Source organism: Pseudomonas sp. RG1 (assembly GCF_025910115.1).
Lineage (GTDB): Bacteria > Pseudomonadota > Gammaproteobacteria > Pseudomonadales > Pseudomonadaceae > Aquipseudomonas > Aquipseudomonas atacamensis.
This window is the reverse complement of the sequence record NZ_JAPCIK010000020.1, coordinates 1-52,221: the sequence shown is the minus strand read 5'-3', so window position 1 is coordinate 52,221 and position 52,221 is coordinate 1. Positions and strand designations below refer to the sequence as shown.

Annotated in this window: 68 protein-coding genes, 3 tRNA genes and 1 pseudogene (1 of these 72 only partly in view); 32 read left to right on the top strand and 40 right to left on the bottom strand. The window is 57.8% G+C overall.

Annotated features, from left to right (window positions below; all coding sequences use genetic code 11):
• The 3 genes in view from OK411_RS13630 to OK411_RS13620 are tightly spaced (each overlapping or abutting the next) and all read right to left on the bottom strand, a layout consistent with a single transcriptional unit that may run on beyond the window.
• A protein-coding gene (locus OK411_RS13630) for a DUF4128 domain-containing protein (protein ID WP_264365121.1) crosses the window boundary here: on the bottom strand, positions 1-162 show its 5' end (the start). It extends 258 nt beyond the left edge of the window; 162 of the gene's 420 nt are visible here — the first part of the coding sequence; the start codon lies at positions 160-162; its stop codon lies off the left edge, out of view.
• Entirely contained in the window at positions 159-755 is a 597-nt protein-coding gene (locus OK411_RS13625) for a hypothetical protein (RefSeq protein ID WP_264365120.1), read from the bottom strand. Before OK411_RS13625 ends, OK411_RS13630 begins: the two co-directional genes overlap by 4 nt.
• On the bottom strand, positions 752-1,120 hold the full coding sequence (locus tag OK411_RS13620) for a hypothetical protein (protein WP_264365119.1): 369 nt from the start codon (positions 1,118-1,120) through the stop codon (positions 752-754). Before OK411_RS13620 ends, OK411_RS13625 begins: the two co-directional genes overlap by 4 nt.
• Before the next feature lie 22 nt (positions 1,121-1,142).
• On the opposite strand from OK411_RS13620, the gene OK411_RS13615 reads away from it, so the two are divergent.
• Positions 1,143-1,448, top strand: coding sequence for a hypothetical protein (locus tag OK411_RS13615; protein WP_264365118.1), 306 nt, complete (start codon positions 1,143-1,145; stop codon positions 1,446-1,448).
• 2 nt (positions 1,449-1,450) lie between these two features.
• Here OK411_RS13615 and OK411_RS13610 read toward each other — a convergent pair whose 3' ends face one another.
• The 4 genes from OK411_RS13610 to OK411_RS13595 are packed head-to-tail and all read right to left on the bottom strand — an operon-like array spanning position 1,451 to position 4,350.
• Positions 1,451-1,954, bottom strand: a complete 504-nt coding sequence (locus OK411_RS13610; protein ID WP_125915844.1) for a DnaT-like ssDNA-binding protein — start codon at positions 1,952-1,954, stop codon at positions 1,451-1,453.
• Positions 1,955-2,010: 56 nt separating this feature from the next.
• Positions 2,011-2,601: a hypothetical protein gene (locus OK411_RS13605; RefSeq protein WP_264365117.1), complete on the bottom strand. Its 591-nt coding sequence runs from the start codon at positions 2,599-2,601 to the stop codon at positions 2,011-2,013.
• Positions 2,602-2,646: 45 nt separating this feature from the next.
• Positions 2,647-3,609: an Ig domain-containing protein gene (locus OK411_RS13600; protein ID WP_264365116.1), complete on the bottom strand. Its 963-nt coding sequence runs from the start codon at positions 3,607-3,609 to the stop codon at positions 2,647-2,649.
• Between the two features lie 12 nt (positions 3,610-3,621).
• Complete coding sequence (locus OK411_RS13595; RefSeq protein ID WP_125915841.1) at positions 3,622-4,350, bottom strand: hypothetical protein; 729 nt, start codon at positions 4,348-4,350, stop codon at positions 3,622-3,624.
• Between the two features lie 137 nt (positions 4,351-4,487).
• On the opposite strand from OK411_RS13595, the gene OK411_RS13590 reads away from it, so the two are divergent.
• Positions 4,488-5,012, top strand: a complete 525-nt coding sequence (locus OK411_RS13590) for a hypothetical protein (protein WP_264365115.1) — start codon at positions 4,488-4,490, stop codon at positions 5,010-5,012.
• Between the two features lie 5 nt (positions 5,013-5,017).
• Here OK411_RS13590 and OK411_RS13585 read toward each other — a convergent pair whose 3' ends face one another.
• The 5 genes from OK411_RS13585 to OK411_RS13565 are packed head-to-tail and all read right to left on the bottom strand — an operon-like array spanning position 5,018 to position 9,900.
• Positions 5,018-6,106, bottom strand: a complete 1,089-nt coding sequence (locus OK411_RS13585) for a phage head morphogenesis protein (RefSeq protein WP_264365114.1) — start codon at positions 6,104-6,106, stop codon at positions 5,018-5,020.
• Entirely contained in the window at positions 6,081-7,499 is a 1,419-nt protein-coding gene (locus OK411_RS13580; RefSeq protein ID WP_264365113.1) for a DUF4055 domain-containing protein, read from the bottom strand. The genes OK411_RS13585 and OK411_RS13580 overlap by 26 nt, the downstream gene beginning before the upstream one ends.
• Positions 7,496-8,797 carry a terminase large subunit domain-containing protein gene (locus OK411_RS13575; protein ID WP_090283127.1) on the bottom strand — a complete coding sequence of 434 codons (1,302 nt, stop codon included), beginning with the start codon at positions 8,795-8,797 and terminating at the stop codon, positions 7,496-7,498. The genes OK411_RS13580 and OK411_RS13575 overlap by 4 nt, the downstream gene beginning before the upstream one ends.
• The gene (locus OK411_RS13570; RefSeq protein WP_122706967.1) at positions 8,784-9,245 is read right to left on the bottom strand and encodes a DUF2280 domain-containing protein; all 462 of its coding nucleotides are present in this window, start codon (positions 9,243-9,245) and stop codon (positions 8,784-8,786) included. The genes OK411_RS13575 and OK411_RS13570 overlap by 14 nt, the downstream gene beginning before the upstream one ends.
• A 31-nt stretch (positions 9,246-9,276) precedes the next feature.
• Positions 9,277-9,900: a putative metallopeptidase gene (locus tag OK411_RS13565; protein ID WP_264365112.1), complete on the bottom strand. Its 624-nt coding sequence runs from the start codon at positions 9,898-9,900 to the stop codon at positions 9,277-9,279.
• 123 nt (positions 9,901-10,023) lie between these two features.
• Between OK411_RS13565 and OK411_RS13560 the strand changes: the two genes are divergently transcribed.
• Positions 10,024-10,455: a hypothetical protein gene (locus OK411_RS13560; protein WP_150648150.1), complete on the top strand. Its 432-nt coding sequence runs from the start codon at positions 10,024-10,026 to the stop codon at positions 10,453-10,455.
• A 267-nt stretch (positions 10,456-10,722) separates the two neighbouring features.
• On the opposite strand, the gene OK411_RS13555 is transcribed toward OK411_RS13560, so the two are convergent.
• The 13 genes from OK411_RS13555 to OK411_RS13495 form a co-directional block, all read right to left on the bottom strand.
• A complete protein-coding gene (locus tag OK411_RS13555; protein ID WP_264365111.1) occupies positions 10,723-11,223 on the bottom strand; it encodes a DUF2514 domain-containing protein in 501 nt (166 codons plus the stop codon).
• Positions 11,220-11,558 (bottom strand): hypothetical protein, encoded by a 339-nt coding sequence (locus tag OK411_RS13550; protein ID WP_264365110.1) that lies wholly within the window; start codon positions 11,556-11,558, stop codon positions 11,220-11,222. Before OK411_RS13550 ends, OK411_RS13555 begins: the two co-directional genes overlap by 4 nt.
• On the bottom strand, positions 11,558-11,929 hold the full coding sequence (locus OK411_RS13545) for a chemotaxis protein (protein ID WP_095118664.1): 372 nt from the start codon (positions 11,927-11,929) through the stop codon (positions 11,558-11,560). The genes OK411_RS13550 and OK411_RS13545 overlap by 1 nt, the downstream gene beginning before the upstream one ends.
• Positions 11,930-12,019: 90 nt before the next feature.
• Positions 12,020-12,856, bottom strand: a complete 837-nt coding sequence (locus OK411_RS13540) for a hypothetical protein (RefSeq protein WP_264365109.1) — start codon at positions 12,854-12,856, stop codon at positions 12,020-12,022.
• 24 nt (positions 12,857-12,880) lie between these two features.
• Positions 12,881-13,576, bottom strand: a complete 696-nt coding sequence (locus OK411_RS13535; protein WP_264365108.1) for a hypothetical protein — start codon at positions 13,574-13,576, stop codon at positions 12,881-12,883.
• Positions 13,573-14,175, bottom strand: coding sequence for a recombination protein NinG (locus OK411_RS13530; protein ID WP_264365107.1), 603 nt, complete (start codon positions 14,173-14,175; stop codon positions 13,573-13,575). The genes OK411_RS13535 and OK411_RS13530 overlap by 4 nt, the downstream gene beginning before the upstream one ends.
• Entirely contained in the window at positions 14,172-14,642 is a 471-nt protein-coding gene (locus OK411_RS13525; protein WP_264365106.1) for a hypothetical protein, read from the bottom strand. Before OK411_RS13525 ends, OK411_RS13530 begins: the two co-directional genes overlap by 4 nt.
• Entirely contained in the window at positions 14,635-14,862 is a 228-nt protein-coding gene (locus OK411_RS13520; RefSeq protein WP_264365105.1) for a hypothetical protein, read from the bottom strand. Before OK411_RS13520 ends, OK411_RS13525 begins: the two co-directional genes overlap by 8 nt.
• Positions 14,859-15,656: a hypothetical protein gene (locus OK411_RS13515; protein ID WP_264365104.1), complete on the bottom strand. Its 798-nt coding sequence runs from the start codon at positions 15,654-15,656 to the stop codon at positions 14,859-14,861. Before OK411_RS13515 ends, OK411_RS13520 begins: the two co-directional genes overlap by 4 nt.
• Entirely contained in the window at positions 15,643-16,614 is a 972-nt protein-coding gene (locus OK411_RS13510) for a phage replication protein (protein ID WP_264365103.1), read from the bottom strand. The genes OK411_RS13515 and OK411_RS13510 overlap by 14 nt, the downstream gene beginning before the upstream one ends.
• Position 16,615: 1 nt before the next feature.
• A complete protein-coding gene (locus tag OK411_RS13505) occupies positions 16,616-17,467 on the bottom strand; it encodes a Bro-N domain-containing protein (protein ID WP_264365102.1) in 852 nt (283 codons plus the stop codon).
• A 65-nt stretch (positions 17,468-17,532) separates the two neighbouring features.
• Complete coding sequence (locus OK411_RS13500) at positions 17,533-18,063, bottom strand: hypothetical protein (protein WP_264365101.1); 531 nt, start codon at positions 18,061-18,063, stop codon at positions 17,533-17,535.
• 140 nt (positions 18,064-18,203) lie between these two features.
• A complete protein-coding gene (locus OK411_RS13495; protein WP_016773984.1) occupies positions 18,204-18,419 on the bottom strand; it encodes a YdaS family helix-turn-helix protein in 216 nt (71 codons plus the stop codon).
• 87 nt (positions 18,420-18,506) lie between these two features.
• On the opposite strand from OK411_RS13495, the gene OK411_RS13490 reads away from it, so the two are divergent.
• Positions 18,507-19,238 (top strand): XRE family transcriptional regulator, encoded by a 732-nt coding sequence (locus OK411_RS13490; protein WP_264365100.1) that lies wholly within the window; start codon positions 18,507-18,509, stop codon positions 19,236-19,238.
• A gap of 563 nt (positions 19,239-19,801) precedes the next feature.
• Positions 19,802-20,746, top strand: coding sequence for a hypothetical protein (locus OK411_RS13485; protein WP_264365099.1), 945 nt, complete (start codon positions 19,802-19,804; stop codon positions 20,744-20,746).
• A gap of 58 nt (positions 20,747-20,804) precedes the next feature.
• Here OK411_RS13485 and OK411_RS13480 read toward each other — a convergent pair whose 3' ends face one another.
• Positions 20,805-21,395, bottom strand: a complete 591-nt coding sequence (locus OK411_RS13480; RefSeq protein WP_264365098.1) for an SPOR domain-containing protein — start codon at positions 21,393-21,395, stop codon at positions 20,805-20,807.
• A 478-nt stretch (positions 21,396-21,873) separates the two neighbouring features.
• Here OK411_RS13480 and OK411_RS13475 point away from each other — a divergent pair, with 478 nt between their 5' ends.
• Positions 21,874-22,050, top strand: a complete 177-nt coding sequence (locus OK411_RS13475) for a hypothetical protein (RefSeq protein ID WP_217850371.1) — start codon at positions 21,874-21,876, stop codon at positions 22,048-22,050.
• Between the two features lie 76 nt (positions 22,051-22,126).
• Here the strand turns inward: OK411_RS13475 and OK411_RS13470 are convergent, their stop codons facing one another.
• Positions 22,127-22,483: a hypothetical protein gene (locus tag OK411_RS13470; RefSeq protein WP_264365097.1), complete on the bottom strand. Its 357-nt coding sequence runs from the start codon at positions 22,481-22,483 to the stop codon at positions 22,127-22,129.
• A 138-nt stretch (positions 22,484-22,621) separates the two neighbouring features.
• Here OK411_RS13470 and OK411_RS13465 point away from each other — a divergent pair, with 138 nt between their 5' ends.
• The 8 genes and pseudogenes from OK411_RS13465 (at position 22,622) to OK411_RS13430 (ending at position 27,150) form a co-directional block, all read left to right on the top strand.
• A complete protein-coding gene (locus OK411_RS13465; protein ID WP_150635493.1) occupies positions 22,622-22,858 on the top strand; it encodes a hypothetical protein in 237 nt (78 codons plus the stop codon).
• Positions 22,855-23,088, top strand: a complete 234-nt coding sequence (locus OK411_RS13460; RefSeq protein ID WP_073474139.1) for a hypothetical protein — start codon at positions 22,855-22,857, stop codon at positions 23,086-23,088. The genes OK411_RS13465 and OK411_RS13460 overlap by 4 nt, the downstream gene beginning before the upstream one ends.
• On the top strand, positions 23,085-23,279 hold the full coding sequence (locus OK411_RS13455; RefSeq protein WP_077571970.1) for a hypothetical protein: 195 nt from the start codon (positions 23,085-23,087) through the stop codon (positions 23,277-23,279). Before OK411_RS13460 ends, OK411_RS13455 begins: the two co-directional genes overlap by 4 nt.
• A 278-nt stretch (positions 23,280-23,557) precedes the next feature.
• On the top strand, positions 23,558-24,445 hold the full coding sequence (gene recT / locus OK411_RS13450) for a recombinase RecT (RefSeq protein WP_264365096.1): 888 nt from the start codon (positions 23,558-23,560) through the stop codon (positions 24,443-24,445).
• Positions 24,442-26,064 carry a YqaJ viral recombinase family protein gene (locus tag OK411_RS13445; RefSeq protein ID WP_264365095.1) on the top strand — a complete coding sequence of 541 codons (1,623 nt, stop codon included), beginning with the start codon at positions 24,442-24,444 and terminating at the stop codon, positions 26,062-26,064. Before recT ends, OK411_RS13445 begins: the two co-directional genes overlap by 4 nt.
• Entirely contained in the window at positions 26,061-26,303 is a 243-nt protein-coding gene (locus OK411_RS13440; protein WP_264365094.1) for a hypothetical protein, read from the top strand. Before OK411_RS13445 ends, OK411_RS13440 begins: the two co-directional genes overlap by 4 nt.
• Complete coding sequence (locus tag OK411_RS13435; RefSeq protein WP_264365093.1) at positions 26,300-26,761, top strand: hypothetical protein; 462 nt, start codon at positions 26,300-26,302, stop codon at positions 26,759-26,761. Before OK411_RS13440 ends, OK411_RS13435 begins: the two co-directional genes overlap by 4 nt.
• A 75-nt stretch (positions 26,762-26,836) precedes the next feature.
• Positions 26,837-27,150: pseudogene (locus OK411_RS13430) on the top strand (hypothetical protein).
• Positions 27,151-27,310: 160 nt separating this feature from the next.
• On the opposite strand, the gene OK411_RS13425 reads toward OK411_RS13430, so the two are convergent.
• Both OK411_RS13425 and OK411_RS13420 read right to left on the bottom strand, forming a co-directional pair.
• Entirely contained in the window at positions 27,311-27,817 is a 507-nt protein-coding gene (locus OK411_RS13425) for a hypothetical protein (protein ID WP_264365092.1), read from the bottom strand.
• 96 nt (positions 27,818-27,913) lie between these two features.
• Positions 27,914-28,159: a hypothetical protein gene (locus OK411_RS13420; protein ID WP_264365091.1), complete on the bottom strand. Its 246-nt coding sequence runs from the start codon at positions 28,157-28,159 to the stop codon at positions 27,914-27,916.
• 180 nt (positions 28,160-28,339) lie between these two features.
• On the opposite strand from OK411_RS13420, the gene OK411_RS13415 reads away from it, so the two are divergent.
• Entirely contained in the window at positions 28,340-28,639 is a 300-nt protein-coding gene (locus OK411_RS13415) for a hypothetical protein (protein ID WP_264365090.1), read from the top strand.
• A gap of 35 nt (positions 28,640-28,674) precedes the next feature.
• On the opposite strand, the gene OK411_RS13410 is transcribed toward OK411_RS13415, so the two are convergent.
• Positions 28,675-28,863 carry a hypothetical protein gene (locus tag OK411_RS13410; protein WP_264365089.1) on the bottom strand — a complete coding sequence of 63 codons (189 nt, stop codon included), beginning with the start codon at positions 28,861-28,863 and terminating at the stop codon, positions 28,675-28,677.
• A 76-nt stretch (positions 28,864-28,939) separates the two neighbouring features.
• Between OK411_RS13410 and OK411_RS13405 the strand changes: the two genes are divergently transcribed.
• Complete coding sequence (locus OK411_RS13405; RefSeq protein WP_264365088.1) at positions 28,940-29,890, top strand: phosphoadenosine phosphosulfate reductase family protein; 951 nt, start codon at positions 28,940-28,942, stop codon at positions 29,888-29,890.
• Positions 29,891-29,921: 31 nt separating this feature from the next.
• On the opposite strand, the gene OK411_RS13400 is transcribed toward OK411_RS13405, so the two are convergent.
• On the bottom strand, positions 29,922-30,683 hold the full coding sequence (locus tag OK411_RS13400) for a hypothetical protein (protein WP_264365087.1): 762 nt from the start codon (positions 30,681-30,683) through the stop codon (positions 29,922-29,924).
• A gap of 105 nt (positions 30,684-30,788) precedes the next feature.
• Between OK411_RS13400 and OK411_RS13395 the strand changes: the two genes are divergently transcribed.
• The gene (locus OK411_RS13395) at positions 30,789-32,594 is read left to right on the top strand and encodes a DNA cytosine methyltransferase (protein ID WP_264365086.1); all 1,806 of its coding nucleotides are present in this window, start codon (positions 30,789-30,791) and stop codon (positions 32,592-32,594) included.
• A 62-nt stretch (positions 32,595-32,656) separates the two neighbouring features.
• Here the strand turns inward: OK411_RS13395 and OK411_RS13390 are convergent, their stop codons facing one another.
• A complete protein-coding gene (locus OK411_RS13390) occupies positions 32,657-32,893 on the bottom strand; it encodes a hypothetical protein (RefSeq protein ID WP_264365085.1) in 237 nt (78 codons plus the stop codon).
• Positions 32,894-33,246: 353 nt separating this feature from the next.
• Between OK411_RS13390 and OK411_RS13385 the strand changes: the two genes are divergently transcribed.
• From OK411_RS13385 to xerC, 7 genes are all read left to right on the top strand, one after another.
• Entirely contained in the window at positions 33,247-33,987 is a 741-nt protein-coding gene (locus OK411_RS13385) for a hypothetical protein (protein WP_264365084.1), read from the top strand.
• A gap of 70 nt (positions 33,988-34,057) precedes the next feature.
• The gene (locus tag OK411_RS13380; RefSeq protein WP_264365083.1) at positions 34,058-34,300 is read left to right on the top strand and encodes a hypothetical protein; all 243 of its coding nucleotides are present in this window, start codon (positions 34,058-34,060) and stop codon (positions 34,298-34,300) included.
• Positions 34,301-34,349: 49 nt separating this feature from the next.
• On the top strand, positions 34,350-34,832 hold the full coding sequence (locus OK411_RS13375; protein WP_252886532.1) for a class I SAM-dependent methyltransferase: 483 nt from the start codon (positions 34,350-34,352) through the stop codon (positions 34,830-34,832).
• The gene (locus OK411_RS13370; protein ID WP_264365082.1) at positions 34,829-35,146 is read left to right on the top strand and encodes a hypothetical protein; all 318 of its coding nucleotides are present in this window, start codon (positions 34,829-34,831) and stop codon (positions 35,144-35,146) included. Before OK411_RS13375 ends, OK411_RS13370 begins: the two co-directional genes overlap by 4 nt.
• A 49-nt stretch (positions 35,147-35,195) precedes the next feature.
• Positions 35,196-35,690, top strand: a complete 495-nt coding sequence (locus OK411_RS13365) for a hypothetical protein (RefSeq protein WP_264365081.1) — start codon at positions 35,196-35,198, stop codon at positions 35,688-35,690.
• Positions 35,691-35,733: 43 nt separating this feature from the next.
• On the top strand, positions 35,734-35,940 hold the full coding sequence (locus OK411_RS13360; RefSeq protein ID WP_264365080.1) for a DUF4224 domain-containing protein: 207 nt from the start codon (positions 35,734-35,736) through the stop codon (positions 35,938-35,940).
• Position 35,941: 1 nt separating this feature from the next.
• Positions 35,942-36,973: a tyrosine recombinase XerC gene (gene xerC, locus OK411_RS13355; RefSeq protein WP_264365079.1), complete on the top strand. Its 1,032-nt coding sequence runs from the start codon at positions 35,942-35,944 to the stop codon at positions 36,971-36,973.
• An 82-nt stretch (positions 36,974-37,055) separates the two neighbouring features.
• Here xerC and OK411_RS13350 read toward each other — a convergent pair.
• Positions 37,056-37,142, bottom strand: a tRNA-Leu gene (locus OK411_RS13350).
• Between the two features lie 496 nt (positions 37,143-37,638).
• Between OK411_RS13350 and OK411_RS13345 the strand changes: the two genes are divergently transcribed.
• Positions 37,639-38,172, top strand: a complete 534-nt coding sequence (locus OK411_RS13345) for a GAF domain-containing protein (protein WP_163012213.1) — start codon at positions 37,639-37,641, stop codon at positions 38,170-38,172.
• 81 nt (positions 38,173-38,253) lie between these two features.
• On the opposite strand, the gene OK411_RS13340 is transcribed toward OK411_RS13345, so the two are convergent.
• From OK411_RS13340 to OK411_RS13315, 6 genes are all read right to left on the bottom strand, one after another.
• Positions 38,254-38,327 (bottom strand) — tRNA-Cys (locus OK411_RS13340).
• 46 nt (positions 38,328-38,373) lie between these two features.
• Positions 38,374-38,449, bottom strand: a tRNA-Gly gene (locus OK411_RS13335).
• 60 nt (positions 38,450-38,509) lie between these two features.
• The gene (gene pgsA, locus OK411_RS13330; protein WP_016774513.1) at positions 38,510-39,070 is read right to left on the bottom strand and encodes a CDP-diacylglycerol--glycerol-3-phosphate 3-phosphatidyltransferase; all 561 of its coding nucleotides are present in this window, start codon (positions 39,068-39,070) and stop codon (positions 38,510-38,512) included.
• A gap of 32 nt (positions 39,071-39,102) precedes the next feature.
• Entirely contained in the window at positions 39,103-40,926 is a 1,824-nt protein-coding gene (gene uvrC, locus OK411_RS13325; RefSeq protein WP_024012762.1) for an excinuclease ABC subunit UvrC, read from the bottom strand.
• 2 nt (positions 40,927-40,928) lie between these two features.
• Positions 40,929-41,570, bottom strand: coding sequence for a UvrY/SirA/GacA family response regulator transcription factor (uvrY, locus tag OK411_RS13320; RefSeq protein WP_024012761.1), 642 nt, complete (start codon positions 41,568-41,570; stop codon positions 40,929-40,931).
• 127 nt (positions 41,571-41,697) lie between these two features.
• A complete protein-coding gene (locus OK411_RS13315; RefSeq protein ID WP_016774511.1) occupies positions 41,698-42,141 on the bottom strand; it encodes a GNAT family N-acetyltransferase in 444 nt (147 codons plus the stop codon).
• A gap of 603 nt (positions 42,142-42,744) precedes the next feature.
• On the opposite strand from OK411_RS13315, the gene OK411_RS13310 reads away from it, so the two are divergent.
• The gene (locus OK411_RS13310) at positions 42,745-43,818 is read left to right on the top strand and encodes a 3-deoxy-7-phosphoheptulonate synthase (RefSeq protein WP_136493490.1); all 1,074 of its coding nucleotides are present in this window, start codon (positions 42,745-42,747) and stop codon (positions 43,816-43,818) included.
• Positions 43,819-43,835: 17 nt separating this feature from the next.
• On the opposite strand, the gene OK411_RS13305 is transcribed toward OK411_RS13310, so the two are convergent.
• Positions 43,836-44,948, bottom strand: a complete 1,113-nt coding sequence (locus tag OK411_RS13305) for a hypothetical protein (protein ID WP_264365078.1) — start codon at positions 44,946-44,948, stop codon at positions 43,836-43,838.
• Positions 44,949-45,282: 334 nt separating this feature from the next.
• On the opposite strand from OK411_RS13305, the gene OK411_RS13300 reads away from it, so the two are divergent.
• From OK411_RS13300 to OK411_RS13275, 6 genes are all read left to right on the top strand, one after another.
• A complete protein-coding gene (locus OK411_RS13300) occupies positions 45,283-46,152 on the top strand; it encodes an esterase/lipase family protein (protein ID WP_264365077.1) in 870 nt (289 codons plus the stop codon).
• 95 nt (positions 46,153-46,247) lie between these two features.
• Positions 46,248-46,529 carry a peptidylprolyl isomerase gene (locus OK411_RS13295; RefSeq protein ID WP_016774509.1) on the top strand — a complete coding sequence of 94 codons (282 nt, stop codon included), beginning with the start codon at positions 46,248-46,250 and terminating at the stop codon, positions 46,527-46,529.
• A gap of 131 nt (positions 46,530-46,660) precedes the next feature.
• Positions 46,661-48,529, top strand: a complete 1,869-nt coding sequence (locus tag OK411_RS13290) for an extracellular solute-binding protein (protein WP_217878033.1) — start codon at positions 46,661-46,663, stop codon at positions 48,527-48,529.
• On the top strand, positions 48,529-49,590 hold the full coding sequence (locus OK411_RS13285) for a microcin C ABC transporter permease YejB (protein WP_125926815.1): 1,062 nt from the start codon (positions 48,529-48,531) through the stop codon (positions 49,588-49,590). The genes OK411_RS13290 and OK411_RS13285 overlap by 1 nt, the downstream gene beginning before the upstream one ends.
• Positions 49,590-50,612, top strand: a complete 1,023-nt coding sequence (locus OK411_RS13280; protein WP_024012756.1) for an ABC transporter permease — start codon at positions 49,590-49,592, stop codon at positions 50,610-50,612. Before OK411_RS13285 ends, OK411_RS13280 begins: the two co-directional genes overlap by 1 nt.
• 9 nt (positions 50,613-50,621) lie before the next feature.
• Entirely contained in the window at positions 50,622-52,196 is a 1,575-nt protein-coding gene (locus tag OK411_RS13275) for an ABC transporter ATP-binding protein (RefSeq protein ID WP_016770581.1), read from the top strand.
• Positions 52,197-52,221 lie beyond the last annotated feature (25 nt).

Below are 52,221 nucleotides of genomic sequence, written 5' to 3'. Positions count from 1 at the left end.
GCTCGCCGTGTCGCCCGGAATGGTGAACGCCCGCAGGTAAGTCTCGCCCGCTGTGGGTGTGTAGGGCATGTTCTCAAAAACGATTTTCAGCTTCTCCGGCCTGGCATTGTTCCAGGCGATCAGCTTTGCCTCGTAGATCGAGGCGATGATGGCGTGACTCATACCTGGTTGTTCCTGATGGCCTCCAACACGATTTGCTGGAAGCGAGCCACGGTTACCCGAACCATGCCTCCGGGCGCCTGGGTCGAATGGCCGAACTCCAGCGGAATCGCATAGGGCAAGTTGTTGATGATGTAGGCCATTTGGCCAGCAGTGAAATCGCTCATTGCCGCGACCAGCGCGGCCGTGGTTTCGGCGCCGCTCGGGTCCACCTCGTCAAAGGTGACGTTTTCCACTACGCCGAGCGAGATGTGCCAGTTCGCACGGAACCGGCCGCCGACGTAGCCTTCTGGCGCCTTGATGTCCATGCCGTCGTTGAGCTTGTGGCCCTTCTTCAGTCTGCCGCCCTTGGTGATGTTGGCCTGATCGCTGCGCAGCGCGCTGTTGTGATCGTCGACGGCCTTGTTGTACTGAGTCGCTACAGCGTTCTGCGCCCAGATCTCCGGGTTACCCACTGGAGACATGCGGATCAGGCTGCTGCCGACCTCGATGATGATCTCGCGCACACTGGCGTCGATGGCTTCGCTAGTCTGGGCCGCGAACTCGGCGAGACTCAGCGCGAAGCTGCCGGATTGACCGGCGCCCGCCCGGTTCACGACCTCACCTGCAATTCGTAAAGAATCGGCGTGCCCGCCGGGTTGACTTCTTTCAAGGGAGGGACGATTGACCAGGTACGACCTTGAACAACGACCTTGTTAAGTAACTCAGGCCCCCACTTCAGCCCCTGCGCTGCGATCTTGAGCTTCTTGTCGCCCTGATTGATGAGGCTGTTGTTCTGGAATTCCTGACCGGTGAAGTCGAGCAGGATGCCTTGGGCGGTCTGTTCAATGGTGGCGCCCGGCCTATCGCCACCGGTCTCAGGGTCGTACTCGCCCGGCGTCGTCTTGCTGATGGTCACCGGCTGGCCGAACTCTGTGATCATCTCCAGAGCCATTGCAGCCATCTCGTCGTAGAATGCCACTTTTAAATCTCCAAGGATGGCCATGACAAACGTACAGAAGGCGCAGCTACTAAGATATTTCGCGGAAGAGCTAGCTCACATTCCCGAACACGCTACAGTAGACCTAGTGAACGCACGATCAAAACTGAGGAAAATGGTCGACCATTGCCTAGCAGGTACGAATGCGTTCCCTTACCTTAAGAAAGTGAAACGGCAATGGATACGGAATGCTTTTGACTATGCCGAATTCGACGAACTGGCGGATCACATCGCCGGAGATACTCAGAGTCTCTCTAACTTTCCGGCTTTTTTTGATGTGAATAATCACAAAGGCTGGCGAAAAATCTAGCTTTAGGCCCTTACAGCAAATAGTCCGCGCTTTTGCAGGTAGTCAGCAAACTGCGTAGCGCTCGGGCGATCTGGCGCCGCGGGCATCAGTCGGCCGCTGGTGTTCGGGATCGTCGCGTACTCACGAGTTACCGCGCCCTCGACACGCTCCAGCGTAACGGCGCCTTTGCGCTTCTCGATTGGGTCGACGTCATCAGTGTGGATCTCAGCGGCCAAAGCCATCTGGCCGTACTGGATCCGCGCCGGCAGGTAGTTGTCTGGCTTGATTTCGTAATCCAGTTCGACGCCGCGGCGCGGCCAGGACAGGGCCTGTTCGCTGTTGGACTTTCGCCCTTTCCACGTCATGCCATCCATTGCCAGCGCGGACCGGCGCAGCAGCGCTTCCTGTGCTGGCACTTCCGCCGGGATGGTCACGCCGAATTTCACGGCGTACATGGCCAGATCTTCGGCAGATGCGTAGCTTTCGGCGTCAGGCTTGCCGGTACCGTCCTCGATGATGAGAGTCATGAATCAGCTCGCTATGGTGTGCTGGATCGGGCGCCGCGTTGTCAGCGCCCGGATGGTTACGCCTGATGTAGATCAGCAACAGCCTTTTCCAACGATTCTACCGAAGCATTCGCTCGATACGGCACATTGGCGGCGTCGAGCTTCGCTTTGAGACCAGCGATCTTCTCGGCATTGTCCACCGGCTCCGCTGCTGCGTTGAGGCGTGCAACTTCGCGACGTAGCGATTCAACCTCGCCCGCCAAGTTATCGCGTTCACCCGTGAGGGTTTCGAAACCTTCGTGAATGGCTTTCAGCGCACCGAACAAGCGGATCGGCAGTTCGCCCGCGCCCGGGTGTTCCAGCTCCGATTGACCCTCAGCGGCTTCGATCAGTCGCTGGATGCCGTCGCGCTCGGCGCGTAGCGTGACGTTGTCCTGTTCCAGGCTGGCAATGGCATCAGCATCACCCAAATTAACCGACTCGCTGATCAAAGGCTTCAACACCGAGACCTCGATGCCCTGCGCCTCATAGGCGTCGACCACCTTCGGCCAGTCGCCAATCACGACCGCATGGGTCACACCCGCCTCAGGCCGATCAAAGTGCGCTGGATTGCGGTAACGCTTTTCCGGATCGAAGTCCGAGTTCTGAGTGGAGTAAACCAGTTCCATAAAAGTCTCCGTAGCGGCCATCGCTGGCCGCTGTCAGGGCCAGTATCAGCCGCCGGCTGGTGGCGTGGTTGTCAGGGTGATCAGCACACCAGCAGTCACCTTGTTGCTGTTGGAATGCTTGACCCAGTTCGCAGCCGAACCCACAGCGGCAAGCGTAGGGTTCGCGCCGCCCGCGGTTTCCTTCCAGCTGTAGCCGAGAACATCGATGTTGACGGTGCCTTCTGCGCGGTAGCCGATGCCGAGGTTCTCTTCGTCGTTCACCGCATACGAACGGAAACCGGGCGCCTGAGACTCAGTGATCACCACGGCATTTGGCAGCAGGCCGAAGATCACATCAGCCGGCGCGGTGTCGGTCACCAGCACCGGCTTGCCGAGAGTGCCTGGCAAGCCGCCGTAGATGACGACACCCGCTTCTTCGTAGACTTTGTTCGCAATCGCCTCGTCGACGATGTCGAAGTAAGCACTGGAGTGCATGACCCACAGCGCGATACGACCGAACTTGTCGCCGAACTTGCGCATACCACGGGTCAGGGTCTTCTTGCCGTCGGTCTCGATGTTGGCAGTAACCACCATTTCAGCGTTGGAGCTGATCGAAGCGCGCAGCGCAGCAGTGGCGTACTGGATGAAACCTTCCAGAGTGGCGTCAGCAACGTCGGCACCGATGATCTGGGAGAACTCGTCGACCGGACGGCCGCGGCGCTTGAAAGCTTCTTCGGTGGTCTGGTATGGGCCGTACTTCCATGGCGCCTTGACGCCGACGGCCTCACCGGCGCCGATCTTCTTCGCGGTCACTTTACCGGTGGAGTTGACGTCACGATGCTCCAGCGAGCCGCCGATCTTGTAGAACGAGCGCTTGCGGAAATCGCCTTCGATCAGCTCGTTGTCGAGCACGATCGCGCCGTTGGACGATGCGTTGAACACGTCGAGGTTGTCCTGGACTCGCTCCAGGTATGCGGTTTGCGCCTCATCGTTGTAGATGATCAGGTCGCTGTTAACAGTCGTTGCCATGGGTGAATCCCCTTACTTGGGCAATTGCAGATATGCGGTTTGGCCGTGCTTGCGCTGGTAGTCGCGCTTTTGCTCGGCAGTCATTTCGGAGCGCTTGAATGCAGCCTGGCCGCCACCCCCGCCCGGGGCTTGTGTTCCTGAAGCCCTTGGCCACAGATGAGGTGCGCTTTCGCGCAGAGATTCCGCCCATTCGAGCGGAGTCAGAGGGGTCTTGCCGTCTTTGCCGAGGATGACCTGGCCGGATTCATCAACGGCGACCGCTTCGCCCTCTTCATTCAGCGAGAACACGCCTTTGGCGCGCAGGATGATGTCGTCGGTTGCTTCGGGAAGTGCGCCGGCCTTGAGTGCAGCGCCGCGTACCGAATCGCCCAGGACTTTGCCCTGGAACTTGGCGGCGAATGCTTCGGCCTTCTCGGCCCGCGCGGTGAGCGCCTTCAACTGCTTATCGTTGTCGGCGCGCAAGCGCTCGGTGCGACGATTGAACACCTCGTCCACCTTGCCCTCAGTCAGCAGCTTGGTTTCCTCGTCTTGGCCGGCCCGGCTGAGCAAACCTTTTACGGCGTCGATGTCGATACCCTCGAACTGCGTTTCGAACTGGGTCAGCTTGCCGGTGGTGTCTTTCAGTTTGCCCAGCAGCTCCGTGTTCTTGGTTTTCAAACCCGAAACGGAGGCTTCAACGGCAGTCGCGATAGCAGCCTTGATTGCGGGATTGTCCAGGTCGATTTCGTTTTCTTCTGCCACGTTGATGCACCCCTTGGGTATGTGTCGCCCGCTTTGCAGGCGTAAAAAAACCGCCGAGGCGGTGGGAATTTGAAAACTGGCCGTTAGGCTGTATGAGCTGCCTTAGAGAGCAGACCTTTTTAGCAATGGGAAAAAAAATGAGACGTGTATTTCGTATCAATGCAAGCAACGCCGCTAATGAAAAAATCCGAGCCTTTGAAGTTATATATGCGGCAGTTATCACGGGTTTGGTCGCAGCCGCCGGAGCAGGGCTTACGTGGTTTGCCAGTCACGAATCAACTAAGCAGGCCGTAGCTCAGAGCTGTATCCAAAGAATCGACAATCAAGAAATGAAAATCCGAGAAAAAACCGAAGCCTTTTTGGGAAACATTGCAGATCTCATAAGTCGTGGGTCTAACAAGAAGCTGTCATTTGACGAGTCGAGACCTGACGCAGAAAAAGTGATTCGCTCGGGATTTGAGCTAATCGCATATGCTCCGCCGGACATGGCCCATTCAGCTCTAAAGGTGACAATTGCGGTAAAAGCAATGCTTGATGTGGAAAGCAAAGCAGATGTCGATTTGGTCGCACTGCAAAGCAAAAATGCCATGACCGAATGGCCGAATCAGTTCTTCAAGCTCATGGACAACTTCCGTGACCAGAAGGCCAAATGCCAAGAGTGAAACACTCATAAAAGTGACGCTTTTTGGAATGCCAAAGGCTCCAGAATCTTCATCTGCGCTAGCGTCAGCGGGGCGAAGTTGCGATCCAGTTGCAACTCCGCGAAGCGTTCGACGCTCAGTCCGCCCTCGCGAAAAAGCTTCGCCCGCACCGGTCCGATTGCCACATCCTGAAACGACGTTGGCTGTTGCTGAAGCCAATGGTAATAGTCGAGACTCGCACTGACCTGCCCTGCTCCATCTGCGCCCACGGAAGCCCGGGTAGAGCCCTTGGCGAACATCTCGCTGAGCTTAGTCAGCAAGATAAACGTGGTGCGGCAATTCGGGTGAAACGGTGGCCGCGGGCCTGAGTCGACCGGAAACCGTCGCTTATCCATCGATCGACACTGCTGGCTGGTCTTGCTGTCCAGTGTTGCGACCATCTCAACCTCGGACACAATGTCCATGTTGGCCTTGGCCACCTCCATGCGCGCCTGAGACGACACATGCTGAATTGCAGTGTGCACAACCGTGCTGGCATTGCGGTTGGTGGTGGCGAGGATTCCATCTTTATAACCCGCCGCTTTGGTGCCGCGAATGTTGCGGATGATTTGGAAGTTCGTTTGCCCTTCGAAGAATCCCTGTCGGATCGTACCGGTGACGCGATCGCGCTCAGCACTTGTCCATCCCTTAATGAACGACTTGAGCAGCTTGCCGCCGCCGGTGCCGCGCACACTGAGGGGGTTGGTGAGCACCGCTGTGCGGATGGCTGCCGCCGTCGGCGCCACCACATCCAACGAGACACCAACCGGCGCTGACCGGACCAGGCTCGACGCTTCAAACTCAGCCTCGTAATTGGCGATGTCGATTAGGTCGAGGTTTAGCTGCGCGCTGTAGCGGTCGAAGATGCCCAGCAGCAGACTGTCGACCTCGTTCAGCAGCGCCTCAAGACGCTTCACGTTGTGATCGGTCAGATCTGACTGCGTGAGCCTGTCGCGAATAGAGCGGTCGATCTCCTTCAGGAAGGGGGCGAACTTTCCGACCTCCCCGGCCTTCAGCTTCTCGAGGAAAACGGCGTGCCGGATCGTCGCGTCAAAGATTGCTTGGTTTGCCGCCATCTTCTTTGTCCTCGTCGTCCAAGCCCAGGCCGTCGCCCTGCTCTGCCAGCTCGCCATCGATCTGTTGGTCTGTGCGTTCAGGCGCGATTAGGCCCAACTTGCGCAGGTACGCCCGAAGGTCCGCTTTGGCGAAGCCGCCGTTCTGCCAGAGTCCAACCAACGCGGTGATCATTTGCGGATCTGCCGTCAGTTCCACGAACTCCTGATTGATCTGATAGGCAACCTTCGCGTCGTCGAAGCCCATGTAAGTGCAGCACCACATGATCGCCCGGGTATAGGCCTCACTGACATTGGCCACGCAGCCAGCGAGCACTGAAGTCGATGCTGACTGATCACCACGGGCTTCGGTCGCCGTCTTGGACGAGAGAGAAGCCACGACCATCCGTGCGCCGAGCTCGATCATCATCTGGTTCTTGTCGGCCATTGCCTCCTTCACCAGCGTGTTCGGCAGTGGCTGGGCATAGCCGAACTGTCCGCCGGCAGGCAGCATCATCGGAGCGCGGGAGCCGACATAAACGCCGTTCTTCTCCATCCAGTCGCGCCACTGTTCATCCAATCCGGAAATCCAAGGCTGAGCTTGGCCACACCAGAAGACGCTGTCTTCGTAGTCGGCACTGTTCCGGTAATGACCCAGGTTGATCATGGCGATGTCGTAGAGCGGTGACTCGTCAATGCTCGGATCGTTGTTCTGCGCGCCGACGAAGGTGAACGGGATCTCCTTCAGGCGGCCGGCGGCGCCGGTGGGTTTAAACTCCTGAACAACGGCCAGCGGCCCGCCACCTTTTGGCCCGGATCGGCGCCAAACACGGCAGACAAAGCCCTCATCCTCGAGAGCCAATTCGCGATACTGCTCGATTACCTTGAAGCCGAATCCATCTTCGATTTCCGGCGACTCGCGCAGCACCACAAGGGTCAGCACGCTGTGACCGTTCACCATGCCGGTACGCCAATTGATGATCTCCTCGGCGCAGTAGGTGAGGATCACAGCATGCCCGCCGATGCCGTCGTCTTGGTGGTAGTCGACATACAGGCCGTGCCGACCAGCCTCAAGCACCTTTTCCAGCGTGCCTTGCGAGTGCTGGTAGATGCTCACGCCGGAGCCGTTGGCATTGTCCTGCAAATACTCCAGTTTCTTATAAACAACCAGAGTCGGGTCTTTGTGAAACGCCAAACCGAGTAAGCCGTTTCGCGTGTGACCGGTAGCATTCTTGAACACCGCCCGCTCGCGATAAGCCTTGTTGCGATCAACGTTCTCCGGCGATTTATCGTGAGCATTGATGTAAGGCAGTCGGTCGACAACCCGGTGCTGGCCAGCGCAAACGTCGCGAACGGTCGACCAGCGATCCAGTGCTTCGATGTAATCCGCCCGCTTGAAGGAGACGTCGTTGCTCATCGGGCGTATCCCATTTTGATGGCGGTGACCGGTTTGATAATCGGGTACTCGCGGTGAATGAAGTAACCGCCGCCGTCGTTGGCGTGGTCGTTGCCTTGGCTCTTGTCTGGCTCGCCGTTCGGCGCCCAGATCTGCTGTTCCAGGCCATCGGCGTAGGTCGGGCATGTAAACGGGTTCACGAGGTAACGCCGCTCGCCCTGCGCGTTGCAGAACATGGCGTTCATGGCGTTGATCCGATCCTTCACCGGCGGGTTCGCCGCCGGCGCGATGACTGTGAAGCCAGCCTGCTTGAGCATGGCGATATCGGTGAGGCTGGCATTGACCGACTTGCGCGAATCGCCGGAGGCGTCCGGGTAGATCCGGATCTCGCAGGTCTTCTTGTAGTCGTTGCCAGTGTGCTCCCAGTACCTTTCTTTGATTCGACGAATCATGTCCGGCGTGTCGTAGCCATCCATCAACTCGTCCACGGCGCGCGGCAGCCCCTGATCACGTTTGACGTGGGTGATCGCCGCCATCTTGCCGACGTTGAAGTCCATGCCGATGAACAGCGGCTCGCCGGGCTGTACAGTGTCGAAGCACTGGTTCAGCTTGCGGTCGTAGGCGTGGTAGATCGATCCAGACGTCAGGTTGACGAACTGGCCGTTCAGGTACGCGCGGATCAATTGCTCGGGGTACGACTCCATCAGCGAGGCGATGTAGTCGTCAGGCAGGTTCAGCTCGTTGTCGAAAGTGCTGGCCTGAATCAGTCCATACATTTCCTTCAGCGCCGGCTTGTCGCGCAGCTGCTTGACGAACTGGAGAAAGACGAACTTGAAGCCTTCCGGCGTCGTGGTCACGTCCACGCCGTTTTTAAGCCCGGGCAGGTTGTAACGCATCCGGGCAATGATCTTGCGCCAGGCCTGCTGCGCCTTGATCGAGGTCAACACATCCAGTTCGTCGACCAGCGCGTGACCGATCTTGAAGCCGACGATGGTTTGCGGCTTCTCCATCGACCGGCAAATCACAGTGCCGCGATACTGCCGGCCGCTGTAGATGTGAACCTCATGGTTCGCCTGGTTGATCTTGGTCTTCAGCCCCCAGTCGTAGGCCACCTCCTCCATCGTGGGATAGAAAATGTCGCGGATCTGCGGATAGGTCGGAGCGAAGTAACCAGCGTTGACGCCGGGCCACTCCATGAAGTGCTTGCTGAGCGCCGAGCATCCGACCCAGGTCTTCCCGGAGCCGAAGCCAGCAACGAATGCGCGAAACTTGTGGGGCAAGAGGAGGAACTGCGACTGCGGAACGTTAAGGCTCGGCATTCGGCTTCCTCGCGTCCACTACGTCGACCTGAATACGCGTCGGGATTGCCGGCTCATCGTCTGGCTCGTCCTTCCGGTTGCGATTGACGTAGACGTCGCCGACTTCCTTAGCAGCCTGCTCGAGGATCTGCATGGCAAGACCGATGTTCTTCATCGTCTCGGCCCGCTCGACAAAACGGTTCATGGCCCGGAGCCGGAACGCTCGGTTGGCGATCGGGATCTCTGCGGTCTCTTCACGAAAGCGCTTGCGGGCATCTTCAAACATCGTTACCCAGCGCTTGGCGAGGCCTTTCCCTGATGTCTTCGTGGGATCGTGAGTCTCCACCTGCTGGCGAGTCACCGAGATCCCGTATTCCTTTTGGACGGCTTCAACAACCTGTGAAGGCGTGTCGAAGCACGCCAAGGCCTGAACGATAAAGGCCTTCACGTCGTTTTGAAGGGCTGCCATAGATTTTCATCCGTCCAGAGCCTGTCCAGAATCAGGCCGACTTGAGCAGACAGGTTCCGCAGGCCCTCGATATATTCATTTTCCCCACCTCGGCAGGATTGTTTGCAGCGTCCACCAGCTCTTGAACTTGAGGGCTTGCCCCATACCGACGCACTACACCGACGAACTCTTCAACGTCGTGTCCGCGCATCTCAAGTTTGGGCAAACCTTCCTGGGTGAACTTGGGTGCGCCGTACTGATCTTTGGCCTGAGCGAGGTGATAGAGCTCATGCTCGACTAGTGCGCAGAAGTCAGCGTCCGAGCATTGGGCGCAGTAATCGGCGGCCAGGGTGATGATGTAGGCCGGCACGTCGCCGAACCAATCCAGCATCTGCTGTTCCATGCGAGCCTTCTGCCACCCACCGGCGCGAAACGCTACCTGTTCGGCTTGGCCAACAACCGTGCGCCCTTTCTTCGTGAAGGCTGCAGACGCCCACATGATTCTCACGTCTGCATCGATCAGATGGGCGTGGTCTGGGTTGTGGATTCTGCCGGTGTCGTCCAGGATTTCCTTTTGCAGCCAGTCCCAAACCTCTGGGGCAGGAGTTAGTCGGATGCCAAATTCGCAAAGACCGGACAAACCTAGAAGTGATGCTGATGGATGCGGTCTGCCCATTGTTTTTTCTCTCATAAAATCAGAGCAGCGAGCGTCATTTCAGGTGGACAATCTGGCCGCTCCCAGCTTGTAGACGTAGATCAGCAGAGAGTAGTGTTGCTCGTTTATGTCACGGGAAAAAGAGTGAACAGCACTACAAAATGGATAATCAGTACGGTTGTAGGGGTCGTAGTTGGAAGTGGAGGCGGCGCATTTGCTTTCCTTCAATATTCGTCGCAGCAATCGCGAGAGATAGGTCGCATTGAGGCTGAGAACAGTTATTTGAGGGATCAAATCGCTCAACTCAAACAAGAAAAAGAAAAGCTCATCGTCGATTTGAAAGATTGGGATTCGGCGTACCGTAAAATTGGCATAGAGTTTTCGAATGCCAGATCAAGGCTAGCTGCTTTGCAAAACGATGAATGTGAAACTATCTGGCTGGAGGTCCTAAGCCTAGAAAACACTGCAAGTAGAGCCGATATCATGGAGTCTAGTTCGGAGCGCAAGCAGGAAATACAGAATCAGATTTCAGAAACTAAAAAAACCCATCAGGTTTGCCTTTCTTCCCGAAAATAAAGCTCGAAGCAGGAGTTTCACCAATGAGGGTCAGGTTTGAAGTACATATGGATAACGGCGTCAAAAACGGAAAATGGACAGGAAAGGTCGTGTACGCCGTTGTAGATATGCAAGATCGCAGTGCACCCAAAACCGTTCTTTCCCACGAAACCGAAGAGGCAGCCCGGCTACATTGTGAGCGCCTTAATAGTACCGTTAGCTAGGTGCCCAGCGAGCGACGCTAAAATGTCGTGACACAATTTGCACTCTCGCGAAACGTGTCGCGACCTACTTGCTCTTCTGTGCAGCAGCGTATGCAGCCTCACACGCAAAGCCAGCTATTCGGCTTCGATCAAGCGCTTCTGCCAGTCTTCCCGCCTCTTCGTCAGCGCTTCTACGCAGGTCGGCGAGCAGAACGGCAAGGTCGGCTCTTGCCTGGCTTCCGCTGGCAACCTCGGCAGCACAAGACTTTCGCTTGGCGAGGAGATCGGTGATTTGCTGCTGCAGGCTGCGAGCCCGGTTATCAGCAACAACAACGGCGGCCGAAACATGTTCAGTCTTGGCTTTCGCATCGTCGGAGACTCGGTTGATGTCATTGGTGATCTCGCGCTGAATGCGGAGCGTGTTGGTGAGCGAATCCACCCGGGCGTTGGCGGTATCGAACTGGGCGGTAATTGCTGCTCGATCGTCCTTCACGCTATCCAGTCGCAGTGACAGATAACCGACGGCTGCGAGCGCTGCCAGCACCACCCACAACCATGCAGGGACCAACTTCAGCAAGGCGCTCATGGCGTCTGCCGTTCGACGGCTTCGTTGACCTTCTCCGCCGCCTTGCTCGCGGTGTCAGCGGCCTGGACGACTGAGTGCGAGGCCTCTTGCACCTTCACTGCGGCGTCTTGTGTCTTCTCGGCGAGGCTATTCAGCCGGACGTCACGCTTACCCAGTGCAGCGTCATAAGCGCGGCGCACTTCGGTGAGCTGCTTGGTGTGCTCACTGCTTGCGGACCAGACGCCGGCTTGGTAGCCGAGAATCAGGCCGCCGGCGAGCAGCAGCGCGGCGATCACCCACACCTCTGCCCGACGCCACCAGCGGCGAGCAATGAATTCCATAGCGCATCTGTCCATCAGTTGATGCCTCCCAGCTTGGTACGCAGGCGGGCGATCTCTTCGCTCTGCGAGGTAACCGTTGCGGTGAGCTGTGCGACTTGGCTTGTGAGGGCTTCGATCTTCCCCTCCATCCGGCCTACCGCTGCGGCAAGCTCGTTGCGTTCTTTGGCGAACTGGTCAGCGCGGGCTTCAGCTTCCTTCCGTGCAACACGCTCGGAGTCCAGAAGCTCATTCAGCCGGCGAAGCGTGAAGATGTCGGCGTTATCCATCGCCCTGTCAGCAGCATCCTTCGAGAGGAATTTACGCAGCCAAAGGAAGGCTGCCAGCAACACGGTTCCGGTACCGCCCAGCCAGGTAGCTGTGCCTGGGCCGAGATCGGTCGGGTCCATTGGAAACTCCAAAAAAAAGCCCGCGTAAGCGGGCGATGGTGTTGTTTAAATTTATTCTGAAGGTACGTGACAGTCAGTGCACCGCTCTAGTCATTTTCCAACTGATGGCCTCCAGAGGGGCGCGACCTTTAGTGGCCCGATCTTCTGATAGCTGAGGTCAGACAACGTTTTAATGTCTTTTATCGAAAACGTATGACCGATATTGCCGTCCTTCAGTTGTGCCGTGAGCGCCTTATCGCCGTAGAAACCAAGCACTACCTCGCCCTTAACGCACCAGTAATAAGTTTCCAGCTCCGCAGCCTTCGCCCCATAAGCAGAGACCATCCAACCCAATACACCGGCGATCACAATGACGAATGGCGTCACGCGCGCGATTCGCCAAAACTTCTCATCACGGGTTTCCAGAGGTTTTACCGCGTCTTCCTGTTCATTACCAAAATCAGGTGGCGGGGGTGGATTTTTGAAAACACAGAACAGCACCGCAACGGCAGCTATACATCCCCAAAAGATTCTCCAGTTGGGGATACTGACCAAATACACGAGCAACAGAGACAACATACCAACCGAATGCACTACCGCATACGCTCGATGGATACCCTTCAGCCATGAAAATCTGAAAGCAAGAGCAATGACGGCGATCATTGGAATCACCGATGGATAGACCTTCAGGATTACATCTGCAAAACCAAATGACCCCAATTGGAGAAAATCAACCGGGGCATTGAAGTAACCAAGCCTGCCTATCTCGTATAGAGCAAGCACCCCATATGAAAATGGACCAAGCACCGCGATTAGCGAAACAAGCGTGGTAAAGACAGGCAGTTCGAATTTTTTTTCGGTCACAAAAAAGCCCAACTTTGGCGGTTGGGCTTTGGCTGCACTCCTCAACACGCGCAGGAATGACAGGATGGGAATAATTTCGCTCATTCGCTCACTGATGTCAACAGGCAATCACGCAGCTTGTTCAATCAGCAAACCTTCGCCTCCGAGAATGTCAGCGGCGTGTGCCAGAGCCTCGTTCACCAGGTCATCAGCTGCCTTGCCGATATCCTGACGCCAGCGGCGACGAGTTGACTCCGGCGTGCCGTCGTTGTCCCAGGTATTCATGTCGTAAAAGCTGTCCTTGAGCACGATCATGTCGGCGGATCGGGAGCTGTCACGCTTCACCTTTGCCTGACCGGCAGCCAACGCAGCCTTCACCACAGCCTCGCGGCGCCACTCTGGCGCATCGATCGGGATCTCGACAGATACGGAGGTCGCCACCTTGGGCCGCGCACCCTTCAGCTGCGGGATAGCCCAGGCAGTGGTCGCCTTGAACAGGAACAGCTTCGGGGCCGGTGTGTTGATCTGGGTTTGCAGCGCAGCGATGGCTTGTATTTTGCGACCCTTATGGGTGCTGTACTTCGCCACCAGCGCATCCCAGTGCTTTTGCTCAAGCGCGCTGTGGAGTCGGGCGGATACCCAGCAGTCCACCTGCGTACGGTCGATCGTGTCAGCCCCACGGGAGCGGACAAGCGTCGCCAGATCACCGCCCTCCTCCTCGTCGGCAGAGTTATAGAGCTTCTGCCACGCCTGCTTGCTGGTGTTGTCGATCGCCTCAGCCGCGAGGGCCGAGACAACTGCGTTCAGAACACTTGGATAGATCATGCTGCAGCCCTCTTCAGTTCGCGGGTCTTGGCCCGGTATTCGGCCTTGATGGTTTTGATTTCTTCGACGGTGTACTTCCGGGGCTCATGAGGCCCTTCGAGCCAACTCACGGTTTCGGCGCCGATGCGCTGCACCAACCGGATGCGATACTCGACCGCGTTACCGGACAGGTTGCGGTTGCACTTCACGCACTGGCGATGGATGTTCAGCGGCTCGAAGCGCAGCTCCGGACAGGCGCCGACGGATCGGTAGTGGCCGGCGTCCCAGCGACTGCCCGTCATCAGGTCGTTGTCGTTCGGCATCGAATCGCAGCTGATGCATGGCAGGTGCGCGTCACGCAGGCGGACGTACTCGTTCACCGCGGCCTGGGCTTCGCGAAGGTGATCCGCCCTGGTCTTCAGCTTTTCCTTGCGGACCCTGATCTCGCGGCGGTCACGCTGGGCGATGGCCTTCCGGGCTTTCTCCATGTGGCGCGGCGCATCAATCGCCGCGCAGGCCGGACTGCAAACCGCCTGCCCCATCCGCGACGGGACAAATGAGGCCCTGCAAGTAGCGACTCGGCATTTCTTCGGTTTGGGCTGCTTCCGTTCAATCGTCATGCGGCCTCCTGGCTCAGCAAATCATCGAAGTACACGCCCTGCGGTACGAAGCGCGCGACAATGCGATCGGTGTAGGCAATGCCCTGGGAACGATTGAACAGACTGGTCACCGGGAAGCCATCCGGATCGAACAAATGGCAACCCCCCATCATGTCCAGCTTCGTTTCGTATGGCAGGTGACGCATCACCCGGTACCACTCCGCCTGGAACCCGGCATCCTCGTTCAGCAGGATCTGCACGCCGATGTGCAGCTTGCAGTAGCGCCGGGCTTCAGCCTCATCGCCGATCTGAGTCATTTCCGCGATGCGCTTGTACATCGCGAACCACAGCCGGTTTTGGTCGAGCGTGCGGTCTTTGCCCGGTCGCAGCGACACGACGACGAACTTCTTGTCGCGGAACATGGTGCTGAGCGCGGTAATGGCCTCGGAGAGTTTGGCCTGGCAGTTCACGGAAATTTTGTCAGCCATGCGTGGTCACCTTGTTCGGCAGTGCGCTGATCAGCTCGCCGAGTTGCTGTGTCAGCCGTTCGTTCTCCGCCAGCAGCTCAAGCGCCACCTCCTCCACGGTCTTCTCCCCGAGGAATTCTTGCAGCGCCTCAGTGTTGCGCTTCCAGTCTGCGCAGTCGGCACGGTACGACGCCGCCTCGGCCCACAGCAGCTTCTGGAGTTCTTGTTTGTCGATGCTCATCGAGCCGCACTCCTTGCTCCCAATTGTTCGGCCTGCTGAATGAGCAGCGCCCGGCGATCCGCCAGCTCATTGGCTGCCTGAATTCGCATTTCTGTTTTTTCCTCGGCTGATGCTTGGCGCATGGAAAGCATCGAATCCTTCACCGCGGCGAGCCTCTCGCGCAGCTTTGGCGAAGGCCGCGCAACCTTACCGGTTAGCAGCGCTACGACGGCCCGACCGTCTTCAGTGACCGGCACGACACTCAAGTCGGCCAGGTACTGCTGAGCGCGCTCCTGAGGGATTCGCTGCATCTGCACGGCCTTGGTGATCGCCTGTGTGCGGCGGTTGGCGTCGAAGCCAACTGACACATGCCAGTTCACTTCCTTGCTGTCCTCACGGGCTTGCCCCACCAGACGCTCGTAAGCACTGTTGAATGCCATGCGCGCGCCGACCTTGTCGCCGGCGTCGAGGACGGGTTTCGCCGCTGCGAGTGCGAGCTGGATCTCGTCGGTCAGCACCACGGTTTCGAATTCATCGTTGGTGGTCATCGCGATCGCCCAGGCCTCGTCCTTGCCCGGGCGCCCGTCGGCGATCTGAACTCGCTGGAGAATGTCAGCCATTGCCAACTTGCCTCTCACCTCAAAGCGGCAAGCCTTCAATGCGGCTTTCACCACCGGCACCGGGTAAGCGCAGAGGTCTTCAGCCATGATCGCCGCAGTGCCTGGGTTCATTTCCTGACCCATGGCCTCGGCGGTGGCGCAGATCGCAGCAGCGAGCCCGGCAACCTGCTCGTCATTCATTTCAAAGGTACTCATTGCGCTCCCCTGCTTGGCGCTTGGCCAAGACCATTTGCGCGGCCTGCTCGGCGGCGGAGACGTTCGCTTCGGTACGTTCCATCTGGCGCGCGGTTGTTCCGTTAATGCGCTGCCCGGTCACCCACTGGGTGTGGTAGCTCTCGGCGTTGGCCAATAGCTCGTTGAGGCTGTGGCATTTGCGCAGGACAGCGGCATCGCTGGTTTTCAGGTAATGCGCAGCGACGTGGTGTGCGACATCGGCGCCAAGGCGGTCGACCAGTTGGCCGAGCTGGCCACCGACCTTGGCGTTCCACACCGGCCAGGTGCTGTAGCGCTTGCGGTAGGCCATGGCGTAGTTCGCCCAGACCTTGAAGGTTTTGCAGGACTGGTCCTTGGGGCCAGGCATGTCAGCGGGAATCTCAACCCGTGGCGTATCGGTGCGATCAACCACCAGCACCAGGTTGCGGGCCGGCTTGTCCGGGCTGCCTTGCAAGTCCTGACTGGTATCCTGATTGGTACCCTGATGATTGGTATCCTGATTTGTCGGAGATTTTTCCGACCCTTGCTCGGATTTTTCTCCGACCTTGCTCGGATTTTTTTCCGAGGTAGATCGGATTTTTTTCCGACCTTCGTTCTTTGGTGGGGTCGGATATTTTTCCGACCCGTCCAGCTTCTGGTTCCACTCAATCGCCTTCTCGGTCAGCCGGAACAGAGTGATGTTCGGAGTGCTGGAAAGCTCAATCAAACCCGCATCTTCCAGGGCCTTCAGCATGCGGTAAGCGGTGTCTGGCTTGTCAGTGAGCAGCGGCAGCTCCTCGATGATCTTGGCCTTGCTCAGCGCGAAGAAGATCCCGTCGTCAGTCTTGATTGGCTTGGTCCAGCTCGGGCAGCCGTAGACGAAGGCAAACAGCAGGGCTTGCTGAGAATTCAGCCCCCACTCCAGCGCCTTCACCTGATTGATCGTGACGGTGAATTGCATATCAGGCCTTCCCGACCAGTTTGGCCAATTCAGGGAACCGATCCACGTACCAGTGAGGCTGTGTTTCGCGGGGGCATTGAGGGCTGGTGAGGTTCTTGCCGTAGGCCAGCCCCTTGTCAGTCACCGACCAGAAGTCGACCATCTCTTGTTTGGAGTTTTTGCGCTGAAGGACTTTGAGGAAGCCGTGAGCTTCCAGTGCAATGTTGAAAGTGCGTGCGGTACTGGCGATGCTGTGATCTTTGATCAGCGCAGTTATGGCCTTGGTCGGCATCGAACTGCCGCCTGTGGCATCCGGCGCAGCATCCACGGCGTAACCCGGAAGGAAACTAGACTCCAGACCGTTATTGGTGGCGATCTTCGCCAGCATCATCACCTGGCTGGACGGCGACGGCTTCAGCAAGCGCGTGTAGCACTCCATGAGTGCAAGTTCACCTACAACTTTTGAACTGCTCGGGCTGGCAGCTTCGAACTTCCCGGTTTTGCGAATGCTCGGCAGTACCTCGCCAACCACCCATTCTTCGAAGCGTTCCGCACCAACCAGCTTGGAGCGCATCACCAGCCGGTAGACATCGCGCTCAGGAATAACCGTCATGAATCCACCACCCTGTTTCGGGGTAGTGGTCGCGGCCTTGCAGTGACGGGAGATAGCGTTCTCTGGCTTTGCATAACCCAGGGCGTCGGCTACGTCACGTGCAACGAACCACGGATCACCGAGCTCGTCGGTTATGACGCGGATGGCGCCACCATCGAAGTCGAAAGGAATTACTGAGGTGGTACGCGACACGTTTTGCGATTTGTTAAAACGTGTCGCGACACTGTTAGGGGTATTGCTTGAAGTAGGTTGGCTATGCATAATCGGCCTCATCAAGTGTTAATGAATTAGCCGGGGCGCAATCCCGGCTTTTTTGTGCCTGCGATTCAGGCAAGCTTCGAATTCGGTTTGTGTTTCGCAAGCAGGGTCTCGGCCTTCCGTCCTAACTCCCCCGCCCGAGCCTCGACCTGACGGCATTGCTCAGCGAACGCCGGCAGGTGCGGAAGGTCCTCTTCGCACATCACCTGGTCGTCAAAGACTTCGCTGCCGGTATCGATCACGTCGGCCAGCGCGCGGATCAGTGCACCGAAGCTTTTGTTGGCGCATTGGTCGCTCTGCATTTGGCGCGCACCGGTCAAGCCATGACGGCCGGCCAGCTCATTGATGCAGTTGTCGCGAAACTCAGGCTCCAGCGCATTCACCCAGGACTCTTCCAGCCAAGACGGCATTTCCTGATCACCCGAGAGCCAGCGCTGCACGCGTTTTAACCAGCGGCCTGTCGCCTTCACGAATTCGCCCACATCGTTCAGGCGCGCCAACTCATTGAAGTCAGGGACCTTTGCCTGAACGATCTTGGCGGCGGGAACTCGCAGGCAGATCTCCCGGCTCAACGCTTGGGCGAAATCGTCCTGGCTCAAGCTGGTTCGGGCGATCTGGTTTTGAGCGTGGGCTACAAGCACTGGTCGCGGGTTTGGGCGCTATGTCTTGGACTGGACGTTTCCATGGGGACTGCTCTCTTCTAATCTGGCTTCAACGGATTGGCGGACAGGGATGTCGCTTAGGCGGCCATCTCGGCCCAAGGAAACGACGGGCACAGGTTTTCTTTTTTGAAAGCACCTTCGGTCAGCGCCTCCGCTCGTTTGGCAATAACCGGAGACATGCCGTGCTTCCCCCGAACCCAGCCGGAAACGGTGCTTTGATCGACCTTGAGCTTTTCGGCGGTGGCCTCCTGGGTGCCGAAGTAGTCAACGAGGCCCTTGTAAATTGCGTTCATGATGCCCCTCCATACGGGAATACCCATATAATAGGTTATGGGAATACCGATTTGCAAGAGTATGGGAGCGCCCGTAATACTTCACGTATGGAATTTAAAGACCGCCTCAAAGCAGCCCGCCGCCACGCCAAGCTCAATCAGACTGAGCTCGCAGAGCGCGCCGGACTCACGCAGACCTCGATCTCCGATTTGGAGAGGGGAAAATCGAAGGCTACAGCCTTCGCAGCCCAGATCGCCTCTGTATGTGGCGTGTCCCCGATGTGGCTGGCTGAAGGTGTCGGTGAAATGCTTAAGGGTGTGCCTGATCATCAGGCTGAACGCATCCAGCCCAGCGTGAAACTTGGCAACATTGAAACTTGGGACGACGAAACCCCGCTCGATGACGATGAGGTTTATGTCCCCTTCCTTCATGAAGTTGAACTGGCGGCCGGATCTGGCAAGTTTGCGATCGAGGAAAGCGCCAACTCGCGCCTGCGCTTCAACAAGAAAGACCTGCGCCACAACGGCGTTCAGTTCAGCAACGCGAAGTGCGTGAAGGTCGGCGGCAACAGCATGATGCCTGTGCTGCGCGACGGCGCGACGGTCGGCGTGAACGTGGGGAAAAACTCACTGAGCGATATCGTCGACGGCGAGATGTACGCCATCAATCACAATGGCCAGCTTCGCGTGAAGCAGGTTTACCGCATTCCGACCGGGCTTCGCCTGCGCAGCTTCAACCGTGACGAGCATCCGGACGAGGACTACACGTTCCAGCAGATCCAGGAGCAGCAGATATCGATTCTGGGGCATGTGTTCTGGTGGGCGATGTATTCCAGATAGGCTGAACTTCTCTATTAGAGCCGCTGCGACGTCGGGAGAGGAACTTTTATCAGCATTGCAAAGGATGGCGATATGCCGGTTGTGGCCGTTTTGAATGATGAGTCAGATCTAGATCGGATTGTCAGCGCTTTGAAGGCTTATGGATGTGTGGTGGCTAACCATCACAATCGCCCTGGTGCTTCAATCCTCACAAGCTCACTTCGAATTGCGCTCGGCCCCAGATCTGATGAGGATGATCTGCAGTGTCACGAGCTTCCCCTGCTGATCGACGGAGAGCCTTGGTGGACCAGTGTATTAGTCATGCCACCTCGCTACGAATACAAACACAGTGAAACCACGGCGCTCGCAGCTCGGGCGATGAGAGCTGCAAACGAATCCGGCGAGAAAGGGATGTTTCTGTACCATGACTCATAGCGGCGTCTAACAGTTCAAAGGGCAGGCTAGGCGAACCTGTAGGATTAGGGGCACGCTGCGCGCTGCTGAAGCTCTCTCGGGCGAGCCTTGTTCGTTTTCAGACAGGCAACCGTAGACATAAATAGACAGCATCACGCACGGAAGCAACAATGGACGACATGAGCAAAGCATCCTTCAACGTACTTTACGACGGCCCTGCCCTCGCCAATAGCGAGATGGACGTGCGCGAACTTGCGCCCGCATTATTAGCTCTAGGCTCCCTTTTAGAGGAGGCAAACTCGGTCATAAATGACGGTCGAGCTCAGGTAGCCGTGCAGGTGAAAGCGACATTCAAAACCGGATGCTTTGGTATCGAACTGGAGGTCATTCAGTCCCTACTCCAGCACGCACACAACCTTTTCTCGAACGAATCAGTTGCAAGTGCCAAGGAGCTTCTTGAGTGGATTGGCCTCATTCAGGACAACGCTGGTAACGCGATCGCTGGCGGTGCAGGGCTGCTCTGGCTTATTAAAAGAATTCGTGGCCGTCGAATCAATCAGGTAGTGCTTCTAGACCGTGGCAGAGTGCGCGTTGTAATGGATGATGACGCTCTTGTCACCGAGGAGAAGGTTCTCGCGCTATACCGACAATTCCGTGTTCGCCAGGCGCTTGAGAACGTGCTCAAACCTCTGGAGGCTGATGGAATAGATACATTCGCAGTGACCAATCTGAAGCAAACCGACCGTTTTATAGAAATTTCCAAGGCCGAGAGGCCTTATTTCAAAACGCCTGAGCCGGAATCTGAGACGCTTTCTGAAGATGAGTTCGATGTGAATTTGCAGATTGTGAGCATTTCTTTCCAGGAGGGTAACAAGTGGCGATTTAACGATGGTGCGAGCGTTTTCTACGCCGACATGCTGGATGAATCGTTCATTTCTCAAGTCGCCGCCAGCGCGACAAGCTTCACTAAGGGCGACATTTTGAAAGTTCGCCTCCGCAGGGTACAGGCTTTGTCCGGCGAGCAATTCAAAACTGATTACACAGTCACCAAGGTTCTCGAGCACCGAAAGGCAATGGCTCAGCTCCCAATGAATTTCCAGCGTGGAGATGACTGAGACTCTAAGCCCGGCCCAGCGCCGGGCTTTTTCATTTCTGCTCTTGCTCTACCTGCGATTACTTGCTCGACGTCTCCGGCTTGCTGTATCGCAGCACGAATCCTTTCAAGGCCTTTTTGCTCGCCAACTCATCCATCGAGGCGTTGGCCTCTGACCGGGTTGAGAATGGCCCGAGCAAAACTCGGCTCTTGCCTTCCCGCCTCGTCGTATAGGGTTTCCAGCCAGAGGCGATAAGCTCTTGGCTTAGTTTCTCTGCTGTCTGCTCGCTGCTAACAGAGGCCACTTGGACGGCCCACTGGACGCCAGGAATCTCCTTCGTCTGCACCGGCTCTTCTATTTGTGGGCTGGCTATCGTGTAGCCGCAAATCTTACTGACGAATGGATCTGATAGAGAGGAGTCGATCACCACTTCGAAACCATCGGGCGCTTTCATGGCAAAGAACGGAGCGAATCCAGAATAGGCGCCAAAACCATTTTTTCCGTTCACCTCTCCGCAAACGCCGCCATCGGCGACCTGTCGCTCATTTCTGAACTTCGCAGAGTCAGGATCTTTCAAGCGATCAGCGACTGCAGTTCGAGCTCTATCAATATCGCTGCCTCCGCATCCCGCCACGGCGAACGCCAGGCCCACCACCAGTAATCCGCGCATCCATACCTCCATGGTCAAGTCGCGCGATTCTACCAGCCAGCTAGGCCCTAAGAAGGACAGCACGCAGGATTTTTGCAAATGAAAATATAGCAGGACCAAAAATTATGGGAATACCCGTTGACATAAAATATGGGAGTACCTATATTTCAACCCATCGCAGCGACACAGCCACTGCGAAGGGCCTCAACAGACCCGCCGCTCTTTCACAATATGGAATCTTCGCGGATCGATCCCCGGAAACGGGCATAGCGCGAAACACAAACTTCGATCTCCATGCAGGCTCTGGAACCTGCCGGACTCCCCATATGGGAGGACGCCAAACCATACAAGCCAGCCGGCGAAGAACACCGAACACGAAATGTGTGACGTCGGCCAGGTGGGGAAACCGCGGCGACGCGTATGGGGCGGATAACAGCACGGAATTTTTCACTGATGCACCTGGTGACGGGTGCATTGGGAAAACAACCGGAGAATCACGATGACGCGCAATGAACATGAAGAAATCGAAAGCTACGCACTTGCAGCAATGATTGGACTTGTGTCCTTCGGCGGTGTGTCGCCTGAACTCATCCCGAGCAAGGCCTTCGATATCGCGGAGGCGTTCCAGCAAGAAAAGTTGAAGCGCATCGGCGAGAAGCCGCCTTACGACGCGTGACAACCAGCGCCAAGACAGACTGTCGTTAGCTGCCCGATCCTCTATAAAAGAGGTATCGGGAGCTTAACGGGAAGTCTCACAGCGGTTCGAACGTCCACTTCGGAATGATTTCGTCGCTTGGGCGAATGGTGAGATTAAGAATAATATCGGTGTACGGACCATTTGGTTTATTGAAAGGCATGCAATAGACCGGGCCAAAGATGCACGGGCAGTTTGTCATGTTGAACTCATCGGCAGAGTCCGAGAACACATATTTCAACCGCTTTATCAATGCAGCTTCAACCGCACCAACATCCACCGCGTCAACCATCCGCTTTGAATCAAAAAGCATCTGAGCTGTGGCTTTAAGATTGCCCTTATCAATAAAAAATTTGTACATCAAATCGTTCTCATGGCTGTGGGTTGGATCCCATTTGACCTGAATTGATTTCATAAAGCCACTAGCCAACCTGCACGCGCCCCCTCCAACACAATCCGAATGCACTCCCCTCCGCGCACAACGGCAACCAGCGGAGCGGATGAGTGCATCCGAGTTTTGTTGGATCAACACCCGCCACCCACGGAGGCGACCATGGCAACCAGCTATGCAGACAGTGCGCAGGCCCGAGAGTGGGATCGGCGTTTTGATGAATGGGGCCGCCCCAAAGCGCCGCAGGTTGAAGACTTCCACGACTACGAAGCCGCGGCGCAAGAACTCACACAGCGTCAGGCGCTGATGGCAGCTCAAGAGCTGGTCGACCGCAAGGCGCGGGCGAAGCGAGTTGCGGCAGCGGTGGTCGCTTACGGCGAATTCTGGGGGCTCAAATGAACATCCAGCAGCGTGACCATCAAACGGCGGTGACCTGGATCGAGGGCGAGATCAGCAACATGATCCGCGACCTTGGCAAGCCCAACGCCAGCGCCGCAGCGACATCCTGCATCACCCTGGCCTTCATGCTTCGTGCCATTGACGACGCCGAGCACCGTCACTTCCGGGCACGCATCGACCAAATTTACGCCTCCTACAACGCCTCCGTCTCGCAAGGAGCTGCAGCATGACAACGCCTCCGGTAAAAACTTTGGTCGATGAGCAGCTCGACGATATCGAGCGCCGCATCGCGATCCTCGGCTTCGGCCTGCCCTTCAACGAGGTCATCGGCCGCAAACGCGAGGATCTGGTCGACAGCCTCCCGCAGCGCCTGTCTGTGACCATGAAAGGCGGGCGTATCGCAGTGAGGGCTCGGCCATGAATCTCGTCTACTGGATTCTGGTTGTGATTCTGGTTGCCGGTGCCGGCGCCTACGGTGTCATTCGCGATGGCTCGGGCACTTGCCAGGTGCCGCGCTCCACCACCTACTAGGTGTTCCGATGACCAGCCTTCAGCGTGCACGCCGCATCCTGATTCGACGCGGCTCGTTTCGAGTCCTCTCGATTTACACCTTCCTGATGCTGCTCAGCGCCCTCGCCGATCGCATCACTCAATAAATAAAGCATTCAACCGCTGCGCACCGCGCGGCAAGGAACCCTCATGTCCGCTCAAAGCGTAGCGCCGGTGGCGCACGAACGAAATCTCCACGTCCTGCCGCACGCGGCAACAAGCACCAGCGCGCTGGTTCTGGACGGCGACAGCCTGGACAAGATGATGCGCTTGGCCGAAGTCATGGCCACCGGCCGCGCCACGCTGCCGAAGCACTTCAACGGCAACCCCGCGGATTGCCTGGCAGTTGTCATGCAGTCGATGCAGTGGAAGATGAACCCATTCGCCGTGGCGCAGAAAACCCACCTGGTGAACGGCGTATTGGGATACGAGGCACAGCTGGTGAACGCCGTGATCACCACCTGCGCACCGGTGCTGGATCGCCTTCACTACGAATGGTACGGCGCGTGGGAAAAGGTGATCGGCAAATTCACCATTAAGAACGGCGACAAAGGCGAATACCGCGTCCCGGGCTGGAAGCTCGAGGATGAGCAAGGGTTAGGCGTGAAGGTCTGGGCGACCTTCCGCGGCGAGGACGAGCCTCGCGTCCTTGAGCTGCTACTGGCCCAGGCTCGCACCCGGAACAGCACGCTCTGGGCAGATGATCCTCGCCAGCAGTTGGCGTACCTCGCCACCAAGCGGTGGTCGCGTCTCTACTGCCCGGACGTGATTCTCGGCGTTTACAGCCCCGACGAGTTGGAAGAGACATCGCCAACCATTCGCGATGTATCGCCGGCGCGCGGAGCAGCAGCTGCTGAGCTCCCGCCCTACCCCGACGATAAGCTCGCGGAGAACCTGCCGAAGTGGCAGATCGCGGTCGACGCAGGCCGCTCTGCTCCCGATCATCTGATCGCAACCGTCAGCAGCAAATTCACCCTGAGCGAAGACCAGATCGCCAAGATCAAAGCGCTCGCGCCAATTGAAGGAGACCAAGAATGAAAATCCATAACGTCGCTCAGGGCTCCGAAGCTTGGCATGCGCTCCGCGCCAACTACTTCACCGCGTCAGAAGCGCCGGCGATGATGGGCGCTTCGAAACAAATGAAGCGCACCGAACTGCTGCACGCGAAAAAGACCGGCCTCGATCGAGACGTGTCGTGGTGGGTGCAGAAAAACTTGTTCGACAAGGGGCACGAAGCGGAGGCGCTCGCTCGACCGATCCTCGAGGCGCGAATCGGAGAGGATCTGTTTCCCGTGGTCGGCACCGAAGGTGATCTGCTCGCATCGCTCGACGGCTGCACGATTCTTGGCGACGTACTTTTCGAACACAAAATGTGGAATGAGCAGCTCGCTGCTGACGTTCGCGCCGGCAGCCTGGACCCGCACTACTACTGGCAGCTCGAACAGCAGCTGCTGGTGAGCGGCGCCGAGAAAGTGATCTTCGTGTGCTCCGACGGCACCGAAGAAAACTTCGTTTCGATGGAATACGCACCGGTCCCGGGTCGTGCCGCGACACTCGTCGCAGGCTGGAAACAGTTTCAAGCTGACCTCCTGGACTTCACGCCAACTGAAGCGGTGCCAGAGGCAGTTGGCAAAACACCCGAATCCTTGCCAGCACTGCGCATCGAAGTGACCGGCATGGTTACCGCCAGCAACCTGGAGCAGTTCAAAGCACACTCGCTGGCGGTGTTCGGCTCGATTAACACCGAACTGGAAACTGATCAGCACTTCGCCGACGCAGAGAAAGCGGTCAAGTGGTGCGGTGATGTTGAGGAGCGGCTTGAGGCTGCGAAGCAGCACGCGCTGAGCCAAACCGAGAGCATTGACGCGCTGTTTCGCACCATTGACGAGATCAGCGCCGAAGCCCGCGCCAAGCGCCTGATGCTCGACAAGCTGGTGAAGGCTCGTAAGTTGAGCATCCGCGAAGATATCGTCATGACCGCAGCCAAGGCGCTTCAGACGCATATCGACCAGATCAACACTTCACTGGGCGGTAAAGCGCGCATGCCGGCGGTGCCTGCGGACTTCGCCGGGGCCATCAAAGGCAAGAAGACGATCAGCAGTCTGCGCGACTCCGCCGATTCAGAACTGGCCCGGGCGAAGATCGCCGCAAGCCAAATCGGCGACAGCATCCGGACCAACTTGGCCAGCCTGGACGAGCTCGCTGCCGACTACCTGTTTCTGTTCAACGACGTGCAGCAGTTGGTGATGAAGGCGAACGACGACCTGGTCGCGCTGATCAAGGTGCGTATTTCTGAACACCAAAAGGCTGAGGAGCAAAAAGCTGAAGCACAGCGCGAGCAGATCCGACAACAGGAGCTGCAACGGATCGAAGCTGAGGCGAAAGCCAAGGCGCATGTCGAGCTCACACCGGTCGCCAGCCCGGTCCCGGTGAAAGCCGCCGCGCCGGCTCAGTCTGCCTCGAAGCCATCAACCGCGGCGCCGGTGAACCTGCAGGCCGAAGTGTTTGATCTGGAAGAGCTGATCAAAGCAGTTGCCTACGGACAAGCGCCTATCTCTGTGCTGACCGTGGACTGGGAGAACCTCGACGCGCTGGCCGCCGATCAGGGCAGCAAATTCAGCATGGCCGGCGTGAGGCTGGTAAAGGTGGCGGCATGATCAGTCTCAACCTCAACGCAGTTCGGGCAAAACAATCGGAGTCAGAAAGAATCGAGGCCGCGATGGCGGACTTTTGGGCGCGCCCCGGCGGCAACTATCAGGAGCTGCCAACCGCCCGAATGAAGCCGAAGCCGCCCCGCTCGAAGAAAATAGACCCTGAAACGGTCCTCAAGCGGCGGCCGAAGCCGATATCAGCGGCAGAACGCAAGGCGCTGCGCAAAATGGCGGACTCGATATGAGCAAGCGCAAACCATGCAATCGTCGGGTGCAGATCGAGCGCAGCATGCGGGCATTGGTCAACACCCACCACGCAGCTGTCATCAACATTGATCCAAGCGGCCTTCAGGTCATGATCAACTGGAAGAACGGCAAGCAGATCCTTTCGAGAGCGGTTTCCGACGCGCTCTGCGATGTCGCGCACCGCTGGACGATTTACATCGCAGGCATCTGCGTTCGTCAGGACGGCGCCCGGTACATCAAGTCGATCGATATCAAGCCGGACGGCGTGCATCTGGTGGAAAAACTCTCGGATGTCCTGGAGCATTTCTACGAAGAGGTGAAGGCCGACTGTAACCCTAATCACCGGATTGGCATGGGCTGGCTGGCCGTGCCCGGTGACAGGCCGGTGCCCGAAGCGCGCTTATCAGCACTGCTGGCTTCGGTTGGCGCTTGGCATCAGGTGAAGGTCGCAGCGTGAGACGTTTTCGCACCCAACAACGCAAACGACAGACCTGGCTGGACTTGCCGGCCAGCGGAATTGAAGAGGTAGGCCATGGCCAAGAGCAATGCAGATCGCTCAGCGAAAGCCGCGGCGAAGAGGAAAGAGCGCGGCGAAGAGGAAATCAGGCTGCATTGCCTGCCGGGTACGCGCCAAGCACTTGCTGAGCTGATGACTTGGAGCGGCATCGAGGAACAAGGGGAGGCGATCACGCTGATGATTCACCACCTGCACGGACTGGGCCCGGGAGGTGCTCTACCATTGCTGACCCTCCGCGACACGAAATCACGTTATCACCGACTGTGACACGGAAGCTTCAAAGATTCAAAGACCGAGAATCGATATGTTTTATATGTGACGCTGAATGACACGACGCTCATATGTGCACTGGATCTTGCCTAGTCTTTTTTTGGCGGCTTCACCTTTGGCATAGGCAGAGTGTTGGTAATTGGGGGCAGATTTCTGTCGTTATTAACGTGGACGCGACCATCGTGAGTGTCCGGCCGTACTGGACGTGCAGGTTTTTTATCAGTCATTACTTAGCTCCGGATAGTGGCTTTTGAAGTACTTCCTCATGTGATCCTCCGCTTTCGCCAACAACGACTCAACCTCGGGAATAACCATTCCATTGAATGCTGACTGCATAATCGCGGACTTTCTTTTTCGGATTTCGAAACGTTTCTCGTTTATCTGTTTTTCGGTTAGCTCGCCCTCCGCCACTTCATACCAGCAGCGCTCTGCCTCATCAGAAAGGAGACCAAGCTCGATTCCTGCTGAGCGTAAAGGTTTTATGCGTTCCTTGAATGGCAGAAATTTATAAACCACCGAAATGACTTGGCTTCCCGCAATGAAACAAGCCCAGACAAACGCATATTGCTGCCAGATAACCCAGCCAGCAATGCTGCTTGAAGAGGCAACAGCCAAGATAATTCCGATCCAGCGCTCGTAGGACTCTGACCTCAGTTGATAAAGACTTAGATAGCAGACGTGGGCTTTGAGGGCTTGGAGCTCCACCCAATATTGCGCTTGGTACATTTTTCGGTCTCATCTCGTTCGGCGGGACTAGTCATACCCCAACCCACACCAAATTGCCACCACCGGTAAGGGAGGGCAGCGCCTGACTGGAGAAATTTACAAGCTTGCTTTTTTTGAGCGGAAGACTTTGCCGTATGCATAGAAGCCGACAGCGATTTCGGCTATCGCCAGCACGCCATAGATAGCGCCGAACATGAAAGACGATCCGATAAACGCTAGGCCTACAAGAAACAACAACGCCTCTGAAATTCGCTGCCACTTGGCTGACCAAGCCGGCCCCGAAGCTTCAACAAAACCCGCAACGACTCCTATCAATAGTCCAACAACGATTCGCGCAAACATCAGAGCTCCTTGATCCGGCTCCATGCCGGGCAGAACACAAATACCCCACTTATCAGGGTTGCGCCACTTCGAACGGCAGGATGGCGGAAATGGTCGGGCACTCGGCTTGCGTCACTGATCCACCAGCCGCCGCGATCTCATCGCCAGAGCAGGCCAGCCGGGCAAATCAGATTTCGCAGGATGTCGCTGCGTGCTGGTCTGAAATACAGCGGTGTGGCTATCGACAATTGGGACCAGGTCGCGATCGTGCGTAGGTTGGAAGCGCTCACGCATCGCGGCGACATCGAATTTTTTGCCGACGTGCTCACCCAAGAAGCGACGGCTGATTTTGTAACGTCCGCAGTTGAAGCACACAAGGTCGTCCCAATCGCCGTAGATGCCCTTGCGGTACGCTTCCCCCCAGCAGATCCAACACATACATCTCATAACTCGTCTCCTGATGCCCAGATAGATTCGGGCAAAACGGCGAGGGTTCACTGAGAAGTGTTGAACGAGCGTGTCACCTGTCGGCTGGATTACGCGCTGCTCGGCGCTTGAACGATTCGGTGCGCCGATTCCATGTAGCTGGCCAGGTCGATCACCTCCCGAAGGAACACGACCACCTCCAGCTTCACTGCGTCTTCCGGCAGTCCTATCCGTTTCAGCATCGCTTTAGCGTCCTCTTCGATAGCCGCTAACGCATCCACATCGCTCTGCAACCTCATGTCGGCCTCCTGCCATTGTGAGATTGCAGATAAATACCCCACTTCTACGAATCACGCCAGCCGGCGAGGATCCCCTATGCCTACTCACAACATCGTCAGCATGAGCGGCGGTAAAGACAGCACGGCTACATTGCTGGTCGCTCGCGAGCTGGAGGTGCCGAACCTCAGCGCAGTGGTGGCTGACACTGGGCATGAGCATCCAGAAACATACGACTACCTCCACTACCTGGCCGAAGCCACTGGTGTTCCCATCCGGTGGGTGAAGGCAGACTTCTCCAGGCAGATAGCAGGCAAGCGCAAATTCATCGAGACCAAGTGGCGCGAAAAGGGTGTGCCGGAATCAGTGGTGCTGGGTGCTCTGGAAGTCCTGCACCCAACCGGTAATCCGTTTCTGGACTTGTGCCTGTGGAAAGGCCGATTCCCCAGCACCAAAGCCCGCTTCTGCACTGATGAGCTGAAGCGCAACCCAATCATCGAGCAGGTATACCTGCCACTTATGGACGGCGAGAACATGCTGCTGTCCTGGCAAGGCGTGCGGTCTGATGAGTCGCCGGCCCGCAAGTACCTGCCAGAGTGCGATGAGGTTGGAGGCGGCCTGTTTAACTACCGGCCGATCTTGAAGTGGACGGTTGATTCGGTCTTCGAGGCTCACCGCGCCGCCGGCATCAAGCCCAACCCGCTTTACTTGCAGGGCTGTAACCGCGTGGGGTGCATGCCCTGCATCATGTGCGCGAAGGACGAACTGCGGCAGATTGCGGCCAGGTGGCCAGAGGAAGTTGATCGGGTGCGCGAGTGGGAGCGACTGGTGAGCATTGCCAGCAAGCGCGGAGCGGCAACGTTCTTCGCTACCGTCACCGACCCTACCGTAAGATCTGATGACAAGGTCAGCGCCGTTACGCACGGAATTGACCGGATCGTTGATTGGAGCAACACCGCGCGCGGCGGCCGCCAGTTCGACATGGTCGACCTGATTGCACGCACTGACAGCCAGAACAGTTGCTCTTCAGCTTATGGCCTCTGCGAATAACGCCATGCTCCGACAACCACGGCAGCCGCCGTCAAATAGGCATGACCTTGTACTCATGCTGATGCCATGACGTTTCCATGATCGCTTCCATAAATTCATTGAAGGCGAACTCGAACTCAAGCGACATTCCTCGGGCAGACGACGCGCCTTCAATGTATGAAAACTTCGTGAGCGCGCTCAACACCATACCCATTACAGGTAGTGCTCGCTTCAAGTTCTCCGGTGAAATACCGGATGGAACATGGCCGCCAAGGTATATCTGAAGCTTGTCAGCTTCTAGAAACGTGTAATGCATGTGCCCTGAAAGGGAAGCGAAATCACCGAGCCAAGTCGATACCTCCCGCCTGCTTGGCTGAATTGGTTTGCATGCGAGATCAGCGAGACTTTTAAAAGCTCTCTGCCATGAAACAAGTTCGGGATCCCCTACTTCGCTGAATCCAAGTGATGGATTGCGGTTGTCGGGGAAGATTACGTCATACAGTTCGTATCTTCGATAAAACTCAATATTGAGAGAAGACTCAACCCCGTCCAGCCACTCGTTAAATGACTCAAAGTGCATCCTGTATGTTTGGCGTCGTATTGAGATGGAAGCGTCAAAAGACTGCTTCTGAGCAGCGCTTGCTGCACTCCATGCTGCGAAGGCGGCGAAGGCCGTTGCGACAGCAGAAATGATCGCGAACAGGTCAACGATTTTGATGCCTTCAGCTTTCTCTCCCGAGAAGCCATAAGCGAACAAGGCGCCAGTCAGAAAAAGACCAACGCACCCGCCCCATACCACCTTGTCCTTAATCACGACCGCATCCTCCGAGTTGAGTCGCGATTATGCCGAACTGCTGAGCCTACCGGGAAACAACCCACCACCCTCCACCGCCCGGGCATGCCCCGGCAAGGATTCTCTATGTCCGCACAACAGAAATTGCCTCAGTTCATCCATGGCCAGCCAAGCATGGGCCTGCCGTTCGAAAAAGAACTGGTGGTTGACCTGTTCGCCGGCGGCGGTGGCGCCAGCACCGGCATCGCCCGGGCATACCGGGAGCCGGACGTGGCGGTAAACCACAATCCAATCGCCTTGGCTGTGCATCGCGCCAACCACCCCACGACGGCGCATTACGTGGCCGACGTTTTCGAAGTTGATCCGCGTGAAGCCACTGGCGGCCAGCCAGTCGCGATCATCTGGGCATCGCCAGACTGCCGGCATCACAGCAAGGCAAAGGGCGGCGCGCCGCGCGACCGTGGCGTTCGAGGTTTGGCCTGGGTTGTTATCCGCTGGCTGTTCGTCACGAAGTCGCGTCTGCTCTTCCTCGAAAACGTGGAAGAGTTCTGCGACTGGGGGCCGATCGACGATGACGGGCAGCCGATCAAGTCTGAACGCGGCCGCACCTTCAGAGCGTTTATTGCCGCGATCAGCACCGGTCTGCCCGCTGACCATCCGGATATGCCGGAGATCATCGAGGCGATCGGAGAGTTCGTGCCGGTGGGGGCTCTGGTACGAGGACTGGGCTACAACGCTGAGTGGCGGGAGCGCATCGCGGCGAACGCCGGCACCCCGACCATTCGCAAGCGCCTTTACCTGGTGGCGCGCAGCGACGGAAAGCCGATCATCTGGCCAGCGCCGAAACGTCACAAGCGTCCAGCGGCGAAACAATTGCCGTGGCGTTCGGCGGCAGAGTGCATCGACTGGAGCAACCTCGGTCGCACGATCTTCCGCGACAAACCGATGGCAGAGAACACGATGCGCCGCGTGGCCAAGGGCTGCTGGCGTCATGTCCTGACCAGTGCGAAGCCTTTTATCGTTCCAATGCGCGGCACCTCATCGGCGCACACCAGCACGCACGGTACCGACAAAGCGCTTTCCACAATCAGCGCGGGCGGCACGCATCACGCGCTGGTGCAGCCGGTTGCAGCACCCTTCCTCACCGAGTGCGCCAACGGATCAGCGCAGCGCAACTTCGACGTGCAGGAGCCGCTGCGCACTAAGGTCGCCCAGGTCAAAGGCGGTCACTTCGCGATGGCAGCAGCACACATGACCGCATTCGGGCAGAACGCAGCGGGCAGCTCACCTGACGACCCGACGCAGACAGTTCTGGCCGGTGCCGCGCGCCACGGCATCGTCACAGCATTCTTCGAGCAGGCGAATGGCGGCTTCTACAAAGGCGACGGCCGATCGGCTTGCGACCCGATATCGACCATCTGCCAGTCCGGCGCCAACCAGCGGCTGGTGAGCGCTTACTTGGTGAAGTATTACGGCAACGAGAAAGACGGAATTTCGCTCAACGAGCCGATGCACACGCTGCCGACGAAAGATCGGGTCGCGGTTGTGGAGACGGTGCAGGTGCCCGACACGCTGACTCCCGAGCAGATGGAAGGCGCCCGGCGCTGCGCCGCCTTCATGCACAAATATCTGCCGGAGCACTTCAAAGACCCGGCGGAAATGGTGATGGTCGGCGGCTACGTGCTGATCGATATCACGCTGCGCATGCTGCAGCCGCCTGAGCTGAAAGCAGCGCAGGGCTTCGACAAAGACTACATCATTGATCGAGGCCTGTTCGTAGACCCGGTCACCGGAGCCGAGGAATGGCGCGACATCAAGAAGGTCGATCAGGTGCGGCTGATCGGGAACAGTGTCTGTCCGGACGAAGCCGAAGCACTTGTCGCCGCAAACGCCGCGGACATTATTGCGCTTTACCAAAGTTTAGCGGCCTGAAATCTCCTACCGATCCAGCGATGGCATCACAAAAAAGGAAGCAATTGAAAATTAGGTATCAATCAAACTAAACCGAATAATTTGGTGAAGAACGCAGCGATCACAGCCCCCACTATACCCATTACCCACGCGGCGACTATGAATACCTTACGCGTTGCGGGTGGATTCGGATTATGTTTCACCTCGCAGTCTTCGGCCTCCAGTCCATGAAGCCTTTTCCCTTTGACCAGAGTTTCGCTGTCGGTTTTGCAGCGCAACATCCTAACGTCTTCGGACTCATCGATTTCAAACATAGCCATAAATAGCTCTCCGAATTGCGAACGCAAGAAGATTAGGGATTGGCCGGTAAGAATGCGCGATATTGGTGAGAGTGAGATCCTTAGCTCTCGTTCCTTTCACGGCCACTCGCCCAGCCACAGCTACATTTGATATCCGAACGCCATTCGTATCCGTGACGTCAAACGCTGTATCAAATCCGTCAAATCCAATGCCTGTAACGCTCCCCCCATCTGCCATCCTGACGGCCGTGAGCATCCTGTGATCTCCTCTGGTGAATAGCAAAACAATATCACCAATTCTGCGCTCTGATAGCGCTGCTTTTGAAACTCCCTACCCCTTCAATGTCAGCCGCTATAGCGGCAAGGACGAAGTCATGCCCAAGCATAAGCCAGAGCTGGCCCGGATCTACAACCTGTTCGGCCTCAGCTCCAACCACGAACTGTCGACGCTGTTGGTCAACATCGAAAACACCAAACACTTCTCAGACCTTCTCCAGGCTGTCGAGCGTGAGTTCTTCATGGTGCCGGGCGAACCGTCAGGAGAGCCAGAAGACGAAGGCGCGCCGGTTGATGACGAGTGCCTGCTTAATCGCTGGGGATCAAAGCCAGCCGAATATCTCGAACAGTTCAGGGCGGCCCTACCGATCGCTGCGGCGAACTCGATTCCAGACTATGAAGCTCCGGCAACTGGCGAGAAGTGGTCGCTCACCGGCGAAAACGGTTCGTGGGATTACGACAGCCTGGCCGAGTTGCTCAAAGACAACTACGGCCATGACAGTTGCGGCGACGGGCACCCGGCCAGCTTCAGGCCCGGCCTATACGAAGGCGATACGGTCTATCGCGGCACTGAGTGCAAGGACGATCCTGCTTCGTTTCTGCCAGGCCAAGACGATTTACTCGAACACATGAGCGAACGCGCCTACGAAAGCGACGCCGGCGAGTGGGTCGACAATTACCCAACGCTCGACGCCGCCGCGAAGGCCGACTTGGAGCGGGCAATGCGGCCGCTCATGGCCTGGGCGAGGAAGCACTGTCAGCCGGAATTCTTCACCATCAAGGACGTCATCCCCCACATCGTCACCGTCGAGGACGTAAGGAAGGCTGCCCCATGGTGACCAAGTGCTTACTCGGCTGCACCCTCTTCTTCTGGCTTCCATTGGTACTGACCATAAAGGCGGTGATCGGATGACTGCTGTAACTGACCACGATGTGGATTTTGCCCGGGCTGTTGTGGCTCTGGCGCGCAAGCACGGAATGACGGGGCTCACGATGGAGTTTCGGCAGAACTTTAACCTCACGCAAACAACTGGCTGCTACTGCGGCAAGCGCATTACTTGGTCCGAAGGTCGCCACGGCGACGGTGCCGATATCAAATTCCGCACTGAAGCCGAGGCGTCGTTCCCAGAAACTGCGAAGGTGGTGCCATGATCGCCCTCGCCTGGTTCGCCTACGTGTACTGCTACAAGGGGCCTCGGTGATGAGTGCAGCAGCGAAGGTCCTCGACCCGTGCAGCGCCAGCCGAATGATGTGGTTCGACAAGCAGGACCAGCGCGCACTTTTCGGCGACATCCGTGACGAGCAGCACCTGCTTTGCGATGGTCGGGTGTTGAAAGTTGAGCCGGATGTGCTAATGGATTTCCGGAAATTGCCCTTCGAGGCCTCAACCTTCCGCCTGGTGGTATTCGACCCGCCGCACCTGACCCGCGCCGGAGTCGACAGCTGGATGCGGGCCAAGTACGGCATGCTGACCGCCGACTGGCGCGAGGACATTCGACAGGGTTTCGCCGAGTGTTTCCGGGTGCTGGAACCCGAAGGCGTTCTGATATTCAAGTGGAACGAGACCCAGGTGACGGTCAGCGAGCTGCTTGCGCTTACCGATGAAAAGCCGCTGTTTGGCCACAAGTCAGGCAAACGCGAAAAAACGCACTGGATCACGTTCATGAAGCGGCCGGCACCATGAACCGCATGGTCAGCGTACGCACCGAGGAACTGACCGGCCCGGCGCTGGACTGGGCAATCAACGCGATCGAGGGTGATCAGCAGCCCGAAGCCGGACAGCTGGATCTATTCGCCCTGCCCGACGCCGAGCAACTGATCACGAAGTACGGCGTCTGGTGCGAAGCCGGCCACAGCGACCCGTGGCTGGCTGACCTGACAAATGATCCGTGCAACCGGCAGCCCGGTGAAACCCGAACAGTCGCAGTGTTCCGCGCGGTGATCTTCGCCAAGCGCGGCGCCGCGGTGAAAGTCCCCGCCGAGCTGATCCAGCAATAACCCCAAACCACTCAACAGCCTGCCGGTGTACGGCGGGCGAGGAATTCGCATGTCAGCAGTTCAACGATTCCACGAAGCCGCCAACGACGCAGTGGTCAAACTCAGCGAGCATTGCCTGCCAGGCGCCAAGCTGGCCTTGGTGATTTACACCCTGGGCGAACCAGAGAGCGACATCGTCATCGAGGACCAAGGTCTGGATCGGGACGAGTTGGTCAGCACGCTGCGCCGGCGAGGGCTGAGCATCGACGGCGATAACGCCTACAAGCGCGACCTGCTGGACGCCGTTGTCGGAGCGCTGGCCCTGGGTGCGCAGAACACGAACCCGCCGCCATCCGATCATTGGGCAACGCGATTCTGGGAAATCGGTCGGGAAGAGCGCGAGCTACACGAAGATCTGGTCGCCGCGCTGAAACTCACCCGCGAGAACCTGCGCGCCTGCCAAGCAACCATCCACCTGTGCGGCGGCTTCGACCCTGCCTATGTGAACGATGCCCAGGCAGCAATGAAGATTGCCGACGCAGTTCTGGCCAAGGCCGGCGCATAACCCATCACCACCTTCTGCCGCCACGCGCGGCATGGAGCATCACATGACCATCCAGTTTTTATCTCACGAGGAGGTTTGCGAGCTCACCGGCGCGCGGACCAAGGCAGGACAGATCCTCAACCTGAAAAAGAACGGCGTCCGCCATACGATTAAAGTGAACGGCTGGCCGAGCGTCACCGCGATGGCGGTCACCGCCATCGGCGCATTTGAATCTGAAAAGCCCGTATGGAAATCACGTAAGGCCAGCTGACATGGGAAGACGACCAAGTAAACCCGGCTCGATCGCCAGGCTGCGGGAGCGCAAGAAAGCCAGCGGCCGGGTGTTCTACTACTACGACACGGGCGGCAAAGACCGAAAGGAAATTCCACTGGGCAGCGACTACGGCTTGGCGATCATGGAGTACGCGAAGCTTGAGCGTGATCGCACCGCAGCCGATCTGGTCGCCAAGGTCATCACGTTCCGCTACGTCGCCGAAAAATACATGGTCGACGTCGTCCCTACCAAAGGCACGGCGACCCAGGCTGACAACAAGCGCGAGCTGAAGAATCTGATCGCTTTCTTCGACGACCCGCCAGCGCCGCTGGAAACGATCGAGCCGTTGCACGTACGCCAGTACCTGACATGGCGCAAGGCCGCACCGGTGCGCGCGAACCGCGAGAAGGCACTGCTCAGCGCCATCTGGAATTACGCCAGGGATAAAGGCTACACCTCCCTAGCCAACCCATGCGCCGGCATCAAGGGAAACAAGGAAACGGGGCGGGACACGTATGTCGAGGATGCGCTGTTCAAACGCGTGCACGACAAGGCAGATGTGGGCCTGCAAGACGCAATGGACCTCGCCTATCTGACCGGGCAACGGGTGACCGATACCCGGCTGATGGACGAGCGCGACGTGCGCGACGGGCAGATTTGGGTGCTGCAGGGCAAGACAAAGGCGAAGCGTCGGATCGAGATAACGGGGGAACTGAAAGTTTTGATTGATCGAATCATGTCCCGGAAATCAGAACACAAGGTCCGCTCGACGCGGCTGATCGTTACAGAGGACGGCACACCGATGACGGTGGCGATGTTGCGAAGGAGGTTTGACTTGGCCAGGGAGGCGGCCGGCGTGCCGAAAGCTGAATTTCAGATGCGTGACTTGCGCGCCAAGGCGGGTACCGACAAGGCCGAATCCAGTGGCGATATCTTGCAAGCCAGAGATCAACTTGGGCATACAACGGTGGTTATGACCGAGCAGTACATCCGCAATCGAAAAGGCAAAAAGGTCATGCCTACCAAATGAATTGCGGACCAAGTTCAAAATTGCGGACCAGAAACAAACAAGGGCTTGCATCAGCTTTCGCCCGCAAACCCTTGATTTAAGATGGTGCCCGAAGCCGGAATCGAACCGGCACGCCCTTACGAGCGGGGGATTTTAAGTCCCATGCGTCTACCAGTTTCGCCATTCGGGCGGTAGCGCGGTGTTGCTTTGCTCAGCCTTGCGGTTGCGATCCTGACAGGATGGCCGCTTGAAAAGCCGAGCGGGGAATATATACATCACGTCCCGGTGAAGCAAGTTTGGAGTGCGCGATTTGAGAACTAAATATCGCTGACCGAGGAAAATCAAAAAGCCTCAGAAATCAGGGAGCTACGGAGTTTGCTTGAAGTAGACGCCGAGGTTACTGGCAAATCGCAGCAACCCGACTGGAAATTGAGACGATAAACTCAAAAGATTCAGACGCTCACCATCACCTTAGCTGCACGGGTGACAGATGTTTCATCGATTGAGATTATGAGCAGGCAACCCAGGACTGGACGGAATGTCTACGCTAAAGGATGGCGCCGAAATCAATAATCAAAGGGTAATCAGCACGCCCCCCCCCCTTCAACCACGATCACGCCTCACAGAACGTCACCAGAGCAGTGCTCAGGGATGTATAAGCAATCAGGAGATTTGATTCCATGCAAATGAGTGACACCGTTCTAAAAGCGTCTTTAAGCCAAGAGGAGCGCTCGGCGATCGCCGAGATCGAAGCGACCACCAATATCCTGCAACTTGTCACCCGTCTGACCGGTACACGCTTTGCCGGCATCGCAAAATTCACTGAAACAGAGTGGATCGTTTGTTCGGCGTACGATCCGATTGAACTGGGAATAAATGTCGGCGATACGCTGGATCTGGAAACCACCCTTTGCAGTGAGTTTCGACGAAATCCGCAAGCCCTCTTCCTTCCACAAATCAGCCAGGATGGACGACTTTCGTCACGTCCTGTGGTGAAGCAATATTCGATTGAAAGCTACGCAGGCGCGCCTGTTTTCCTGCCGGACGGGAGACTCTGGGGTGCCTTATGTGCTCTGGACTCAAGGGCTGTTCTGTTTGACAACCCCGATCTTGCAGAGACATTGACGCTGTTCGCGCGGCTCATTGGCTGCATCTTTTTCTCGAATCTCACGGTGGAAGGTGCCAGCCACATCCAGACCGGATCGTGCTTGACTGATTGACCCTCCGCAAACATGTGAATACCAGTTTTTTGCAGACAACAAAAAACCCCGTAGATCATTGATCTACGGGGTTTTTGATAGTGGAGGCCGAGGTCGGAATCGAACCGGCGTAGGTGGATTTGCAATCCACTGCATAACCATTTTGCTACTCGGCCTCAAAGTATTCGCTGTCAGTAGCACAACAACAAACACTGTACAAATTGGAGCGGGAAACGAGACTCGAACTCGCGACCCCGACCTTGGCAAGGTCGTGCTCTACCAACTGAGCTATTCCCGCTTGGTGTGGCGCATTCTATAGAATTAAGATGCCCCGTCAACCCCTTGATTCAAAAAACTTTTATTTCTTTTCGACATCGGTCTTCAGGTGCGGCCAGGCAGCGCGAAGGTATTGAACCATCGACCACAGGGTCAGCCCTGCCGATACGATCAGCAGCGTATAACCGAGCACGACCCAGAAGCTGAATGCCTTTGGATGAGCCAGCAGAATCACCAGCGCGAGCATCTGCGCAGCGGTTTTCCATTTGCCCAGATTGGAAACGGCTACCTGCGCTCGTGCGCCGAGTTCGGCCATCCATTCGCGCAGTGCCGAAATCACGATCTCACGACCGATGATGACCGCCGCTGGCAGCGTCAGCCAAAGATTGCCGTGTTCCTGCACCAGCAAGACCAGGGCAACAGCGACCATCAGCTTGTCGGCGACCGGATCGAGAAACGCCCCGAACGGTGTGCTCTGCTCCAGTCGGCGCGCCAGGTAACCATCGAGCCAGTCGGTTGCGGCCGCGAAGGCGAACACCGAAGCGGAGGCCATGTAACTCCACTCGTAGGGCAGATAGAACAGCAAAATAAAGATCGGGATGAGCAGGACGCGTAGAACGGTAATCAGATTAGGGATATTCATCGGCACAACTGGCTACGAGGTGAAGGGGCATTCTACTCACTATGCAGGTTCGCATAAATCGACTCAGCGAGCTTTTTACTGATCCCCGGGGCTTTGGCGATCTCTTCGATGCTTGCACGAGACAGCTCCTGCAATCCACCAAAATGTTTCAACAGGTCACGGCGGCGGGTCGGCCCTACCCCTGCCACGCCTTCCAGCGTTGAGGTTCGGCGGGTCTTGCCGCGACGAGCGCGGTGCCCCGTAATTGCGAAGCGGTGCGCCTCATCGCGGATCTGCTGAATCAGGTGCAAGGCGGGTGAATCGCCGCGCAAGGTGAACTCGTGGGCTGCATCATTCAGATACAACGTTTCGAAACCGGCCTTGCGCGTGGCGCCCTTGGCAACGCCTAACAGGATCAGATCCGGCACAGCCAGTTCGTTGAGCACATCACGGGCCATCGACAATTGGCCTTTGCCACCGTCGACCAGCAGGATGTCCGGCAACTTGCCCTCGCCGTCCTTGAGTTTGCTGAAGCGGCGAGTCAACGCCTGGTGCATGGCCGCGTAGTCGTCGCCGGCGGTGACGCCTTCGATGTTGTAGCGGCGGTAATCCGACTTGATCGCGCCTTCCGGCCCGAACACCACGCAAGAGGCCACAGTGGCTTCGCCGCTAGAATGACTGATGTCATAGCATTCCAGGCGTTGCGGCGGTTCATCCAGATTCAGCACTTCGGCCAGCGCATCGAATCGCGCGGCGGTGTGCTGACGGTTGGCCAGACGCGCGCCCAACGCTTGCTCAGCGTTGGTCACGGCCAGTTGCTGCCAGCGCGCACGGGTACCGCGCACCCGATGACTGATGGCCAACTCACGGCCGCGCAAGGTGTGAATCCCTTCGATCAACGCCGGGAAGTCTTCGTGAACCACGTTGACGATCAGTTCGCTCGGCAGATCGCGTTCGGGGCTACTGATGTAGTACTGACCGAGGAATGCTGCCATGACCTCGGAAACGTCTTCCTCAATGCCGACCTGCGGGAAGAAATTCTTGCTGCCGAGCACGCGCCCGCCGCGCACGCTGATCAGGTGGACACAGGCGCCGCCTGGGTTGACGAATGCGGCAATAACGTCGATATCGCCGGTTCCGCCTTCCATGCTCTGCTGGTCCTGCACCCGGCGCAGCAAGGCAATCTGGTCGCGCAATTCGGCCGCGCGTTCGAATTCGAGATTGATCGCTGCCTCTTCCATCGCGGTGGACAGCTCGTTGGTCAGCGCGTGGCTGCGACCTTCGAGGAACATCACCGAGTGGCGCACGTCTTCGGCGTAGACGTCAGGCTCGACCAGGCCCACGCATGGCGCCTTGCAGCGTTTGATCTGGTATTGCAGGCACGGACGGGTGCGATTCTTGTAATAGCTGTCCTCGCACTGGCGGACGAAAAAGGTTTTTTGCAGGATGCTCAGGCTTTCACGTATGGCGCCGGCACTCGGATAGGGGCCGAAATACTTGCCCTTGGCCTTTTTGGCGCCGCGATGGATGCTCAGGCGCGGAAACTGTCCGTCGGAGAGAAACACGTACGGATAGGATTTATCGTCGCGCAGCAGGATGTTGTACGGCGGGCGCCACTCCTTGATCAGCGTCTGTTCCAGCAGCAGCGCTTCGGTTTCGTTGGCGGTGATGGTCGTCTCGACCTGAGCGATACGCCCTACCAGTGCAGCCGTTTTCGGCGCCAGCCCGGTCTTGCGAAAGTAGCTCGCCAGACGTTTCTTCAGGTTTTTCGCCTTGCCGACATACAGCAGGCGCGCCTCGCTGTCGAACATGCGATAGACGCCCGGGCGACCGCTGACGGTCGACAGGAAAGCACTGGAATCAAATGTCTCGGTCATGGTCAGGCGCTGGCATCCACCATGCCGTGACGCACCGCGAGCAGTGTCAGCTCGACGTCGCTGCTGATCGAAAGCTTCTCGAAAATGCGGTAGCGGTAGGTGTTCACGGTTTTCGGCGACAGGCACAACTTGTCGGAAATGATCTGGACCTTCTGGCAGCCGACAATCATCAAGGCAATCTGGATTTCCCGCTCCGACAAGGCATCGAACGGCGAATCATTGGTTGGCTGGAATGATTTGATCGCCAACTGCTGAGCGATCTGGGGACTGATGTAACGCTGCCCGGCGAAAACCAGCCGAATGGCCTGAACCATTTCCGGGAGACCCGCCCCCTTGGTCAGGTAACCGGCGGCGCCGGCCTGCAGCAAACGCGTCGGGAAAGGGTCTTCCTCGCACACCGTAACGGCAACCACCTTGATGTCCGGGTGGCTGCGCAGCAGTTTCCGTGTGGCCTCGAGGCCGCCGATGCCGGGCATCTTGACGTCCATGAGCACTACGTCAGGCTTCAATTCACGGGCTTTGATCAGGGACTCTTCACCTGACTCGGCCTGACCCACCACCTGCAGGCCATCGATATCGGCCAGCATCCGTGTAATGCCTGTACGAACGAGATCATGGTCGTCGACCACTAGCACCCTAATCAAGCAGACACCTCGCGATATGGTCTTATTGGGATGCCGGACACCTTAGCAAAAAGTGCCAGACAGACCTAGCGGAAAGCCGCATTTAAAAAGTTTCAATTCGTCATTCAGGGCTTGCCGGCTGTGGGTTTCAGAGCACAGCTGTACTCAAATCGAGCTGCATTCTGAGGAAACACTCATCCCTGCCCACGATGTGCAGTCCTTTAGATGCATACAGTTTTTGCGCCGGGTTATTGTCAAACACTGTCAGCCGCAGTGCCGGTCGCCTTGCCTGCCGAGCCATCTCGATCACCTGATCAATGGCCCAGGAACCGGCGCCCTGCCCTTGCCACGGATGATCAATCTGCAATTCGCGTATGTACAGCGCTCGGGCATCCTCGCTCAGACTGACAAAGCCGATCAGCAGTTCATCCTGGAGGATCATCCAGTTCTCACGATACTGCCAGCCTGCGTCGAATGCCTCGTCCTGCCACAACAGATCGTGGTCAATGTAATAGCGCAGCATGTTGCGACAGGTCAGATCCCGCGCAAACGCAAGATCATCATGGGTGGCATGCCGAATTCGATAACTCATTCAGCTCTCTCCAATCGTAAAAATGTACTTTAACCAGATCGTTTACCAGTGATAGCCGTTTCGCTCGGCACGCAATAGCATTTTCTGATTGCTGACGCGTATCAGCGTCGAGTAAGCTCGGCGTATTCATCGGAGACAGACCATGTTCAACGCCCCTTCACAGTCTTGCATCGCCAGCGCCTCGCGCTCGATTGCGGCTGCGTGGGTGAACGACGCCTGCGCTCCAGACAACTTTTATTTTGGGTATTGGTTTAGCCACTGGCGCGCCTGATACCCAAACGGCGCCCATGATAACGGGTCGCCTACCAGAGATTTCTCAACCCCCGGTCGGCCTCCCGACCGGGGGTTTTGTTTTTTCAGGCCCATCACTTTCAGCGACACACCACATTTCGAGGATTCCACCGTGAACTACGCCACTTATTACCGTTACGACAGCTTCAGCGCCTGGCGATTTACCAGCCTCCGCTCGGGACAGCCTGCCGCCTCCGATCGGTCACCTACCGGTGGCAAACACACACGCCTAGCCAGTACGGCCATTTGTCGAACACCCCAGTAGGGCCGAGTGCGCGGGAAAAACCCGCCATCCGCCCAGGAAGACCGAACATGAACTCTTCAGTTTCCGCTTTGCCGCTGTCCACCCTCGATTCTGCCAACGAAGCGCTGACCTTGCGCCTGCCCAGCTCGTTGCAGCTCAAACAGCAATTACCGCTCAGCCACTCCCTGCATCAGCAGGTCAATGCCCATCGCCAGGCGGTGCGCGCCATCCTCGACGGTGAAGACCCGCGCCTGCTGGTCATCGTTGGCCCCTGCTCCATCCATGATCCGCAGTCGGCAATCGAATACGCCAGCAAACTCGCTCGACTGGCCGAAGATGTCAGCAGTGAAATGCTGCTGGTCATGCGTGCCTACGTCGAAAAGCCGCGAACGACGATCGGCTGGAAAGGTCTGGCCTACGATCCGCATCTGGACGGCACTGACGATATGGCTGCCGGTCTGACGCTGTCGCGCGAACTGATGCTGGAAATGATCCAGCTCGGACTACCGGTCGCTACCGAACTCCTGCAACCCATGGCCGCCAACTACTTTGATGACCTGCTGAGCTGGGTGGCCATTGGTGCCCGCACCACCGAATCGCAAATCCACCGCGAAATGGCCAGCGGCCTGAACATGCCGGTGGGCTTCAAGAACGGCACCGACGGCGGCGCCGCCGTTGCTGTCGACGCCATGCGCTCGGCAGCCCATCCGCATCGGCACTTCGGCGTCGACAGCCAAGGGCATCCGGCGATCGTGCAGACAGCCGGCAACGCTGACACCCACATCGTGCTGCGCGGTGGCCATCAGGGGCCGAACTACGATGCAACCAGCGTGGCCAACATCAGCGCCGAGCTCAGCCGACTGAAGATCCCCAGCCGGATCATGGTCGATTGCAGCCATGCCAACAGCGGCAAGGATCCACTGCGCCAGCCAGCAGTCTTCAATGACGTCCTTGAACAACGCCTGCGGGGAAACCACTCGCTGATCGGCATGATGCTGGAATCTCACCTGTTCGAAGGCTGCCAGCCGCTGAGCAGTTCTCTAAGCTACGGCGTATCGATCACCGACGGCTGCCTCGGCTTCGATGCAACTGAGCGATTGCTGACCGATGCCGCACGACGCGTCGCGCAAGCCAAACGTTGATCGAACCGCCCTCCCGCTCATTCAAAGCGCGGAGGGCCGGCATTCACTGGCAAAGCCTCCACGCTGATTTGCCTAACGGGGGATTGCTGACTGACATCGTCCAGACGCTCCACGGTGTAGGCGATCTGCACCGTTGTGCCGTGATGTTCACGCCAGAACCGGTGAGGGACAATGAAACACACGGCTTGACCAGCCGTCTCCCGCGTAATTTCAAGATCATCCCGGTGACTGAAGAACTCACCGTCACACTTGAGATAGACCAACTCATCCTCTTGCACCTGCGCCCCTTCGATGAGAACGGAAACACCGTCGACCGAATCCTTCAGTGACAACACGTTTTCAACTGCCTCAACGACATCCGGCGCAGGCAATTGCGCACGCACTGCAGGCCCGAGGAAAACCGTGGCAGGCTCGGACGCTCGAACCGTTCCACAGCGTTGTTCGACACGGTAGGCGACGACCACTTCACCACCTCGGTGAGCTTCGATGTAGCTCCCCGGCACCCAGAACGACAGGCATTGCGCGACGGAGTAGGCCTCCACGTTCAATGAGTCGGTAAAGATCTCGGGCGAGGTATCGCCGTGCCAGGACAACATCACCCGATCACCCGCCGACATCCTCGCGTAAGGCTGCAGAGTCACCAAGGTGCCCTCGGCCACTCGCGATGGCTCCAGCGCTCCGTTTACCGAGCCTTCGATCTGTGGCGCCAACAATTGCGTGCGCATATCGCCCACAGACAGTTGCAGGCGTGCAGATTCCACTGCCTTTGGCGCGGACGCACTTTGCAGTGTCCAGTAAACCTCCAGCGAGCCTCCATCCAGCGCAGCCACATGCATGGCCTTGATGACGAAGATTACGTCCCTGCCGACCTGAGCCTGGCTGATGAATCGAACACTCTCGTATTGATAGGCGAAGCCTTCGATATCCAGCCCCTCCCAATACAGCGTCAACTGATCGCCGCAGCTCATGTTGGCATAAGGAGAAATGCGAACGATGGCTTTGACCAGTGAAGGATCCAACACGCTCCCACTGAGCCCATCAATCATCGGCGCGACAAGAGTTTCGATGGACACTTCGGCAACCATCGGCTGACGCATCCGCCAGCAAAACTCGACTTCATGGCTATTCATTTTCGTTTCCACTCCCTGGAAAACGTGCCGCCCCGAATGGCGACACTGACATCTACATTGAGGACTTCTTCGAATGTTCTTGATGTCAGCCGAATACACCGCAACGACGGCGCAAGCGCTACTCGCAAGGTAGGCAACCGGGGCGTTCGCGCTGTTATGCCGACAAACGACCCACTGAACTTCCGATTCGGATTTCACAGCTCTCCGAAATTTCGTACGCCTCGTAGTCCATTTTCAAACACAACGCGAAGCCTCTTCGTACTTCCTCAGCGACAGGGGTGTTTTAGAGTGGCTCGGTGATTTCCCGATGAACTTCTACGAAAAAGGTAAGAACATGCAACGGAATGCTACAACTCGTTATCCAATCCTGTTGGTCCACGGTCTGTTCGGGTTCGAGCGTATCGGTCATTTCGAGCTGTTCCATGACGTCAAATCCGCGCTGAAAGCGGCCGGCTGTCGTTTGTTTGTTCCACACCTTTCGGCCACCCACGACAATGAAATCAGGGGCGAGCAACTGCTGTCACAGATTGCTTGCGTACTGCGAGGCACAGGCGCGAAGAAAGTCAACCTTATAGGACACAGTCAGGGCGCACTCGCTGCACGCTATGCGGCGGCGCTTGCACCAGACGTCGTCGCTTCGGTCACCTCCGTCAGTGGCCCGAACCATGGCTCGGAGCTCGCCGACTTCCTGCGCAAGGCACTGGTCCCGGGCAAGCTGCCGGAGGTCGTTGCACAAAACGTGGCGACGCAATTTGCCGATTTGTTGTCGCTGCTCAGTGGCAGCGTGGCACTGCCACAGAATGCAGTGGCCGCACTCAACGCACTGACCACCGTCGGCGTCGGTCAATTCAATGACAAATTCCCACAAGGCCTGCCACACACCTGGGGCGGTCACGGCCCGGAGCAAGTCAACGGTGTGCGTTACTACTCGTGGAGCGGGATTGTTGCGCAATCCAGGCTGCCGGCGCTGGATCCGGTTCAAGCAACCTGCCGCGTCCTGTCGCAGTATTTCACCACCGAACCCCAGCAGAATGACGGCTTCGTCGGACGCTTCAGTAGCCATCTCGGCCAAGTGATCCGCTCTGATTATCCAATGGATCACCTGGCTAGTTTGCGGCGCAGCCCGGGCGTAACCGCGTCTTCGGCGGACCCTATCGAGCTGTACGTCGAGCATGCCCAGCGCCTGCGTGCGGCGGATCTTTGAGTAGAGTCAGGGAATCAGAATGGAACTTTGCCGAGAATTCACCGACTGATTCCGGTACGCTCCACCTTTTATTGAAACAGTTCGGAGAATTCCCCATGGCCAAAGCCACTGCCCGCCACATCCTGGTTTCCAGCGAAGACAAGTGCAACGAACTCAAGGCTCAGATCGAAGCCGGCGCCGATTTTGCTGAAGTCGCCAAAGCCAACTCCAGCTGCCCATCCAGCCGTCAGGGCGGTGACCTGGGTTCGTTCGGTCCTGGCCAGATGGTCAAGGAATTCGACACCGTGGTGTTCAGCGCGCCGATCAACGTCGTGCAAGGCCCGGTGAAGACCCAGTTCGGTTACCACCTGCTGGAAGTCACCAGCCGTCAGGACTGATTCGTCGTCCTGTTGCTGACAACGGCCCACCCTTTGGTGGGCCGTTGTGTTTCGGTTACATATACGGCTGGCGAGTGGCGCGCGGCTCGCGTACAACTTGCGCTTATCGATTTTGCGTTCCAAGGCTGACGATGCGACTGGTTTTTCCCACACTGATGCTCACCGCCCTCGCCTTTCTCATTGGCGCCGCTGGCGTGAACGCTGCCCCGCAACACGCACTGACCGTTTACGGCGAACCGGCCAAATACCCCGCCGGCTTCGGCCATTTCGACTACACCAACCCGCAGGCGCCGAAGGGTGGGACGATGCGGCGCTCGGCAATCGAAATCGGCCACTTCGATCATCTGCTGCCCTATATAGACAAAGGCATCGGCGTGACGCAGATCGACGGCCTGCTGTATTCGCCACTTGCCCAGCGCTCGCTGGATGAGCCCTACACGGTGTACGGTCTGGTGGCGGAAAAAATGGAACGCTCGGAAGACGGTCTGTCGCTGCGCTTTTTCATCAACCCGAAGGCGCGCTTTGCCGATGGCAAACCGATTACCGCCGAAGACGTTCGCTACACCTACAACTTGCTAATGACCCAGGGCAGCCTGCGTTATCGCACCCAGTTTGCCGACGTCAAAGGCGTCGAGATCGAGGCGCCGCTGACCGTGCGCTTCGACTTCAAAAGCAACGAAAACCGCACCCTGCCCCTGGATATCGCGACCCTGCCGGTGTTCCCCGAACACTGGTGGAAGAGTCGCGATTTCGCCGGCGGCGGTGGTTATGAGCCGCCGCTGGGCAGCGGGCCGTACCGGGTCGGCAAGGTCGACTCCGGGCGCAGCATCACTTTCGAACGCAATGGCGACTGGTGGGGCAAGGACCTGCCGGTCAGTCGCGGCCTGTACAACTTCGACCATTTCAGTATCGAGTACTTCGGCGACACCGACGTCGCCCGTCAGGTGCTGCGTGGCGGTGCCTATGACTACAACCGCGAGTTTTCCGCGACCGGCTATTCGATCGGCTACGACAGTCCCGCCCTCAGCGATGGCCGTTTACAGAAGGCCCACCTCGCCACTGAAGCGCCGCAATCGGCCCAGGGTTTCGTGTTCAATCTGCAAAAGCCGATGTTCCAGGACCGCCGGGTACGCCAGGCACTGGCGATGCTCTGGGACTTCGAATGGAGCAACCGGCAGATGATGCGCAACGTCTATATCCGCCAGCAGAGCTACTTTTCCAATACCGATCTCGCTGCCCGGCAGTTGCCCGACGCTCAAGAGCTGAAGATTCTCGAACCGCTGCGCGGTCAGGTGCCTGAGGAAGTGTTCAGCAAAGTCTTCGAGGCGCCGAAGACCGACGGCAGCGGCATCATCCGTGACAAGCAGTTGCAAGCCCTGCAACTGCTTGAGCAGGCCGGCTGGAAACCGGATGGCGATCAACTGGTCAACGGCGCCGGCGAGCCGCTGAGCTTCACTTTTCTGGTCAGCCAGAACGGCATGGACCGCCTGCTGTTGCCATACAAGCGCACGCTGAAGCAGATCGGCATCGAGCTGAATATCCGTCGCATCGACGCCTCGCAATACGTCAATCGCCTGATGAGTCGCGACTATGACATGATCGTCACCGGCTATCCCGTTACCACGTCTCCGGGCGGTGAGTTGCTCAACTATTTCGGCTCGGCAGCGGCCAACGATCCCGGCGCGAACAATTACATGGTGTTGAAAAACCCGGCGGTCGACACCTTGATCAACGGCCTGATCCGCGCCTCTACTCAGTCGGACATGCTGCATTACGCCCATGCGCTGGACCGGGTGCTGCAATGGAATTACTACTGGATTCCCAACTATTACCCGCCGGGCACCTCGACCGTGTGGTGGAACCGCTTCGGCATTCCCACGGTGCAGGCGAGCAATGACGAAGCCATCGAGAGCTGGTGGGAAATCAGCCGCACGCCACTGACCAATCAGCAGATGACCGCCGAGAAAATCAGTCGCGGCAGACCCGGAGGGCCGCACTGATGTGGGGTTACATACTGCGGCGCCTGCTGCTGATCATTCCGACGCTCGTGATCATCCTGCTGGTCAATTTCGTCATCATCCAAGCCGCGCCCGGCGGACCAGTGGAACAAGCCATCGCCCATCTGCAAGGCATTGGCGGCGCCAGTGTCGGCGGCGGAGCCGGCGAGACATCGAGCAACGCTTCGCGCGCCAGCCGTGGCCTCGATCCGCAATTGATCAAGGACATTGAAAAACAGTACGGCTTCGACAAACCGGCCCACGAGCGCCTGTGGCTGATGCTGAAGAATTACGCGCAATTGGACTTCGGCAAGAGCTTCTTCCGTGGTGCAACAGTCACCGACCTGATTCTGGAAAAGATGCCGGTGACCATTTCGCTCGGATTGTGGGCGACACTGATCACCTATCTGGTGTCGATCCCGCTGGGCATCCGCAAGGCTGTGCACCACGGCAGCCATTTCGACATCTGGAGCAGCACGGCGATCATCATCGGTTACGCCATGCCGGCGTTTCTGTTCGCGATGTTCCTGATCGTGGTATTCGCCGGCGGTACTTCGTTGAACTGGTTTCCGGTGCGCGGACTGGTTTCGGACAACTTCGAATCGCTATCGACCCTGGGCAAGATCGCCGATTACTTATGGCATCTGGTGCTGCCGGTCACCGCGCTGGTGATCGGTGGATTCGCGACCTTGACGATCCTTACAAAAAACTCGTTCCTCAATGAAATCACCCGACAGTATGTAGTAACGGCTCGCGCCAAAGGCTTGAGCGAACGCCGCGTGCTGTACGGACACGTGTTTCGCAACGCCATGCTGTTGGTGGTCTCGGGGATACCTCAGGCGTTCATCAGTGTGTTTTTCGCCGGCTCACTGCTGATCGAAGTGATCTTCTCCCTCGATGGCCTTGGGCGCATGAGTTACGAAGCAGCGGTATCGCGGGACTATCCAGTGGTGTTCGGTTCGCTGTTCATCTTCACCCTGTTCGGCCTGCTGATAAAACTGATCGGCGACCTCTGCTACACCCTGGTCGACCCGCGTATCGACTTTGCCGCGAGGAATGCCTGATGTTCAAGCTCTCGCCTTTGGGTCGTCGCCGTTTCGAACGCTTCAAGAAAAACCGTCGTGGCTGGTGGTCGCTGTGGCTGTTCATCGGCCTGTTCCTGCTGACGCTGGGTGGCGAATTGATCGCCAACGACAAACCGTTGATGGTCAGTTATCAGGGCCAATGGTACTTCCCGGTGTTCAAGCGCCATACCGAACAGGAATTCGGCGGGCAACTGCCGTTCCAGGCCGATTACCGCAGCGAGTACGTGCAGAATCTGATACGCAAGGACGGTGGCTGGTTGCTGTTCCCGCCGATTCCGTTCAGCGACGACACGCCCAACTATGACCTGAACAAACCGGCGCCGAGTCCGCCGACTTCGGTCAATTGGCTGGGCACCGACGATCAGGCGCGCGATGTGCTGGCGCGGGTCATCTTTGGTGCTCGGGTATCGATTCTGTTTGCCCTGATGCTGACTTTCGTCAGCGCGCTGATCGGCATCGCCGCCGGCGCATTGCAGGGGTATTACGGTGGCTGGGTCGACCTGCTCGGACAGCGCGTGCTGGAAGTCTGGTCGGGGCTGCCAGTGTTGTATCTACTGATCATCCTTTCCGGGTTCGTCGAGCCGAATTTCTGGTGGCTGCTGGGGATCATGGCGCTGTTTTCCTGGTTGGCGCTGGTGGACGTGGTGCGCGCCGAGTTCCTGCGCGGGCGCAATCTGGAATACGTCAAAGCCGCACGCGCCCTGGGCCTGACTGACCGCAAGGTGATCTTCCGGCACATTCTGCCCAACGCAATGAACGCGACGCTCAGCTACCTGCCGTTCATTCTGACCGGTGCCATTTCAACGCTGACCGCGCTGGATTTTCTCGGCTTCGGCATGCCGGCCGGCAGTGCCTCGCTGGGTGAACTGATCGGTCAGGGCAAGCAGAACCTGCAAGCGCCGTGGCTGGGTTTGACAGCGTTCTTCACCCTGGCGTTGATCCTTTCGTTATTGGTATTCATCGGCGAAGCGTTGCGCGACGCTTTTGACCCTCGATCCTGAAGCGTGACCATGACTGAAAACCTGATTGAAATCCGCAACCTCAATGTCGCCTTCCATGGCCAGACCGTGGTGCGTGACCTGTGCCTGGATATCCGCCCCGGTGAGTGCCTGGCGCTGGTCGGCGAATCGGGCTCGGGGAAATCGGTGACCGCGCATTCGATCCTGCAACTGCTGCCCGAGAGTGAAGCGCAAACCCGTGGCAGCATCCGCTATCGCGGGCAAGAATTGCTCGGTGCTGATCCGAAGGTCTTGCGAGAACTGCGCGGCAATCGCATCGCCATGATCTTTCAGGAGCCGATGACTTCGCTCAATCCGTTGCACACCATCGAAAAGCAGATTGGCGAAACCCTGTTGCTGCACCGCGGCCTCGGCGGCAAACAAGCGCAGCAGCGCATTCTCGAATTGCTCGGACTGGTCGGCATTCAAAAGCCCAAGGAACGGTTGAAAGCCTATCCGCATCAGCTCTCTGGCGGGCAACGGCAACGGGTGATGATCGCCATGGCCCTGGCCTGCGAACCGGAGTTGTTGATCGCTGATGAGCCGACCACGGCGCTGGATGTCACCGTGCAGCGCAAGATTCTCTTGCTGCTCAAGTCCTTGCAACAGCGGCTCGGCATGTCGCTGCTGCTGATCAGTCACGATCTCAATCTGGTGCGCAGCATCGCGCAGCGGGTGTGCGTGATGAAGGCTGGCGAGATCGTCGAGCAGGCACCCTGCGAAACCCTGTTTACCGAACCCAAACACCCTTACAGCTGCGTGCTGTTGAACGCAGAGCCGGAAGGTGAAGCCCTGCCCCGTGACGAACGTGAAAATGTGCTGGAGGTCGCGGACCTGCGCGTCGATTTCCAGGTCGGCGGCGGGTTGTTCAGGCGCAAGCAGTATCTGCGCGCGGTCGATGGCATCAGTCTGAATATTCAGCGCGGCAAGACATTGGGCATTGTTGGCGAGTCTGGTTCGGGCAAGTCGACGCTGGGTCAGGCGATCCTGCGTTTGCTGGATTCCGAGGGCAGCATTCGCTTTCAGGGCGAAGCGCTGGATGGCCTCAATCAAAAGCAGCTGCGCCCGTGGCGGCGGCAGATGCAGGTGGTGTTTCAGGACCCGTTTGGCAGCCTCAGCCCGCGCATGTCTGTTGCACAGATCATCAGCGAAGGTCTCGAAGTGCATTGCGAGTCGACCGCAAACGAATGTGATAAGCAAGTGATTCGCGTGCTCAAGGAAGTCGGCCTCGACCCGGAAAGCCGCCATCGCTACCCGCATGAATTTTCCGGCGGCCAACGCCAGCGCATCGCCATCGCCCGGGCCTTGGTGCTGAAACCGGCGCTGATCCTGCTCGATGAACCGACCTCGGCCCTCGACCGCACCGTACAGAAACAAGTGGTCGCCCTGCTCCGTGATTTGCAGGAAAAATACGGTTTGACCTACCTGTTCATCAGCCATGATTTGGCGGTGGTGCGCGCGTTGGCACACGACATGATCGTGATCAAGGACGGCCAGGTGGTCGAGCGTGGTGCCAGTCACGACGTGTTTGACAACCCGCAGCATCCCTACACCAAAGAGCTGCTGGCGGCGGCGCATCCGGGGTAGGTTTTTTCTGTAAATCCGCGGCGCG

Coding starts and splice junctions, on each gene's coding strand:
- OK411_RS13380 (WP_264365083.1), top strand. CDS start 34,058: ATGACTGCTGTAACTGACCACGATGTGGATTTTGCCCGGGCTGTTGTG.
- OK411_RS13385 (WP_264365084.1), top strand. CDS start 33,247: ATGCCCAAGCATAAGCCAGAGCTGGCCCGGATCTACAACCTGTTCGGC.
- OK411_RS13395 (WP_264365086.1), top strand. CDS start 30,789: ATGTCCGCACAACAGAAATTGCCTCAGTTCATCCATGGCCAGCCAAGC.
- OK411_RS13540 (WP_264365109.1), bottom strand. CDS start 12,856: ATGAGCGAAATTATTCCCATCCTGTCATTCCTGCGCGTGTTGAGGAGT.
- OK411_RS13460 (WP_073474139.1), top strand. CDS start 22,855: ATGAACATCCAGCAGCGTGACCATCAAACGGCGGTGACCTGGATCGAG.
- OK411_RS13410 (WP_264365089.1), bottom strand. CDS start 28,863: ATGAGGTTGCAGAGCGATGTGGATGCGTTAGCGGCTATCGAAGAGGAC.
- OK411_RS13585 (WP_264365114.1), bottom strand. CDS start 6,106: ATGGCGGCAAACCAAGCAATCTTTGACGCGACGATCCGGCACGCCGTT.
- OK411_RS13315 (WP_016774511.1), bottom strand. CDS start 42,141: ATGAGTTATCGAATTCGGCATGCCACCCATGATGATCTTGCGTTTGCG.
- OK411_RS13425 (WP_264365092.1), bottom strand. CDS start 27,817: ATGTACCAAGCGCAATATTGGGTGGAGCTCCAAGCCCTCAAAGCCCAC.
- OK411_RS13280 (WP_024012756.1), top strand. CDS start 49,590: ATGTTCAAGCTCTCGCCTTTGGGTCGTCGCCGTTTCGAACGCTTCAAG.
- OK411_RS13465 (WP_150635493.1), top strand. CDS start 22,622: ATGGCAACCAGCTATGCAGACAGTGCGCAGGCCCGAGAGTGGGATCGG.
- OK411_RS13470 (WP_264365097.1), bottom strand. CDS start 22,483: ATGAAATCAATTCAGGTCAAATGGGATCCAACCCACAGCCATGAGAAC.
- OK411_RS13360 (WP_264365080.1), top strand. CDS start 35,734: ATGACCATCCAGTTTTTATCTCACGAGGAGGTTTGCGAGCTCACCGGC.
- OK411_RS13550 (WP_264365110.1), bottom strand. CDS start 11,558: ATGGACAGATGCGCTATGGAATTCATTGCTCGCCGCTGGTGGCGTCGG.
- OK411_RS13605 (WP_264365117.1), bottom strand. CDS start 2,601: ATGGAACTGGTTTACTCCACTCAGAACTCGGACTTCGATCCGGAAAAG.
- OK411_RS13510 (WP_264365103.1), bottom strand. CDS start 16,614: ATGCAATTCACCGTCACGATCAATCAGGTGAAGGCGCTGGAGTGGGGG.
- OK411_RS13600 (WP_264365116.1), bottom strand. CDS start 3,609: ATGGCAACGACTGTTAACAGCGACCTGATCATCTACAACGATGAGGCG.
- OK411_RS13580 (WP_264365113.1), bottom strand. CDS start 7,499: ATGAGCAACGACGTCTCCTTCAAGCGGGCGGATTACATCGAAGCACTG.
- OK411_RS13575 (WP_090283127.1), bottom strand. CDS start 8,797: ATGCCGAGCCTTAACGTTCCGCAGTCGCAGTTCCTCCTCTTGCCCCAC.
- OK411_RS13440 (WP_264365094.1), top strand. CDS start 26,061: ATGATCAGTCTCAACCTCAACGCAGTTCGGGCAAAACAATCGGAGTCA.
- pgsA (WP_016774513.1), bottom strand. CDS start 39,070: ATGAATATCCCTAATCTGATTACCGTTCTACGCGTCCTGCTCATCCCG.
- OK411_RS13555 (WP_264365111.1), bottom strand. CDS start 11,223: ATGAGCGCCTTGCTGAAGTTGGTCCCTGCATGGTTGTGGGTGGTGCTG.
- OK411_RS13615 (WP_264365118.1), top strand. CDS start 1,143: ATGACAAACGTACAGAAGGCGCAGCTACTAAGATATTTCGCGGAAGAG.
- OK411_RS13490 (WP_264365100.1), top strand. CDS start 18,507: ATGGAATTTAAAGACCGCCTCAAAGCAGCCCGCCGCCACGCCAAGCTC.
- OK411_RS13310 (WP_136493490.1), top strand. CDS start 42,745: ATGAACTCTTCAGTTTCCGCTTTGCCGCTGTCCACCCTCGATTCTGCC.
- uvrC (WP_024012762.1), bottom strand. CDS start 40,926: ATGACCGAGACATTTGATTCCAGTGCTTTCCTGTCGACCGTCAGCGGT.
- recT (WP_264365096.1), top strand. CDS start 23,558: ATGTCCGCTCAAAGCGTAGCGCCGGTGGCGCACGAACGAAATCTCCAC.
- OK411_RS13300 (WP_264365077.1), top strand. CDS start 45,283: ATGCAACGGAATGCTACAACTCGTTATCCAATCCTGTTGGTCCACGGT.
- OK411_RS13565 (WP_264365112.1), bottom strand. CDS start 9,900: ATGGGCAGACCGCATCCATCAGCATCACTTCTAGGTTTGTCCGGTCTT.
- OK411_RS13445 (WP_264365095.1), top strand. CDS start 24,442: ATGAAAATCCATAACGTCGCTCAGGGCTCCGAAGCTTGGCATGCGCTC.
- OK411_RS13530 (WP_264365107.1), bottom strand. CDS start 14,175: ATGACGATTGAACGGAAGCAGCCCAAACCGAAGAAATGCCGAGTCGCT.
- OK411_RS13405 (WP_264365088.1), top strand. CDS start 28,940: ATGCCTACTCACAACATCGTCAGCATGAGCGGCGGTAAAGACAGCACG.
- OK411_RS13590 (WP_264365115.1), top strand. CDS start 4,488: ATGAGACGTGTATTTCGTATCAATGCAAGCAACGCCGCTAATGAAAAA.
- OK411_RS13390 (WP_264365085.1), bottom strand. CDS start 32,893: ATGGCTATGTTTGAAATCGATGAGTCCGAAGACGTTAGGATGTTGCGC.
- OK411_RS13375 (WP_252886532.1), top strand. CDS start 34,350: ATGAGTGCAGCAGCGAAGGTCCTCGACCCGTGCAGCGCCAGCCGAATG.
- OK411_RS13570 (WP_122706967.1), bottom strand. CDS start 9,245: ATGGCAGCCCTTCAAAACGACGTGAAGGCCTTTATCGTTCAGGCCTTG.
- xerC (WP_264365079.1), top strand. CDS start 35,942: ATGGGAAGACGACCAAGTAAACCCGGCTCGATCGCCAGGCTGCGGGAG.
- OK411_RS13420 (WP_264365091.1), bottom strand. CDS start 28,159: ATGTTTGCGCGAATCGTTGTTGGACTATTGATAGGAGTCGTTGCGGGT.
- OK411_RS13480 (WP_264365098.1), bottom strand. CDS start 21,395: ATGCGCGGATTACTGGTGGTGGGCCTGGCGTTCGCCGTGGCGGGATGC.
- OK411_RS13610 (WP_125915844.1), bottom strand. CDS start 1,954: ATGACTCTCATCATCGAGGACGGTACCGGCAAGCCTGACGCCGAAAGC.
- OK411_RS13345 (WP_163012213.1), top strand. CDS start 37,639: ATGAGTGACACCGTTCTAAAAGCGTCTTTAAGCCAAGAGGAGCGCTCG.
- OK411_RS13525 (WP_264365106.1), bottom strand. CDS start 14,642: ATGGCTGACAAAATTTCCGTGAACTGCCAGGCCAAACTCTCCGAGGCC.
- OK411_RS13535 (WP_264365108.1), bottom strand. CDS start 13,576: ATGATCTATCCAAGTGTTCTGAACGCAGTTGTCTCGGCCCTCGCGGCT.
- OK411_RS13485 (WP_264365099.1), top strand. CDS start 19,802: ATGGACGACATGAGCAAAGCATCCTTCAACGTACTTTACGACGGCCCT.
- OK411_RS13415 (WP_264365090.1), top strand. CDS start 28,340: ATGTCGCTGCGTGCTGGTCTGAAATACAGCGGTGTGGCTATCGACAAT.
- OK411_RS13275 (WP_016770581.1), top strand. CDS start 50,622: ATGACTGAAAACCTGATTGAAATCCGCAACCTCAATGTCGCCTTCCAT.
- OK411_RS13285 (WP_125926815.1), top strand. CDS start 48,529: ATGTGGGGTTACATACTGCGGCGCCTGCTGCTGATCATTCCGACGCTC.
- OK411_RS13505 (WP_264365102.1), bottom strand. CDS start 17,467: ATGCATAGCCAACCTACTTCAAGCAATACCCCTAACAGTGTCGCGACA.
- OK411_RS13520 (WP_264365105.1), bottom strand. CDS start 14,862: ATGAGCATCGACAAACAAGAACTCCAGAAGCTGCTGTGGGCCGAGGCG.
- OK411_RS13495 (WP_016773984.1), bottom strand. CDS start 18,419: ATGAACGCAATTTACAAGGGCCTCGTTGACTACTTCGGCACCCAGGAG.
- OK411_RS13305 (WP_264365078.1), bottom strand. CDS start 44,948: ATGAATAGCCATGAAGTCGAGTTTTGCTGGCGGATGCGTCAGCCGATG.
- OK411_RS13365 (WP_264365081.1), top strand. CDS start 35,196: ATGTCAGCAGTTCAACGATTCCACGAAGCCGCCAACGACGCAGTGGTC.
- OK411_RS13435 (WP_264365093.1), top strand. CDS start 26,300: ATGAGCAAGCGCAAACCATGCAATCGTCGGGTGCAGATCGAGCGCAGC.
- OK411_RS13545 (WP_095118664.1), bottom strand. CDS start 11,929: ATGGACCCGACCGATCTCGGCCCAGGCACAGCTACCTGGCTGGGCGGT.
- OK411_RS13295 (WP_016774509.1), top strand. CDS start 46,248: ATGGCCAAAGCCACTGCCCGCCACATCCTGGTTTCCAGCGAAGACAAG.
- OK411_RS13370 (WP_264365082.1), top strand. CDS start 34,829: ATGAACCGCATGGTCAGCGTACGCACCGAGGAACTGACCGGCCCGGCG.
- OK411_RS13515 (WP_264365104.1), bottom strand. CDS start 15,656: ATGAGTACCTTTGAAATGAATGACGAGCAGGTTGCCGGGCTCGCTGCT.
- OK411_RS13455 (WP_077571970.1), top strand. CDS start 23,085: ATGACAACGCCTCCGGTAAAAACTTTGGTCGATGAGCAGCTCGACGAT.
- OK411_RS13290 (WP_217878033.1), top strand. CDS start 46,661: ATGCGACTGGTTTTTCCCACACTGATGCTCACCGCCCTCGCCTTTCTC.
- OK411_RS13475 (WP_217850371.1), top strand. CDS start 21,874: ATGACGCGCAATGAACATGAAGAAATCGAAAGCTACGCACTTGCAGCA.